This window comes from Serratia sp. (in: enterobacteria) (genome assembly GCF_051654945.1).
GTDB lineage: Bacteria > Pseudomonadota > Gammaproteobacteria > Enterobacterales > Enterobacteriaceae > Chania.
Genome location: NZ_JBOFZA010000023.1, coordinates 1 through 57,671, shown reverse-complemented (window position 1 = coordinate 57,671; position 57,671 = coordinate 1). Strand labels below are relative to the sequence as shown.

Annotated in this window: 51 protein-coding genes, 1 tRNA gene and 1 pseudogene (1 of these 53 running past the window's edge); 38 read left to right on the top strand and 15 right to left on the bottom strand. The window is 53.8% G+C overall.

The window, feature by feature from the left end; all coding sequences use genetic code 11:
* The 3 genes from uhpC to ACRDCA_RS00695 all read right to left on the bottom strand — a co-directional run.
* On the bottom strand, positions 1-478 hold the 5' portion of the coding sequence (gene uhpC / locus ACRDCA_RS00705; protein WP_438687852.1) for an MFS transporter family glucose-6-phosphate receptor UhpC. 815 nt of this gene lie to the left of the window's left edge; only the first 478 of its 1,293 coding nucleotides appear in the window; its start codon is at positions 476-478; its stop codon lies beyond the left edge, outside the window.
* Between the two features lie 88 nt (positions 479-566).
* Positions 567-2,099, bottom strand: a complete 1,533-nt coding sequence (locus tag ACRDCA_RS00700; protein WP_438687997.1) for an MASE1 domain-containing sensor histidine kinase — start codon at positions 2,097-2,099, stop codon at positions 567-569.
* 12 nt (positions 2,100-2,111) lie between these two features.
* Positions 2,112-2,741, bottom strand: coding sequence for a response regulator (locus tag ACRDCA_RS00695; protein WP_438687851.1), 630 nt, complete (start codon positions 2,739-2,741; stop codon positions 2,112-2,114).
* A gap of 432 nt (positions 2,742-3,173) precedes the next feature.
* Here ACRDCA_RS00695 and ACRDCA_RS00690 point away from each other — a divergent pair, with 432 nt between their 5' ends.
* From ACRDCA_RS00690 to ACRDCA_RS00675, 4 genes are all read left to right on the top strand, one after another.
* Positions 3,174-4,109 carry an autoinducer 2 ABC transporter substrate-binding protein gene (locus ACRDCA_RS00690; RefSeq protein ID WP_438687996.1) on the top strand — a complete coding sequence of 312 codons (936 nt, stop codon included), beginning with the start codon at positions 3,174-3,176 and terminating at the stop codon, positions 4,107-4,109.
* A gap of 72 nt (positions 4,110-4,181) precedes the next feature.
* Positions 4,182-5,663, top strand: a complete 1,482-nt coding sequence (locus tag ACRDCA_RS00685) for a sugar ABC transporter ATP-binding protein (RefSeq protein ID WP_438687850.1) — start codon at positions 4,182-4,184, stop codon at positions 5,661-5,663.
* A gap of 76 nt (positions 5,664-5,739) precedes the next feature.
* Positions 5,740-6,678, top strand: a complete 939-nt coding sequence (locus ACRDCA_RS00680) for an ABC transporter permease (RefSeq protein WP_438687995.1) — start codon at positions 5,740-5,742, stop codon at positions 6,676-6,678.
* A gap of 2 nt (positions 6,679-6,680) precedes the next feature.
* Complete coding sequence (locus ACRDCA_RS00675) at positions 6,681-7,664, top strand: ABC transporter permease (RefSeq protein ID WP_438687849.1); 984 nt, start codon at positions 6,681-6,683, stop codon at positions 7,662-7,664.
* A gap of 42 nt (positions 7,665-7,706) precedes the next feature.
* Here ACRDCA_RS00675 and dpiA read toward each other — a convergent pair whose 3' ends face one another.
* Positions 7,707-8,393: a two-component response regulator DpiA gene (gene dpiA / locus ACRDCA_RS00670; protein ID WP_438687848.1), complete on the bottom strand. Its 687-nt coding sequence runs from the start codon at positions 8,391-8,393 to the stop codon at positions 7,707-7,709.
* Positions 8,394-8,716: 323 nt separating this feature from the next.
* Between dpiA and citC the strand changes: the two genes are divergently transcribed.
* From citC to ACRDCA_RS00625, 9 genes are all read left to right on the top strand, one after another.
* The gene (gene citC / locus ACRDCA_RS00665; protein WP_438687847.1) at positions 8,717-9,790 is read left to right on the top strand and encodes a [citrate (pro-3S)-lyase] ligase; all 1,074 of its coding nucleotides are present in this window, start codon (positions 8,717-8,719) and stop codon (positions 9,788-9,790) included.
* Complete coding sequence (citD, locus tag ACRDCA_RS00660; protein ID WP_438687846.1) at positions 9,787-10,095, top strand: citrate lyase acyl carrier protein; 309 nt, start codon at positions 9,787-9,789, stop codon at positions 10,093-10,095. The genes citC and citD overlap by 4 nt, the downstream gene beginning before the upstream one ends.
* 7 nt (positions 10,096-10,102) lie before the next feature.
* Complete coding sequence (gene citE, locus ACRDCA_RS00655) at positions 10,103-10,996, top strand: citrate (pro-3S)-lyase subunit beta (protein WP_115650749.1); 894 nt, start codon at positions 10,103-10,105, stop codon at positions 10,994-10,996.
* Entirely contained in the window at positions 10,996-12,501 is a 1,506-nt protein-coding gene (gene citF / locus ACRDCA_RS00650) for a citrate lyase subunit alpha (protein ID WP_025122987.1), read from the top strand. Before citE ends, citF begins: the two co-directional genes overlap by 1 nt.
* 4 nt (positions 12,502-12,505) lie before the next feature.
* The gene (gene citX, locus ACRDCA_RS00645; protein ID WP_438687845.1) at positions 12,506-13,054 is read left to right on the top strand and encodes a citrate lyase holo-[acyl-carrier protein] synthase; all 549 of its coding nucleotides are present in this window, start codon (positions 12,506-12,508) and stop codon (positions 13,052-13,054) included.
* Positions 13,038-13,919, top strand: coding sequence for a triphosphoribosyl-dephospho-CoA synthase CitG (gene citG / locus ACRDCA_RS00640; protein ID WP_438687844.1), 882 nt, complete (start codon positions 13,038-13,040; stop codon positions 13,917-13,919). Before citX ends, citG begins: the two co-directional genes overlap by 17 nt.
* 31 nt (positions 13,920-13,950) lie before the next feature.
* A complete protein-coding gene (locus ACRDCA_RS00635; RefSeq protein WP_438687843.1) occupies positions 13,951-15,414 on the top strand; it encodes an anion permease in 1,464 nt (487 codons plus the stop codon).
* Between the two features lie 143 nt (positions 15,415-15,557).
* The gene (gene agp / locus ACRDCA_RS00630) at positions 15,558-16,790 is read left to right on the top strand and encodes a bifunctional glucose-1-phosphatase/inositol phosphatase (protein ID WP_438687842.1); all 1,233 of its coding nucleotides are present in this window, start codon (positions 15,558-15,560) and stop codon (positions 16,788-16,790) included.
* Between the two features lie 83 nt (positions 16,791-16,873).
* Positions 16,874-17,569: a 4'-phosphopantetheinyl transferase family protein gene (locus ACRDCA_RS00625; RefSeq protein WP_438687841.1), complete on the top strand. Its 696-nt coding sequence runs from the start codon at positions 16,874-16,876 to the stop codon at positions 17,567-17,569.
* A gap of 10 nt (positions 17,570-17,579) precedes the next feature.
* Here ACRDCA_RS00625 and rarD read toward each other — a convergent pair whose 3' ends face one another.
* Entirely contained in the window at positions 17,580-18,458 is an 879-nt protein-coding gene (rarD, locus tag ACRDCA_RS00620; protein ID WP_438687840.1) for an EamA family transporter RarD, read from the bottom strand.
* Between the two features lie 341 nt (positions 18,459-18,799).
* Between rarD and alkB the strand changes: the two genes are divergently transcribed.
* Positions 18,800-19,447: a DNA oxidative demethylase AlkB gene (gene alkB / locus ACRDCA_RS00615; protein WP_438687839.1), complete on the top strand. Its 648-nt coding sequence runs from the start codon at positions 18,800-18,802 to the stop codon at positions 19,445-19,447.
* Here the strand turns inward: alkB and ACRDCA_RS00610 are convergent.
* Positions 19,409-20,365, bottom strand: a complete 957-nt coding sequence (locus ACRDCA_RS00610; RefSeq protein ID WP_438687838.1) for a LysR family transcriptional regulator — start codon at positions 20,363-20,365, stop codon at positions 19,409-19,411. The two genes, alkB and ACRDCA_RS00610, sit on opposite strands and share 39 nt — an antisense overlap.
* Positions 20,366-20,449: 84 nt before the next feature.
* Here ACRDCA_RS00610 and ACRDCA_RS00605 point away from each other — a divergent pair, with 84 nt between their 5' ends.
* From ACRDCA_RS00605 to ACRDCA_RS00575, 7 genes are all read left to right on the top strand, one after another.
* The gene (locus ACRDCA_RS00605) at positions 20,450-21,079 is read left to right on the top strand and encodes an alanyl-tRNA editing protein (RefSeq protein WP_438687837.1); all 630 of its coding nucleotides are present in this window, start codon (positions 20,450-20,452) and stop codon (positions 21,077-21,079) included.
* 147 nt (positions 21,080-21,226) lie between these two features.
* On the top strand, positions 21,227-22,852 hold the full coding sequence (locus tag ACRDCA_RS00600) for a TIGR04028 family ABC transporter substrate-binding protein (protein WP_438687836.1): 1,626 nt from the start codon (positions 21,227-21,229) through the stop codon (positions 22,850-22,852).
* Positions 22,853-22,998: 146 nt separating this feature from the next.
* Positions 22,999-23,943, top strand: coding sequence for an ABC transporter permease (locus tag ACRDCA_RS00595; RefSeq protein WP_438687835.1), 945 nt, complete (start codon positions 22,999-23,001; stop codon positions 23,941-23,943).
* A complete protein-coding gene (locus tag ACRDCA_RS00590; RefSeq protein ID WP_438687834.1) occupies positions 23,940-24,830 on the top strand; it encodes an ABC transporter permease in 891 nt (296 codons plus the stop codon). The genes ACRDCA_RS00595 and ACRDCA_RS00590 overlap by 4 nt, the downstream gene beginning before the upstream one ends.
* Positions 24,827-26,470, top strand: a complete 1,644-nt coding sequence (locus tag ACRDCA_RS00585; RefSeq protein ID WP_438687833.1) for a dipeptide ABC transporter ATP-binding protein — start codon at positions 24,827-24,829, stop codon at positions 26,468-26,470. The genes ACRDCA_RS00590 and ACRDCA_RS00585 overlap by 4 nt, the downstream gene beginning before the upstream one ends.
* The gene (locus ACRDCA_RS00580) at positions 26,467-27,513 is read left to right on the top strand and encodes a putative FMN-dependent luciferase-like monooxygenase (RefSeq protein ID WP_438687832.1); all 1,047 of its coding nucleotides are present in this window, start codon (positions 26,467-26,469) and stop codon (positions 27,511-27,513) included. Before ACRDCA_RS00585 ends, ACRDCA_RS00580 begins: the two co-directional genes overlap by 4 nt.
* Positions 27,510-28,610, top strand: a complete 1,101-nt coding sequence (locus tag ACRDCA_RS00575) for an alkylhydroperoxidase domain protein (protein ID WP_438687831.1) — start codon at positions 27,510-27,512, stop codon at positions 28,608-28,610. Before ACRDCA_RS00580 ends, ACRDCA_RS00575 begins: the two co-directional genes overlap by 4 nt.
* A 52-nt stretch (positions 28,611-28,662) precedes the next feature.
* Here the strand turns inward: ACRDCA_RS00575 and ACRDCA_RS00570 are convergent.
* A tRNA-Asn gene (locus tag ACRDCA_RS00570) sits at positions 28,663-28,738 on the bottom strand.
* 1,030 nt (positions 28,739-29,768) lie between these two features.
* On the opposite strand from ACRDCA_RS00570, the gene ACRDCA_RS00565 reads away from it, so the two are divergent.
* The 3 genes from ACRDCA_RS00565 to nac all read left to right on the top strand — a co-directional run bounded on the left by ACRDCA_RS00565 (position 29,769) and on the right by nac (position 35,983).
* Positions 29,769-30,206 carry a hypothetical protein gene (locus ACRDCA_RS00565; RefSeq protein ID WP_438687830.1) on the top strand — a complete coding sequence of 146 codons (438 nt, stop codon included), beginning with the start codon at positions 29,769-29,771 and terminating at the stop codon, positions 30,204-30,206.
* Positions 30,203-34,807: an FKBP-type peptidyl-prolyl cis-trans isomerase N-terminal domain-containing protein gene (locus ACRDCA_RS00560; protein ID WP_438687829.1), complete on the top strand. Its 4,605-nt coding sequence runs from the start codon at positions 30,203-30,205 to the stop codon at positions 34,805-34,807. Before ACRDCA_RS00565 ends, ACRDCA_RS00560 begins: the two co-directional genes overlap by 4 nt.
* 252 nt (positions 34,808-35,059) lie before the next feature.
* A complete protein-coding gene (gene nac / locus ACRDCA_RS00555) occupies positions 35,060-35,983 on the top strand; it encodes a nitrogen assimilation transcriptional regulator NAC (protein WP_438687828.1) in 924 nt (307 codons plus the stop codon).
* Between the two features lie 83 nt (positions 35,984-36,066).
* Here nac and ACRDCA_RS00550 read toward each other — a convergent pair whose 3' ends face one another.
* Positions 36,067-37,524, bottom strand: a complete 1,458-nt coding sequence (locus ACRDCA_RS00550) for an AMP nucleosidase (protein ID WP_438687827.1) — start codon at positions 37,522-37,524, stop codon at positions 36,067-36,069.
* Between the two features lie 293 nt (positions 37,525-37,817).
* On the opposite strand from ACRDCA_RS00550, the gene ACRDCA_RS00545 reads away from it, so the two are divergent.
* The 3 genes from ACRDCA_RS00545 to ACRDCA_RS00535 are packed head-to-tail and all read left to right on the top strand — an operon-like array spanning position 37,818 to position 42,318.
* A complete protein-coding gene (locus tag ACRDCA_RS00545) occupies positions 37,818-38,918 on the top strand; it encodes a hypothetical protein (RefSeq protein WP_438687826.1) in 1,101 nt (366 codons plus the stop codon).
* The gene (locus ACRDCA_RS00540) at positions 38,911-39,810 is read left to right on the top strand and encodes a phosphatase PAP2 family protein (RefSeq protein ID WP_438687825.1); all 900 of its coding nucleotides are present in this window, start codon (positions 38,911-38,913) and stop codon (positions 39,808-39,810) included. Before ACRDCA_RS00545 ends, ACRDCA_RS00540 begins: the two co-directional genes overlap by 8 nt.
* A 3-nt stretch (positions 39,811-39,813) precedes the next feature.
* Entirely contained in the window at positions 39,814-42,318 is a 2,505-nt protein-coding gene (locus tag ACRDCA_RS00535) for a PEP/pyruvate-binding domain-containing protein (protein WP_438687824.1), read from the top strand.
* A 1-nt stretch (position 42,319) separates the two neighbouring features.
* On the opposite strand, the gene csgC is transcribed toward ACRDCA_RS00535, so the two are convergent.
* On the bottom strand, positions 42,320-42,814 hold the full coding sequence (gene csgC, locus ACRDCA_RS00530) for a curli assembly chaperone CsgC (protein WP_438687823.1): 495 nt from the start codon (positions 42,812-42,814) through the stop codon (positions 42,320-42,322).
* Positions 42,815-43,627: 813 nt separating this feature from the next.
* Here csgC and csgD point away from each other — a divergent pair.
* The 3 genes from csgD to ACRDCA_RS00515 all read left to right on the top strand — a co-directional run bounded on the left by csgD (position 43,628) and on the right by ACRDCA_RS00515 (position 45,807).
* Positions 43,628-44,272 carry a biofilm master transcriptional regulator CsgD gene (csgD, locus tag ACRDCA_RS00525; RefSeq protein ID WP_438687822.1) on the top strand — a complete coding sequence of 215 codons (645 nt, stop codon included), beginning with the start codon at positions 43,628-43,630 and terminating at the stop codon, positions 44,270-44,272.
* A 12-nt stretch (positions 44,273-44,284) separates the two neighbouring features.
* Positions 44,285-44,668 (top strand): CsgE family curli-type amyloid fiber assembly protein, encoded by a 384-nt coding sequence (locus ACRDCA_RS00520; protein WP_438687821.1) that lies wholly within the window; start codon positions 44,285-44,287, stop codon positions 44,666-44,668.
* A gap of 173 nt (positions 44,669-44,841) precedes the next feature.
* Positions 44,842-45,807, top strand: coding sequence for a CsgG/HfaB family protein (locus ACRDCA_RS00515; protein ID WP_438687820.1), 966 nt, complete (start codon positions 44,842-44,844; stop codon positions 45,805-45,807).
* A gap of 238 nt (positions 45,808-46,045) precedes the next feature.
* On the opposite strand, the gene csgF is transcribed toward ACRDCA_RS00515, so the two are convergent.
* On the bottom strand, positions 46,046-46,456 hold the full coding sequence (gene csgF / locus ACRDCA_RS00510) for a curli production assembly/transport protein CsgF (protein ID WP_438687819.1): 411 nt from the start codon (positions 46,454-46,456) through the stop codon (positions 46,046-46,048).
* Between the two features lie 308 nt (positions 46,457-46,764).
* On the opposite strand from csgF, the gene csgB reads away from it, so the two are divergent.
* Positions 46,765-47,211 carry a curli minor subunit CsgB gene (gene csgB / locus ACRDCA_RS00505; protein ID WP_438687818.1) on the top strand — a complete coding sequence of 149 codons (447 nt, stop codon included), beginning with the start codon at positions 46,765-46,767 and terminating at the stop codon, positions 47,209-47,211.
* Positions 47,212-47,256: 45 nt separating this feature from the next.
* Entirely contained in the window at positions 47,257-48,213 is a 957-nt protein-coding gene (locus ACRDCA_RS00500; protein WP_438687817.1) for a hypothetical protein, read from the top strand.
* Between the two features lie 106 nt (positions 48,214-48,319).
* Here the strand turns inward: ACRDCA_RS00500 and pagP are convergent, their stop codons facing one another.
* The 3 genes from pagP to ACRDCA_RS00485 all read right to left on the bottom strand — a co-directional run bounded on the left by pagP (position 48,320) and on the right by ACRDCA_RS00485 (position 53,290).
* Complete coding sequence (gene pagP, locus ACRDCA_RS00495) at positions 48,320-48,895, bottom strand: lipid IV(A) palmitoyltransferase PagP (protein ID WP_438687816.1); 576 nt, start codon at positions 48,893-48,895, stop codon at positions 48,320-48,322.
* A 194-nt stretch (positions 48,896-49,089) separates the two neighbouring features.
* Positions 49,090-52,662, bottom strand: a complete 3,573-nt coding sequence (locus ACRDCA_RS00490) for a transporter substrate-binding domain-containing protein (protein WP_438687815.1) — start codon at positions 52,660-52,662, stop codon at positions 49,090-49,092.
* 4 nt (positions 52,663-52,666) lie between these two features.
* Positions 52,667-53,290: a response regulator gene (locus ACRDCA_RS00485; protein ID WP_438687814.1), complete on the bottom strand. Its 624-nt coding sequence runs from the start codon at positions 53,288-53,290 to the stop codon at positions 52,667-52,669.
* Positions 53,291-53,565: 275 nt separating this feature from the next.
* Here ACRDCA_RS00485 and ACRDCA_RS00480 point away from each other — a divergent pair, with 275 nt between their 5' ends.
* The gene (locus tag ACRDCA_RS00480; protein ID WP_438687813.1) at positions 53,566-54,114 is read left to right on the top strand and encodes a LuxR C-terminal-related transcriptional regulator; all 549 of its coding nucleotides are present in this window, start codon (positions 53,566-53,568) and stop codon (positions 54,112-54,114) included.
* A gap of 110 nt (positions 54,115-54,224) precedes the next feature.
* Here the strand turns inward: ACRDCA_RS00480 and ACRDCA_RS00475 are convergent, their stop codons facing one another.
* A complete protein-coding gene (locus ACRDCA_RS00475) occupies positions 54,225-54,641 on the bottom strand; it encodes an NlpC/P60 family protein (RefSeq protein ID WP_438687812.1) in 417 nt (138 codons plus the stop codon).
* Between the two features lie 19 nt (positions 54,642-54,660).
* On the opposite strand from ACRDCA_RS00475, the gene ACRDCA_RS00470 reads away from it, so the two are divergent.
* The 5 genes from ACRDCA_RS00470 to ACRDCA_RS00450 all read left to right on the top strand — a co-directional run bounded on the left by ACRDCA_RS00470 (position 54,661) and on the right by ACRDCA_RS00450 (position 57,549).
* Entirely contained in the window at positions 54,661-54,825 is a 165-nt protein-coding gene (locus tag ACRDCA_RS00470; RefSeq protein ID WP_438687811.1) for a hypothetical protein, read from the top strand.
* Between the two features lie 237 nt (positions 54,826-55,062).
* Positions 55,063-55,371 (top strand): hypothetical protein, encoded by a 309-nt coding sequence (locus ACRDCA_RS00465; protein WP_438687810.1) that lies wholly within the window; start codon positions 55,063-55,065, stop codon positions 55,369-55,371.
* Between the two features lie 666 nt (positions 55,372-56,037).
* Positions 56,038-56,571 (top strand): fimbrial protein, encoded by a 534-nt coding sequence (locus ACRDCA_RS00460; RefSeq protein WP_438687809.1) that lies wholly within the window; start codon positions 56,038-56,040, stop codon positions 56,569-56,571.
* Positions 56,572-56,651: 80 nt separating this feature from the next.
* The gene (locus ACRDCA_RS00455) at positions 56,652-57,200 is read left to right on the top strand and encodes a fimbrial protein (protein WP_438687808.1); all 549 of its coding nucleotides are present in this window, start codon (positions 56,652-56,654) and stop codon (positions 57,198-57,200) included.
* A gap of 1 nt (position 57,201) precedes the next feature.
* Positions 57,202-57,549 (top strand): FimD/PapC N-terminal domain-containing protein, encoded by a 348-nt coding sequence (locus ACRDCA_RS00450; protein ID WP_438687807.1) that lies wholly within the window; start codon positions 57,202-57,204, stop codon positions 57,547-57,549.
* On the opposite strand, the pseudogene ACRDCA_RS00445 reads toward ACRDCA_RS00450, so the two are convergent.
* Positions 57,546-57,671: pseudogene (locus ACRDCA_RS00445) on the bottom strand (IS5 family transposase); the annotation flags it as partial. The gene ACRDCA_RS00450 and the pseudogene ACRDCA_RS00445 overlap by 4 nt on opposite strands.

Here is a 57,671-nt window from a genome sequence, read left to right as displayed (position 1 = left end):
CCGCACCGCCCAGGCTGATCGAGGTATTCCAGGTGCCCCACCACAAGCCACGCTCATTGCGTGAATACCAACTGGTGAGCATCTTGGCGCAGGGCGGCCAGCCCCAGGCCTGAAAGAATCCGTTTAGCGTCCAGACCACCAGCAGCGCCGTCAGCGAATGGCAAAAGGCGAACACGATGTTCAGCACGCCGGTGATAAACAGCCCGACCCCCATAAACCAGCGCACCTGGCTGCGATCGCTGACGATGCCGGAGACAAACTTCGAGCCGCCGTAGGCCAGGTAAAACAGCGTACCCAGCAGGCCGATATCCCCTTTGTCCAACCCCAGTTCGAGCTGCATCACCGGCATGGCATAGCTGACGCTTTTGCGTGTCAGATAGAATGCGGCGTAGCCGACGATCATCGAAAACATCAGGCGCGGTCGCCAGTAGCGATAGCGGGCACTGATTTGTTCAGCTGTTAGCGTGGCCGATGCCATGGGATCCTCCAGACAATGAAAGCAGTGTAGGGACTTGAAAAGTGAAAGGGATGAGACAAGGTTTTAGGCGACTAAGACTTAGTCCTAGTCAGCCGGGATTTTTGTTCAATTTTGTGGGCAGGTTAACAATTATGCGCGTGCCGTTACGCCGCTGGAGCCGCCAGTCGCCCCCTAATGCGCGCACCCGCTCCTCAATGCCGCGCAGGCCAAAGCCGCTGGTAGGCTGCAACGGCATCCCCTGACCGTCGTCACGCACTTCCAGGGTGATCGTCTGGTGGCTTTGCGTCAGGCTCAAACGCACATGGCTGGCGCAGGCGTGTTTGCTGATGTTATTGAGCAACTCCTGCGCAACGCGGTAGAGGGTAAACACCAGGGTTTCATCATCTGGCGTGGCGGGCAGGCGGTAATCCAACTGGAAGCCGATCCCCTGTTCGGCAAAGGAAAACTCATCGGCCAGGTGATGCAGGGCCTTTTCCAGCGCCATCTCTTCCAACACCGGCGGGCGCAATTGCCGTAATAGGGTGCGCGTGGTGTGGTGAATACGTTGCGATAACGAATCAATCTGTTCGGCGGCCAGGCGGGCCGCCGGGGCGGTGGCGCTGCGGTTCACCAGCATGGCCTGGATCTGGATGGCGGTAATATTCTGGCCGATCTCGTCATGCAATTCGCGTGCGATGGCTTTGCGCACCTCTTCTTCGGTCCCGATCAGCCGCTCCATCAGCTGGCGTTTGGCCGTTAATTCCTGTTCCAACTGCTGGCGATAACGCTCTAGCTTTTGCGCCAGTTGCTGCTGGCGGCTGATGGCAATCCCCAAGCCAATGCCCAACAGTGCCTGGGTGGAAAGGAATAGCTCCAGCTCGCGCAGCTCCTGGAAAGCGCCACCGGCCTGGCGGGTGAGGGTGATCATCACGCTGCCAAACAGCGCCGCCAGCACGCCCCCTTGCCAGCCAAAGCGATATGCCATAAACACGTTGGGCAGAAAAATGAAGATCAGCAGCAGTCGCTCCATCTCTGGTGCGATCGCCAGCTGTAAGCAGATCCCCATGGTGAGAAACAGCGAACACCACAGCAACAGTGAGGTACGTAGCTGTGGCGTCGAGGGGCGCGGAACGGGCATTGACGTCACCAGTTGCTGGCGCAGATAGGTATAAATCAGATAGACAAAGGGCACCAGCAGCACGCCGCCGGTAAAGCTGGTGAGCAACGTCTGGCTAACGGTGATGGGTAGCCACAACCCTGCCAGCACCCCGCACAGCAGCGCATTGACGGCGATCGCCGCCAGCAATAGCGACAGGCGCTGCCAATACAGGTGATAGCGATACCACAGCCGCTGCGTGCCCCAGGCGGGCAGCAGGCTCAGCCAGGGCAGCAACAGCACCAAGCGATCGCTCAGCAATTGCTGGTCATACAACCACAGCAGCGTAGCGGTTTCTGCCAATAGCAGCGTAGGCCAATAACGCCGGGGTAACAGGATCAACAGCGCTAGCCGCAGTCCTTGGGGGAACAGCAGCACGGCATGTTGGCCGTCATGGCTCAGGTGCAGGCTGATGGTCCATAGGGCCAGCCAACTGAGGGTAAAAAACAGCGCCAAAAACAGCGAAAGCGCCAAGCGGCGCACCATTGGCGGCACTGGTTAACTCCCGGCAAGCAGTTGATGTTGCAGTGCGAAATGCACCAGTTCAACAGTAGTATCACAATGCAGTTTGCCGAGGATGTTGGCGCGATGCACCTGGACGGTTTTATGGCTTAAGGTCAGTTGCTGGGCGATGGTTTTGACACTCAGACCGTTGACCAGCAGATCGAAGATTTCTTTTTCGCGCGGAGTGAGCACCTGTAGCTCTTTTGGTGGCTGCGGCGTATGGCGCAGTGCGCGCAAAGCGTCCGCGCACAGATAAAGTCCACCGCTGCTGACGGCGCGTACTGCCTGCACCAGCTCATGGGGGCCGCAGCGTTTGGTGAGATAACCACCGGCGCCGGCATCGATAGCGCTTTGCACGAAGGCATTGGTGTCGTAGATGCTGAGAATGATGGCGCGAAACGTCGGACGCTGTTGGCGCAAACGCTGAAGCAGGCTGAGGCCACTTTCGTTTGGCATGGCGATATCCAGTACCGCCACGTCGATCGGATCGCGCAGCAGATGTGGCCAAGCCTGTGCCGCCGAATCGAACTGGCCGATGATACGGATATCTTCTTCCAGTGACAGCAATTGAGCAAACCCGGAGCGGACCACTACATGATCATCAATCAGTGCAACGTTAATCATAAGCCTTGTAACAAAGTGTGAGATTTTCCGCATCATGCGCAGGAAAACTCTGGCTGGCAACTGCTGCGCTGCAAAATGGAAGGGAGTTAACAAACTTGACATTAAAATGGCGGGCTTAGTTGCCTCCCCCCTTTGGATCATGACCCCCGTCGCAAACCCGGAAAGTTGCAGATTTGTCCATATAAATAGCATTCAAGGATATGGGGAAAATAGCTATCGAGGTTGTAGAGTCCCTCTACGGGAAATGTTGAGCAGATGTAAAATCAGCATCCCGGTCAAGCTCCATCACTCAAGAAAGAAAATAAAATATAAATACTACCAATGTGTTACGTCATTTCTTGACCGCAATCATCTCACCTACATTCGATCCGGGAGCCTCAATAGATGAAAAAACTGAGTGTTAAAACGTTATTGGCCGCCAGCCTGTTCAGCATGATGGCGTGCTCGGGAAGTGCATTGGCGCAGGAAGTGGAAGTCGTCAATATCTCGAAAATCGCCGGGATGCCGTGGTTTAACCGCATGGGGGAAGGGGTGGAACGTGCCGGTAAAGACCTCGGGATCAAGGCCTATCAGGTTGGCCCCTCCAGTACCGATGCCCCGCAGCAAGTGAAAATCATAGAGGATTTAATTGCCAAGAAAGTCAGTGCCATCAGCATCGTGCCAAATGATGCCGATGTGCTGGAGCCGGTATTCAAGAAAGCGCGTGACGCCGGGATCGTGGTATTAACCAACGAATCACCGGGGCAGCCAAGCGCCAACTGGGATATCGAAATCATCGATAACGCCAAATTCGCCGCCGACAACGTGGAAGAAATGGCCAAGGCGATGGGCGGCAAAGGGGGCTATGTCATTTACGTTGGCAGCCTGACCGTACCGCAACATAACCTGTGGGCCGATTTGTTTGTTAAATACCAGAAAGAGCATTACCCGGAGATGTTTGAAGTGACCAGCCGTATGCCTGTCGCCGAGAGCATTGATGACTCGCGCCGCACCACGCTGGATCTGATGAAAGCGCACAGCGATCTGAAAGGGATTGTGGCTTTCGGTTCGCAAGGCCCGATTGGGGCAGGCCGCGCAGTGAAAGAAAAACGGGCGAAAAACAAGGTCCACGTGTTTGGCATGATGATCCCTTCTCAGGCTGCGTCGCTGGTTAAAAGTGGTGATATCGCCATGGGTGTCACCTATGACCCAGGTTCTGCCGGTTATGCATTAACGGCCGTCGCCGACAAAGTGCTGAAAGGAGAGAAAATCGAAACGGGGATGGAGATCCCAGGGGTGGGTAAAGCGGAAGTTGATCAGGATAAGCACCTGATCCAGTTCCACAACGTATTGCGCGTCACCAAAGACAACGTGGATTCTCTGTATTGATTCACCGCATTACCGCAGAGCCGGAGGTCTGTTCGGCTCTGCAACCCATACCCGCCTGGCGTAAGAGGATGTATGCAGCCATTTATTACCCTGGAAAATATCAGTAAAACCTTTTATGGCGTCAAGGCGCTGGATCAGGTGGCGATGACCCTGCTGCCGGGCGAGGTGCACTGCCTTGCCGGGCAGAACGGTTGTGGTAAATCAACGCTGATCAAGATTATCTCCGGCGTTTACCAACCCGATGCGGATGCTGCCATTATTATTGATGGCAAAACCTATGCCACTCTGACACCGATTGAATCCGTTCGCCTGGGGATCCAGGTTATTTATCAGGACCTGTCATTGTTTCCGAATCTGACCGTGGCCGAGAATATCGCCATGAACCATTACCACCATCAGCTATGGGTGAATAAACGTCAGATGCGCGAAACCGCCGAGCGGGTGATTAACAGTATTGATGCCCACCTTAATCTGGACGAATTGGTGGAGAATTTACCAATCGCCCAGAAACAGTTGGTCGCGATCTGCCGGGCACTCGCACAGGATGCGCGCCTCATCGTTATGGATGAACCTACTGCGTCGCTAACCCGGCAAGAGGTCAACGGCCTGCTACGGGTGGTGCATGAACTGAAATCGCGCAATATCTGCGTAGTGTTTGTCAGCCACCGCCTGAGCGAAGTGCTGGAGATTTCCGACCGCATTACCGTATTGAAAGATGGCAATTGGGTCGGTACTTATCCTGCCGCCGAGGTGGATAATCACCGGTTGGCCTGGCTGATGACGGATATGAAATTTGATTTCCAGGTATTGCCGCCATACAGCGCAACGCGCCCGGTTGTGCTGTCTGTGGAAGAACTTTCCCGTGGCAACGAATACCAAAATATCTCATTGCAGTTACATCCTGGCGAGATTGTCGCCCTGGTTGGTCTGCTTGGCTCAGGCCGCACCGAACTGTGCCTCAGCCTGTTCGGCTTGACTCAACCTGAGTCGGGGACCATTCGTATCAACGATAAGCCGATGTGTTTTACCAGTAACCGCGATGCCATTGCCGCTGGTGTGGGCTATGTCTCGGAAGACCGCATGAGCACCGGACTGATTATGGAGCAATCCATCCGTGACAATATCAGCGCCACGGTATTACACCGGCTGAAAAATGCCTTTCACCTGATGCGGGCCGAACGGGTCGATACGCTGGTCGAAGATATGGTCAAGCACCTGGCGATCAAAATCGGCAATAGCGATCTGCCGGTCAATACGCTATCCGGCGGCAATGCGCAGCGCATCTCCATCGCCAAATGGCTGGCCACCGACCCGCAAATCCTGATCCTCGATTCGCCGACCGTGGGCGTCGATATCGCCAATAAGGCCGGTATTTATAACATTATCAACGCATTGGCAGATCGAGGGATCGCGGTGCTAATGGTTTGTGATGAGATTGATGAGGCTTACTTCAATAGTCACCGTGTTGTCGTGATGCGGTCCGGGCAGTTGGTGCAGGAGTTCTTGCCAAGTCAAAGCAGCGAAGCCGCCATTGCGGAGGTGGTCAATGGTTAACCCTCATACACTGAATAAATCTGCGGTAGCAAAAAGCAGTTTATTGACTAAAGAACACCTGAAACGCCATGAAGTGATGCTGGCTTTCACTATCTTGATTATTTCGACCTATCTTGCTTTCACCAGCCCAGACTTTCTGACACTCGCCAATATTTATGATCTGATTAATAACTATGCCATGTTGACCATTTTGGCGTGTGGCCTGTTTATCGTATTAATTTCTGGCGGCATTGATATTTCATTCCCGGCGATGACCATTATCTCGCAATATGTCATGGTGACCTTAATTGTGAAATATGGTGGCAACTTCCCGGTGGCTTTCGCCCTGGCGGGAGGCATTGGGTTATTGCTGGGGCTGATTAACGCGCTATTGGTTAATCGCCTGCGGGTGCCATCGATCATTATCACCATTTCTACGCTGAACATATTCTACGGGTTACTGCTGTATCTCAGCCGGGGCGTCTGGCTGTATACCTATCCGGAATGGTTCGAACATGGGCCGATGCTGTTTTCTTTCACCGCTGCTGATGGCTATGACTATGGTCTTTCGCTGCCCATTCTGACTTTGCTGACGACGATTATCGTCACGGCCTTGTTGATGACCCGCACCAGCATTGGCCGGCAAATTTATGCGTTGGGTGGCAATCAGGAAGCGGCATCCCGCATGGGGTTCAGCATCCTCAAACTGCAACTGTTTGTTTATGGCTATATGGGCTTTTTATCCGGCATTGCCGGGGTGGTGCAGTCCTATACCGTCCTGACGGTGGCACCGGACTCGTTGCTTGGCTATGAACTCACCGTGCTGGCGGCGGTGGTGTTGGGCGGAACCAGTATTGTCGGCGGGCGTGGAACGCTAACCGGTACGTTACTGGGGGTGATCCTGCTGGCCATTTTACAAAATGGTCTGAATTTACTGGGCATTTCGTCGTACTGGCATACCGTGGTGATCGGGCTGGTGATTGTCATCAGTATCAGTATGACCGCCTGGGGTCAACGTCATAAGGTAGGGATATAACCATGTCGAAAACAACGCAACGTGATCATACCGAGCGCTGGCTGGTGGCACTGTTGGTGCTGGTAGGGGCCGTATTCAGCGTGCTGATCCCGCAGGTCTTCTGGTCTGCCGCCAATTTCCAGTCTATTGCCGCACAAATCCCCGTCGCGGGGATATTGACGCTGGCCATGGCGATCACCATGCTGACCGGGGGGATAAATTTATCCATTATCGCCACGGCGAATGCCAGTGCGTTGGTGATGGCCTGGGTTTGTACCCACCTTGAGCCAACGTTCAGTTCGATGATCTTGATGCTGGCGGCGGGGGCTGCGGTTGCCCTGGTGGTCGGGATTATCAATGGTGTGCTGATCTCGGTGGTGCGGGTTTCCCCGATCCTGGCGACCTTGGGCATCATGACCTTGCTCAAAGGGGTGAACGTGCTGATTTCCAAAGGCTCGGCGATTTCTAACTTTCCGAGCGCTGTGCTGGCATTGGATCGCAGCTATTTCCTTGGGGTTCCCATCCCGCTGTATCTGTTTGCCGCAGTGGCGTTGTTGCTGTGGCTGATGCTGGCCAAGACCCCGCTGGGCCGTCAGATATACCTGGCTGGCTCCAACGAAAAAGCCACCTATTTCTCGGGCATCAATACCCGCCGTACGTTGATTTGGGTCTATGTGATTTCTTCGTTACTGTGCGCCGTCGCGGCGCTGTTGATGATGTCGAAACTCAACTCGGCCAAAGCCTCCTACGGGGAGTCACTGTTGCTGATCACTATCCTGGCGACGGTATTGGGCGGGGTTAATCCCGATGGTGGGTTTGGCAGGATTTTCGGCATTGTGCTAGCGCTGTTCCTGCTGCAAATGCTGGAGAGCGGGCTGAATATCATGGGCGTCAGCAGCTATATCACCATGGCACTGTGGGGGGCGCTATTGCTGGCGTTTATCTTTGTCAAAGGTACCAACATCCCGGCATTGCGTTTCTTGCGCCACCACAAGCCGTTGCATTGACATGCCAACCCAGGGAGCAGCCCATTAGATGGGCGCTCCTGTTTACGCATTGCCTACAGAGCGATAGATCCGCTGTGGTCTGCCCACCTTGCCGTAAATAATCTCCGCGACCAATTGATCGTTGGCGCTGAAAAACTCCAGATAGCGCCGGGCGGTGGTGCGGCTCAGCCCGATTTGCTGCGCCACGCTTTCCGCCGTATGACGCACCTGCGGATCTTCAAACAGGGCGCGGATCTTCATCAGCGTGAGTTCATCAATACCGGCGGGTAATGTGGCCTGATCGCCTCCACGGGCGTAGGTGTTGAACATTTCATCGATGCGGCGCTGGTTGACCCGCGCTTTGTCTTTCAGCGCTTCACGCCGTTGGCTAAAGCGTTGCAGGGTTTGCGCCAGACGGTCATAAGCCAGGGGTTTGATCAGGTAATCGAATACGCCATAGCGCAGAGCTTCGGCCACGGTGTCCATATCGCTGGCGGCGGTGATAAACACAATGCCACCGCCGTAGCCTTGCAGCGTCAGTTCGCGCAGCAACTCTATACCCTGGCCGTCTGGCAAAAAATTATCCAGCAGGATCAGATCGGGCTTGAAGCGTTCGGTCATTGCGCGCGCCTGTGCCAAGGTGCCCGCCAGCCAAATCTGCCGGCACCCGCCATTCTGCTTGATGAATTCCGCATGCATTTCTGCCAACGGCGTTTCATCCTCAACAATCAGAATATTTAGCCATTCCATGTTAAATCCCCGTTGCTTAATTACGTTGCTAATTAAATGTAATCGAGATGGTTATTTTATTAAACACCATGTCGGCAATAAAAACTATAAAAATAATTAAGTAAATAAAAACCATTAAACAACTTATTTACTGCGGGTAGATTGTGAAATAGGTCAATAATCAGGACGTTATTTGTGTTTAACATGGCGCCATTAAATACCCCGTTGGCGTTATAGACCAATTCAACTTAATGGTTTTTAAGGTTTTTATTGTGCCTTGATGTTAATGCTGATGGGATTTTGTATTTCAAATGTTATTGATAAGTTATTTTAGAGAGACTGACATGTTGGGCGATACCGTATTTAATCGGGTAAAAAGATCGGATCATAAAAATATAGCGGCTATTAACGCTTTTTTGCGCAGTAACGATCTGAATATTGATACCACGGTCGAAGTTTTTATCACCGTGACCCAGGGCGAACAATTGGTTGCCTGCGGAGGTATCGCCGAAAATATTATCAAGTGCGTGGCCATCAGCCCGCAAATGCGTGGCGAAGGCTTGGCACTATCATTGGCGACCGAGCTGGTGAATCTGGCCTATGAGCGTCATCACACCCAGTTGTTTATCTACACCAAAGTGCAGAATGAGGCGCTGTTCCGTCAATGTGGTTTCTACCCGATTGCCAGCGTGCCGGGCATCGTGGTGTTGATGGAAAACAGCCCGTGCCGCCTGAAGCGTTACGCCGCGCAGTTGGCTGGCCAACGCCAGCCGGGCAACGTTATTGGCAGCGTAGTGATGAACGCCAACCCCTTTACCCGTGGCCACCAATATCTGGTGCGGGAAGCCGCCGCCCGCTGTGACTGGCTGCACCTGTTCCTGGTGAAAGAAAATACCTCGCGCTTCCCGTATGAAGATCGCCGCGATCTGGTGCTGAAGGGTACTGAGGGGATCACCAATCTGACGGTGCATGAGGGATCACAATACGTCATCTCCCGTGCCACCTTCCCTTGCTACTTCATCAAGGAACAGGGGATTGCCGACGACTGTTACACCGAAATCGATCTGAAAATCTTCCGCCAGTATCTGGCGCCTGCGTTGGGTATCACGCATCGATTCGTCGGCAACGAACCGTTCTGCGCCGTAACGGCGAAATACAACCGCGACATGCGTTACTGGCTGGAAACCCCAGCGCTGCCTAGCCCACCGATCGATCTGGTGGAGATTGAGCGTTTGCAGTACCAGGGCACGGCGATCTCGGCCTCCTGGGTACGCAAGCTGCTGGCCGCAGGAGACTTCCACGCTGCCGCCCCTTTGGTGCCGAAAGACACGCTTTACTACCTGCAGGATATCCAGGCAAAGCGCCGGGCCAAGCCAGTACCGCAAGAATTTGAGTCCGCACAATCAGGTGAATCATGAAAATAATCCGAGAAGCAATGGCCGGCACGCTGGAATCCAGCGATGTCATGGTCCGTATCGCGCCAGCAGAAGGCCCGGAGCACGACCTGCTGATTGCCAGCAGCGTGGAAAAGCAGTTTGGAGATGCCATCCGCCACACCCTGTTGCAGGTGTTACAGCACTACAACGTGCCGCCGGTGCAGGTGATTGTCGACGATAAAGGCGCATTGGACTGTGTGCTGCGCGCCCGGCTGGAAACCGCATTGATGCGTGCCAGTGAAACCGCCGCACTGCCTTGGGGGGAACGTTGTGAAAACGCTGAATAAACACCGCATGCGCCGCAGCATGCTATTCGTGCCGGGGGCTAATGCCGCCATGGTCAGCAACGCCTTTATCTATCAGGCCGACGCGCTGATGTTCGATCTGGAAGACTCGGTGATCCTGCGTGAGAAAGACGCGGCTCGTCGCCTGGTGTATCACGCGCTGCAACACCCGTTGTATCAGGAAGTGGAAACCATCGTGCGCGTCAATGCGCTGGATTCGGCCTATGGTCTGGCGGATCTGCAAGCGGTAGTGCGTGGCGGCGCGGATATCGTCCGTCTGCCAAAAACCGATACTGCGCAGGATGTGGTGGATATGGAGCGTGAAATCGCCGCCATCGAACGTGCCTGTGGTCGCCCGGTCGGCAGCACTGGCCTGCTGGCGGCGATCGAGTCCGCGCAGGGTATCACCAACGCGGTGGCGATTGCGCAGGCTTCCCCAAGATTGATCGGGATTGCGCTGGGTGCCGAAGACTATGTGCGCAACCTGCGTACCGAGCGCTCGCCGGAAGGCATCGAACTGCTGTTTGCCCGTTGCTCACTGTTGCAGGCTGCCCGTGCCGCCGGGATCCAGGCATTCGATACCGTCTATTCCGATGCCAATAACGAAGCCGGTTTCCTACAGGAAGCGGCGCTGATCAAACAGCTGGGCTTTGACGGCAAATCCCTGATCAACCCACGCCAGATTGAATTGCTGCACAACCTGTATGCGCCAACCGCCAAAGAAGTGGCGCATGCCCAGCGGGTAGTCGATGCGGCAGAGGCGGCGGAAAAAGAAGGGCGCGGCGTAGTTTCGCTGAACGGCAAGATGGTGGATAGCCCGGTGATTGAACGGGCCCGCCTGGTACTGCAACGCGCAGCGCTTTCCGGCGTGCGTGAAGAACCGAACCACAGCGAGGAAGCATGATGAAACGCCAACAACGCCTGATGACCTTGAACAATCACGCCGAGATGCGGCTTTATCAGGAAGCCTCCAAGGCCAATTTGCAAGCGCGCAAACCGCGCGACCTCAAACGCTGTGAATCGCTGGAAGTGGCGATCCGCCGCAGTGGTTTGCAGGATGGCATGACCATCTCTTTCCATCACGCCTTCCGTGGTGGCGATCTGGCACTTAACCAGGTGATGGAGGTGCTGGCGAAGATGGGGTTCCGCAACCTGACGCTGGCCTCCAGCTCGTTGACCGATTGCCATGCGCCGCTGGTCGGCCATATTCGCAACGGGGTGGTGAGCCGTATTTACACCTCCGGCCTGCGTGGGCCATTGGCGGATGCCATTTCGCGTGGCCTGCTGAAAGAGCCGGTGCAGGTTCACTCGCATGGTGGCCGCGTCAACCTGGTCGAGTCGGGTGAGTTGCAGATCGACGTTGCCTTCCTCGGGGTACCAACCTGTGATGAGTTCGGCAACGCCAATGGCTACACCGGCGACGCCTGCTGCGGTTCGCTGGGTTACGCCAAGGTGGACGCAGCGGCGGCCCGTAGCGTGGTGCTGCTGACCGAAGCGATCGTGCCTTATCCGCATCATCCTGCCAGCCTGGCACAGGATCAGGTCGATCTGATCGTGCAACTGGAACGAGTAGGGGATGCGGACAAGATCGGGGCCGATGCGACGCGAATGACCTCCAACCCGCGCGAGCTGCTGATTGCCCGCCGTGCTGCCGAGGTGATCGTCGATTCCGGTTACTTTACCGAAGGGTTCTCCTTACAGACCGGCACCGGCGGCGCTTCGCTGGCGGTAACCCGCTTCCTGGAAGACAAGATGCGTGCCCGTGGCGTCCGCGCCGGTTTTGCGCTGGGCGGCATCACCTCCACTATGGTGGATCTGCATGAGAAAGGCCTGATCGGCAAACTGCTGGACGTGCAGAGTTTTGACCGCGCGGCGGCCATGTCACTGGCTCGTAACCCAAATCATATCGAGATCAGCGCCAACCAGTACGCCAACTTCAGCTCCAAGGGCGCGTCGGTTGACCGCCTGGACGTGGTGGTACTGAGCGCACTGGAAATCGACACCGGCTTTAACGTCAACGTCCTGACCGGCTCCGACGGGGTGATCCGTGGCGCATCCGGCGGCCACTGCGATACCGCTGCTGCGGCACGGCTGGCGATTATCGTCGCGCCGTTGGTGCGTGGCCGTATTCCTACGCTGGTTGAGCAGGTCACCACCTGTGTTACGCCGGGCTCCAGCATCGACATTCTGGTGACCGACCACGGAATTGCCGTTAACCCGGCCCGCCCAGAGCTGGCTCAGCGCTTGCGTGATGCCGGATTACAGGTCGTCACTATCGAATGGCTGCGTGAACGCGCGCTGGTGTTGACCGGTGAGCCAAAACCGATCGCCTTTACCGACAACGTGGTGGCCGTAGTGCGCTATCGCGACGGTTCAGTGATTGACGTTGTACATCAGGTAGCGGAGTAACCTCATGGCTTACATCTCCCCCGAATTGGCCACCAGCCATGCCGTAAGTTTGCCCGAACTGCTTTCCAGCCGTGAATGCCGGCAGGCACGGCAACAGGCGTGGCTGGCGCGCCATCCCTCTGCCACGTTGGTGGTACTCACGCTGGTGGTACCGGGGGCGGTGAAAGACAGCCCCATGACGCGGCGCGTGTTCAATCTGGGCAGGCAGGCGTTGCAGCAGATGTATCGCCAGCAAGGTTGGCTGTGTTTGCAACAGAAAACTTTGGCGCTTGCTACCGGCTGCGAGGGCTATCTGGCGCTGCAAGCCGATGCCCGCGCGGTGAAAGAGGCCACCATCCAGTTGGAGATCCAGCAACCGATTGGTCGGCTGTGGGATATCGATGTGCTGACTCCACAAGGGCAGATCCTGTCGCGGCGCGATCTTGGCCTGCCTGAGCGCCGCTGCCTGCTGTGTGACCAGCCAGCCAAAATCTGTGGCCGTCAGCAAAGCCACAGCACCGAACAACTGCTCAATGCCATGGAAAGGATGCTCGACGATGCAATTCCAGCCTGATTGGCAGTTGGCGGTAGCGACTCCTTCGCTCGGCCAACGTTTTGCCCGTGATGCCTACCGGGCAATGTTGGTGGAGGTCAATCTGACCCCGAAACCGGGGTTGGTCGATCGTCACAACAATGGCGCACATCGTGACATGGATCCGGGTCACTTCTACCGCAGCTCGCGGGCGATTGGTCGGTGGCTGCCCTATTTTATCCGCCAGGGCAGGGTTGACGCCGCTTTACCCGCAGAGCAGCAGCTTGCACGCCTGCGCCCGGTGGGGATGGCCTGCGAGGCACAGATGTTTCGCGCCACCGGCGGCATCAACACCCATAAAGGCAGCGTGTTTTCATTGGGATTGTTGTGCTGTGCCTTTGGGCGTTTACAGCAGCAACAACGGCCGATCGACGCCCAAAGCCTGTGTCGCGAAGTGGCTCAGATGTGCCGTGGGTTGGTCAGCCGGGAACTGCAACGCAACAACGCGGGCCAGACCGCCGGACAACGGCTGTTTACCGAGTTTGGCCTGAGCGGTGCCCGTGGCGAGGCCGAGTCTGGCTTTCGGTTGGTGATCGACGGTGCGCTGCCGCTGTATCGCCAAAGGATCGCCGAAGGTGGTGGCGAACAGGTCGCGCTGATGGACAGCCTGCTGTGGCTGATGGCGCATAACGATGATACCAACGTCGCCTCGCGGGGCGGCATCAAAGGGCTGCGCTGGTTACAACACGAAGCCAGTCAGCTATTGGCACAGGGAGGGGCAGGTACCACACAAGGAATTGCTCGTTTGCGACAGTTCGACGTTGCGTGCATTGCCCGCAATCTCAGCCCCGGCGGTAGCGCCGATTTATTGATAGTCACCTGGCTGTTGGCGCAGACAGGGGCTTAAAAAAATTACGAAGCCTTCAGGAGAAGTGTCCATGTCCGAAACCAAAGAGAAAATCTGGAAAGCGATCGCCCCGCTGGTGGTGCTTGCCGTCCTGTTAATGATACCCACGCCGGAGGGCATGCCACCGCAAGCCTGGCGCTACTTTGCCATCTTTGTCGCGATGATTGTCGGCATGATCCTGGAGCCGATCCCGGCCACGGCGATCAGCTTTATCGCCGTGACCGTCAGCGTGCTCAGTTCCAACTGGGTGCTGTTTGGCGCCGAAGAGCTGGCTAACCCAAGTTTTAAGGCCGGTAAAGAGGCGCTCAAGTGGGGGCTGGCCGGGTTCTCGAGTACCACCGTCTGGCTGGTATTTGGTGCCTTTATCTTCGCGCTGGGCTATGAGGCCACCGGGTTAGGGCGACGTATCGCGCTGTTCCTGGTGAAATTCATGGGCAAACGCACGCTGACGCTGGGCTATGCGGTGGTGATCATCGATATCATGTTAGCGCCGTTTACCCCATCTAACACTGCACGTACCGGGGGCACGGTGTTCCCGGTGGTGAAGAACCTGCCGCCGCTGTTTGATTCCTTCCCGAACGATCCTTCTTCACGCCGTATCGGGGGTTATCTGATGTGGATGATGGTGGTAGGTACCAGCATCAGCTCCTCCATGTTTGTGACCGGCGCTGCACCCAACGTGTTGGGTATCGAATTCGTCAACAAGATTGCCGGGATCAACATCACCTGGATGCAATGGTTCCTGGCCTTCCTGCCGGTTGGGTTGTTGCTGCTGATCGTTGCGCCGTTGATCTCCTACTACCTGTATAAGCCAGGCGTTACGCACAGTAACGAAGTGGCTGGCTGGGCCAGTACGGCACTGGGAGAGATGGGTAAACTGACCCGCAAAGAATATACCCTGATCGGACTGGTATTACTCAGCCTGTGCCTGTGGGTGTTCGGCGGTAAGATCCTCGATGCGACAACGGTCTGTTTGCTGGCAGTATCGCTGATGCTGGCTCTGCACGTGGTCAGTTGGAAAGACATTACCAAATACTCCAGCGCCTGGAATACCCTGGTTAACCTGGCAACCTTGGTGGTGATGGCCAGCGGCCTGAGCCGTTCCGGTTTTATCGACTGGTTTGCCACTACCATGAGCACCCATCTGGACGGTTTCTCACCGAAGATGACGGTCGTGCTGCTGGTGCTGGTGTTTTATTATGCCCATTACCTGTTTGCCAGCCTGTCGGCACACACCGCGACCATGCTGCCGATGATCCTGGCGGTAGGTAAAGGCTTGCCGGGCGTGCCGATGGAACACCTTTCCATCCTGCTGGTGTTGTCTATCGGTATCATGGGGGTATTGACTCCGTATGCGACCGGCCCAGGGGTGATCATCTACGGCTGTGGTTACGTGAAGTCGAAGGACTACTGGCGTCTTGGCGGTATCCTTGGCATAGTGTATATCGCGGCATTGCTGTTGATCGGCTGGCCGATTCTTAGCCTGTGGTACTAAGCTAACCAGCGGCCACCCAAGGGTGGCCGCTGTTGCAATCCCTTCCCCCGTGACACCCGTCACACACTTTCCTGTAAAACGCCGTCATTATACAAATCCAACGTTAACCTATTCAAAATAATCATATTTAGGGACCTCTGCGGATGAGAAAAAAAACGTTATTACTTTGCCTGCCTTTGCTGTTCAGCGGTGTCGCCTTGGCTGAGAACGACGGTTATCAACTGGAACAGGTGCTGGTGATGAGCCGCCACAACCTGCGTGCGCCACTGGCGAACAACGGTAGCGTGCTGGCCCAGTCCACGCCAAAAGCCTGGCCGCAGTGGGATACGCCAGGTGGCTTGCTGACCACCAAGGGTGGCGTGCTGGAAGTGTATATGGGCCACTATTTCAATGCGTGGCTCAAGCAGGCCGGTATTTTGCCGCAGGAAGGCTGCCCAACGGGTGACAGCGTCTATGTGTATGCCAACAGCCTGCAACGCACCGTAGCCACCGCGCAGTTCTTCACCAACGGCGCGTTCCCGGGCTGTGATATCAGCGTGCATCATCAGGATAAAATGGGTGAGATGGATCCCACCTTTAACCCGATTATCACCGATACCAGCGAAACCTTTAACCAGCAGGCGTTGAGCGCCATGAACGCCGAGTTGGCGTCGTTGAAGCTGGATGCCTCCTACAAACAGCTAGAGCAGATCATCGATTACAAAGACTCTGCGGCCTGCAAGACCGACAAGCAGTGCAATCTGGCTGCCGAACCGAGCAAAATGAGCGCGGTACCGGGGAAAGAACCAGGGGTTTCTGGCCCGCTGAAGGTGGGTAACTCGCTGGTGGATGCCTTTATGTTGCAATATTACGAAGGCTTCCCGATGAAAGACGTGGCCTGGGGCAAGATCGTCACCCCGCACCAGTGGCAGCAGTTGGCCAAGCTGAAAGATGGCTATCAGGATTCGCTGTTCACCTCGTCGGTTGTCGCCCAGAACGTGGCCAAGCCGCTGCTGACCTACATCAACTCGGCGTTGATTAGCGAGCGCAAGGCGGATTCGCCGAAGCTGACCGTGCTGGTGGGGCATGATTCCAACATCGCCTCTCTGCTTTCCGCAATGAAGTTCAAGCCATACGAACTGCCGAAGCAGTACGAGAAAACCCCGATCGGCGGCAAGCTGGTGTTCCAGCGTTGGCATGACGGCAAGGGCGATCGCGACCTGTTGAAGATTGAATATGTCTACCAATCGACCGAGCAGTTGCGTAATGCCGAACCGCTGACGCTGAACAACCCACCGCAGCGTGTCACTATGGCGCTGGAGGGTTGTCCGGTAGATAAAGACGGCTTCTGTGCCTGGAGCGACTTTGAAAAAACCATGAAGGACGTCCTGCAATAACGGTGCTGCCGGGGCGAACCGTTTCGCCCCGGCCAACTGCGCGGTATATACTGTCTCAACGGACCCCTTATCACGGATGAAACGTGCTCTCTTCTTTTATTCTCAATGCTGAATTGCTGCCGGTTGACGGCTTTGCTGGCCAGATCGCGCAATGTCACTTCTCCGTCGCGGATTATCACGACGATCTGTTTTCTGCCATTGGTATCGGTTTGCCTGATCACCTTGCTTCAGCGGTAGCCAAACGTAAGGCGGAATATCTGGCCGGGCGCTATCTGGCGCGCTGGGTGCTGGCAGGGTTAGGACATCATGATTTCGACTTATTGCGTGGGGAGAAACGTGAACCGCTTTGGCCTGCGGGAATTGCCGGGGCGATCAGTCACAATGTTGATACGGCGTTGTGTGCCGCTAAGCCGGAGAGTGGGGCAGGAGGCGTGGGCATTGATGTGGAAACGCAGATCCCTTTAGCGCGTGCAGAAGAGTTGTGGACCGGTATCGTCAGTGAGGAGGAGTGCCAGTGGTTGCGCCAACGGCCACAGTCTTTCAATCTGTTATTGACGCTGGTATTTTCCGCCAAGGAAAGCCTGTTCAAGGCGCTTTACCCGCAGGTGCGCTGCTATTTTGATTTTCTGGATGCACGGATCACCGGGGTGGATATGCAGGCGCAGACCTTTGAACTGGAGTTGCTAACAACGCTGACGCCACTTTGCCACGCAGGCCACCGCTTTAGCGGGCGTTTCTGGCAGCAAGGTGACGCCGTAACGACGTTAATTAATTTTTAAAATCAAAGAATTAACCCCTTCTTCGTAACAGATGGCGCGCGCCCTCCAGCATCAGCAGCATGACCGCCAGCCAGATTGGGATATAGGTCAACCATTGGTTGGTGTTAATGGTTTCACCCAACAGCAGTGCAACGATAACCAGCAACACCGGCTCCACATAGCTCAGCAGGCCAAACAGGCTGAAAGGGAGCAGGCGGCTGGCCAGGATATAGCACACCAGCGCCAGCGCACTGATAATGCCCAACAATGGGATCTGCAAATACAGCAGTGGCTTGGCCGCCAGCGCAGCCAACGGTTCTGCGCCACCAAGCGCAAACAGCGCAGCGACCGGCAGCATCAGCGTCAGCTCACACCATAGCCCGCCCAGATGATCGGTGCCCAAGCGGCGGCGCAGAATAAAGTAGATCGGGTAACCGATGGCGACCACCAGCGTTGACCAGGAAACCCCACCCACCAGGATCAGCTCGTTACCCACGCCAACCAGCGCACACAAGGCTGCCAGTTTTTGCAGCAGGGATAAACGATCGCGGAAGAAGACCCGTCCAGCCAGCACCATGGTCAGCGGCAGCAGAAAATAGCCGAGTGAGACATCCAACGCCATGCCGTGTAGCGGTGCCCACAAAAATAGCCACAGCTGGACGCCCAGAATTGAGGTGGTCAGCAGCAATAACAGCACGCGTTGCGGGCGCTGCCGTAGCCAGTGCAGCATCTCCTTCACCCGTGCCCAGTCGCCGGAAAACAGCATAAACAGCGTCAGAAATGGCAGGGTTAGCAGAGTGCGCCAGCCATAGATTTCTTCACCGTCGAGTGGGGTAAGCATTGAGGTGTAGTAGTACATCACGCCGAACAGCAGGGAAGCGACGACGGAAAGTATGATGCCCTTGATCACGAGCGTTCCTGATGATTAATGAATTTCCTGAAGTTACTGTAGAGAGATTTTCCGGCAGTAACAACGATTTATACCCGTCGTCTTTCAAGCTGTAGCGTTGTTACCTGCACTTGGTTATTCGGCCCATCCGTGGGCCTCACCCCTTCGGGGCCGCTGTGTACAGCGTTCAAATCTGTTCCCGACATGATTTGTCACCCCAGTCACTTACTAAAAGTAAGCTCCTGGGGATGGGCAAGTTTGTCGCCTAGCTACAACTTGAAATCCATAGGGTATATGTAGGGATGGACAAGTACAACCAAGCGGTTAGAATTATTACTGGGTATTTATACAGGCTTGAGGCGATGACAATCGATCTGTTTGAAGATGCGCTGCCGCCGCCCTGGCGTGAGGAGATTGCGCCAGGGGCCGTGGTGCTGCATGGCTTTGTTCAGCAACACGGGCCGGAATTACTGGCGGCGGTCAATAGCGTGGTTGCGCAGGTTCCCTGGCGGCACATGACTACGCCGGGTGGTTTTACCATGTCGGTAGCGATGAGCTGGTGCGGCAACGGCTGGAACAGCGACAGCAATGGCTACCGTTATTCGCAGCGCGATCCCGGTACCGGCAAGCGCTGGCCAGACATTCCGGCGATCCTGATGGCATTGGCCGATGAAGCCGCCTTGCAGGCCGGGTTCGGTCATTATGTACCAGATTCCTGCCTGATCAACCGCTACGATCCGGGCAGCAAGCTTTCGCTGCATCAAGATAAAGACGAGCATGACTTTACGGCACCCATCGTTTCGGTATCACTGGGGCTACCGGCCGTTTTTCAGTTCGGTGGCATGCAACGCAGCGACAGAGCGCGGCGCATTCCGCTGGCCCACGGGGACGTGGTGGTGTGGGGCGGCCCTTCGCGGCTGTGTTTTCACGGCATCATGCCGGTGAAGGAGGGGTACCATTCGCTGGTGGGATCACACCGTATCAACATCACCCTGCGTAAGGCGCTTTAGGGCGGGTTCCTGTCCCAAACTGGCCACCAGATAATCGATCAACACCCGCAGCTTGGCCGGCATATGCTGAGTTGGAGCATACAGCAGCCACAAATCGCCATGGTAGCTGCTGAGAAAATCCCACTCTGGTAACACCTGCACAATCTCACCGCTGGCCAGCGCCTGACGGGCGGTAAAATAGGGCAGGCTACCGATGCCGATATGCTGTTTTACCGCGTCTAGCCGAACCCCGGTGTGGTTGGCTGCATAGCGTCCCCGAACATTGACCGAAACCGTCTTGCCGTTACGGCGAAAACGCCAGCGCGCGTCGCTGGGTGTCTCCCCTAAATAAATACAGCTATGCTCTGTCAGATCTCGCGGATGACGCAGAGTGCCTTGCTGGGCCAGGTAATGCGGAGTGGCGCATAACAAATGTTTGATGGTCATCAACGGGCGGCCGATCAGGCCCGGCGATGGACGATCGGTGATACGCAGTGCCAGATCGACCCGATCGTCGATCAAATCCATGTAACGGTCTTCCAGCCGCAGATGAACATCCACCCGTGGATAACGGCGCAAGAATTCCGGCATGTGAGGGTGCAGGACAAAGTGCCCGACGGCCTTGGGTACGCTGACGCTAATCACCCCTTCCGGTTCTGCGTTTCCCTGGCTACCGATCGTCATCACGGCGTTGGCGGCATCCAGCATATTGCGACAGCGCTGAAAAACGGCCTCGCCGGGTTCACTCAGGCGCAGCTTGCGGGTAGTGCGATGTAATAGCCGTACGTTCAGCGCCTGTTCCAGCCTGGCAACGCTGCGGCTGGTGGCTGAAGGGGAACTGCCCAGTTGGCGGGCGGCGGCGGAGAAGCTGCCGCTTTCCACTACCTGAACAAATACGGCCATTTCAATCAGCAGCGCTGTGGAGAGATTTGTGCTCATGGCGCAAAAGTCCATTGTATTGAAGACGGATTATCAGCCGATTATGGCACGAATATAATAACGGCGTTAACCAGGAGGAAGCCCATGACCGAACGACTTTATTATTATCACGATGATGTGCAGCTCGAGGCTCGAGTGTTGGCCTGTACGGCGCAAGAGGATGGTAGCCACGCGGTGCAGTTGGATGCCACGTTGTTTCACCCACAGGGCGGCGGGCAGCCGAGCGATAGCGGCACGATCGCAGGCGTTGCGGTATCACGCGTTGCCGCGCAGGGCGATCAACTGCTCCATTATCTGACGCATCCCTTGCCCTGTGGCCCGGTTACGCTGAAGATCGACGGTGAGCAACGTCAGCTACATGCCCGTTGGCATTCGGCCGGGCATCTGATTGGCTGGCTAGGGGAAAACCAGGGCTGGCAACCGGTCAAGGCGCACCACTGGCCAGGGGAAGGGCGAATTACCTTTGCTCCAGGTGCACAGACAACAGAGCTGGAACAGGGATATTTGCAACAACGGCTGACAGACTTGATCGCCGCCGATTTGCCGCGTAGGCAACAGGAACAGCAAGGCGTGCGTCAGGTCGGGTTTGGCGATCTCCCCGCTTATGGTTGCGGTGGTACCCATGTGCGCTCACTGGCGGAGATAGGCAAGGTGTTAATAACCGCGGTCAAAATGAAGAAAGGGCAGTTGATCGTGCAGTATCAGGTGGATTGATGGGGTGTGCAGACGCGTCCAGCCACGGTTTGGCGCGTTAGTACTTTTTTCATCATTAGTTAGCTAAATTAGTTCGTTCAACTCTGTGCCGTTTTGGTTTGTTATCTAACCCATAACATTCCGACATATAAAGAAGGCACGGCACCCATGTTTAATTTTCCTTTCAAGACGTTTACCAGTGGATTGGCAGTCGTATTTGGGACTGCGGCTGCGGTGGGTCCAGCAACCGCTGCGGTGCAGGGCGGGACTTTGATTTACCTGGAGCAACAGGCGCATACCAATCTTTATCCCCCTTCCGGCGGTTTTTATCCCAACGGCGGGATCCTTAACCAGATCACCGACAAGCTAACCTACCAGAACCCGAAAACCTTGGAGATTGAGCCGTGGATCGCGGAGTCCTGGTCCAGCAACCCCGATAAAACGGAATACACCTTTAAGCTGCGCCCCGGCGTGACCTTTTCCGACGGCACACCGCTGGATGCCAACGCGGTAGCAAAGAACTTTGATACCTACGGCCTGGGCAATAAGGCGCTGCGCCTGCCGGTTTCCGAAGTGATCAATAACTATGACCACAGTGAGGTCATCGATCCGCTCACGGTCAAATTCTATTTCAAACGCTCATCTCCTGGCTTCCTGCAAGGTACGGCGACCATTGGTTCTGGGCTGGTCTCGCTTAGTACGCTGAACCGCCAATATGACGAACTAGGTGATGCACGCCATATCATCGGCTCCGGCCCGTTTGTGGTGAGTGGTGAAACCCTGGGGCGCGAGGTCGATCTCAGCGTGCGTAAAGACTATCGCTGGGGGCCAGCCAAGCTGGCTCAGCAGGGGCGGGCCAATCTGGATGCCATCAAGGTGATCGTCACCCCGGAAGACAGCGTGCGGATTGGCGCGTTGCAGGCCGGACAGGCGGACTTTATTCGCCAGATCCAGGCTTACGATGAGAAGCAGACTCAGGATCAGGGCTTTACCATCTATGCCGCGCCAACCCGTGGCGTTAACGACAGCATTGCCTTCCGCCCAGACAATCCGCTGGTGGCCGACGTTCGCGTACGCCTTGCGCTGCTGCATGCCACCGACAGCAAGCAGATCGTCGATACGCTGTTCTCTGCCAACTATCCGCAGGCCAAATCGGTAATTGCCTCCTCGGCGGCCGGTTTTGTCGATCTCTCCGACAAATTGACCTTTGATTTAGCGAAAGCCAACCGTCTGTTGGATGACGCCGGTTGGCAAAAGGGCAGCGATGGCCTGCGCCAGAAAGACGGCAAGCAGTTGCTGTTAACGGTGTACGAGTCGCTGCCACAACCGCAAAACAAGGCGGTGCTGCAACTGGTCTCACAACAGTGGGGCAAGGTGGGCGCACGGCTGAATATCCTGGCAGGCGATGCGGGCAGCCGGGTGGCGGATAACCTCGATCCACAAAAGACACCGGCTGCGGTGGTCGAAGTGGGTCGCGCCGATCCTGATGTGATTAAAAGCCAGTTTTACCCCACCAACCGTGATGGCCTGTTGCAGCAAGGGGGCACCAGCCAGAACAGCAAATTCACCGATAGCGCTCTGAACCAACTGCTGTTGGGGATCGCCTCTGAGGTGGATCCGGCCAAGCGCCTGCAGATCGCCGGTGAGGCCCAGAAGTATCTGCTGGAACAGGCCTACGTGATCCCGTTCTTCGAAGAGCCGCAGGTGTTTGCCGGCGCGCCTTATCTGAAAGGCGTCAACTTTGAAGCCGTGGGGCGGCCAAGCTTCTATGGCGCGTGGTTAGAGAAGCGATAACGCCAGACTCGGGGCTCGTTCCCCTATCCCCAAGCCAGCTCGGTGTAATGGCCAAATGCAGAGGTCAATCCGCGCACGGACGGTCCCCTCTCCCTGTGGGAGAGGGTTAGGGTGAGGGGCCATACCGCCATATTAAGGAGACGAAGATGCTGAAATACCTGAGTGGCCGTACCGGGCAGGCGTTGCTGGTGCTGTGGGCGGCATTTACCCTGTCATTTATCTTGCTGCAGGTGCTGCCCGGCGACGCGATCCTGATTAAATTCCAGAACCCGGATATGGGCCTTAGCCCAGCGCAGATCGCCGATATGCGCGCGGCCTACGGTGCCGATGTTCCCCTGTGGCAGCAATATCTGCATACCTTGGGGAATTTCCTGCGGGGCGATCTGGGCTATTCGATCCAGAACGGCGTGCCGGTAACGACCTTGCTGGCCGCCAACCTGCCCGCCACCTTGCAACTCGCGGTGCTGGGTTTTGCCTTGGCGTTGTGGTTGGCGCTGGTAATTGCCTTTGTCTCCAATCTGATCGGTTTTGGCTGGCTGAAATCGGCTCTGCGATCGCTGCCTGCGCTGTTCGTTTCGGTCCCTACGTTCTGGCTCGGCATTGTATTGATTCAGATCTTTTCATTCCGGCTGAAGCTGGTGCCGATCATTAACCCAGGGGAGTGGGTTGGCCTGCTGTTGCCAATCGCCACCTTGGCGATCCCAATTTCTGCACCGTTGGCGCAAATCCTGATCCGCAGCATCGATAGCGTGCAGACGCAGCCGTTTGTGGCCGTGGCGCGAGCCAAAGGGGCCAGCCGCAGTGGGGTGCTGTGGCGGCATGTGGCGCGCAACGCCATGCTGCCGGTGTTGACCATTGCGGGCATTTTGTTTGGTGAACTGATCGCCGGGGCATTGATCACCGAAACCGTATTTGGCCGCAGTGGCCTGGGGCAATTGACACAACAGGCGGTAGTCAATCAGGACGTCGCGGTATTACAGGCGGTGGTCATGATCTCTGCTGCTGCCTTTGTCATCCTCAATCTGCTGGTCGATCTGTTGTTCCCGTTGCTTGATCCCAGACTGAAAACCTATGCAGGAGCGACCCGATGAGCAGTATTCCGTTAGAAAAAGCCGTGATGCCAGAACGCGATCTGTCCGGTGGGGAAACCGAGGGGAGTTTAGCCACCGCCCGGCGGGCGCGGCGGCGTTATCCGCTCAGCCTATGGCTGGCCTGGACCGTGCTGGCGATCGCCGTGCTATGGGCGATCGCGCCTGAGCTATTTACTGCGTACAGCGGCACTGAAGGGGTTGCCGGAGCACAACGTCTGGCACCCGGAGGTGAACACTGGCTGGGCACCGATCCGCTAGGACGCGACCTCTACGCCCGGATCGTGTACGGCGCATCGCACACCTTATCCGCAGCGTTGGTTGCCGTGGCGCTGGGGTTGGTGGTTGGGACGATGATGGGCCTGGTTGCCGGGGCTTTAGGCGGGATTGTTGACGACGTGGTGATGCGTTTGGTTGACGTTCTGCTGTCGATCCCCGGGCTGCTGCTGTCGTTGAGCGTGATCATCCTGTTGGGGTTCGGCACGGTGAATGCGGCGCTGGCGGTGGGGATCTCGTCGGTGGCCAACTTTGCGCGCCTGGCCCGTGCGGAAGTGCTGCGGGTGCGGCACAGCGATTACGTTGAAGCGGCTTACGGCAGCGGAGGGCACTTTTGGGCGGTGCTATGGCGGCATATTTTGCCCAATTCGCTGACTTCGGTGATCGCGTTCTCAGCCCTGCAGTTTGGCAATGCCATTCTGGCGATCGCCACCCTGAGTTTCCTGGGATATGGCACGCCGCCACCCACGCCGGAATGGGGTTTGCTGATTGCCGAAGGGCGTAACTACATCTCAACGGCCTGGTGGCTGACCACCTTCCCCGGCCTGATGGTGGTTGCCGTCGTGCTGGCGGCCAACCGTATCAGTCATGCTTTAGGGAGCGCGCACCGATGAGCCTACAGACAGCCGTTTCACCAGCGCCACTGCTGGAGTTGCAGAATGTCTCCATCGCCTACCGGCAGGGAAGCAGCAGCCAGCGGGTGGTACATAACGTTTCTTTTAGCATTCAGCCAGGGGAAGTCGTTGCCCTGGTGGGGGAATCGGGGTCAGGTAAAACCACCACGGCACAGGCGATTATCGGCCTGCTGGCGGAAAATGGTCACCTGGAGCAGGGGGCGATCCGGCTCAATGGGACCGATATTGCCCACTGGTCACCTCGTCAATTGGATGCGGTGCGTGGCGCGCAGATCAGCCTGATCCCGCAAGACCCTGCCAGTTCGCTCAATCCGGTAAAAACCATTGGTGAGCAGGTCGCCGAGATCATCAATATTCACCAACGTCTGCCGCGCAAGCTAGTCCAGCAACGCGTGGTGGAGTTACTCACGCGTGTGGGGCTGACCCACCCGGAGTTGCGGGTGCGCCAGTATCCGCATGAGCTTTCCGGCGGTATGAAACAGCGGGTACTGATTGCTATTGCCATTGCGTTAAGGCCTGCGTTGATTATTGCCGATGAACCGACCAGCGCACTGGATGTGACGGTGCAAAAACGCATTCTCGATCTGATTGATGAGCTGCGTCAGGAGTTTGGCACCGCGGTGCTGTTGGTCACTCACGATTTGGGCGTAGCGGCGGAACGGGCCGATCGGCTGTTGGTATTTCGTCAGGGCAGGGTGCAGGAACAAGGACCAACTGCCGAGGTATTACAGGCACCGGCGCAGGAATATACGCGTCGTTTATTTGCCGACGTACCTTCGTTGGCCTGCGCCGCACCGCCAACCATCGTCCGTCAGGCCGAACCGGCAATCGTCGTCAACCAACTGGTGAAGGATTTCCGCTTTGCTGGCAGAGGCGGGCAGGCGTTCCGGGCATTGGATCAGGTGTCATTCAGGGTACAGCGTGGCACCACCCATGCGCTGGTCGGTGAGTCTGGCTCCGGCAAAACTACCTTGGCCCGATGCCTGCTGGGCTTTCAACGGCCGGATGCCGGGCAAATCATCATCGATGGCGTCGATTTCACCCGGCTGAAAGGCGAGGCGCTGCGCCAGTTTCGGCGGCGCATCCAACTGGTGTATCAAAACCCCTTTGCTTCACTCGATCCGGCGCAAACCTTATATCAGGCGATTGAAGAGCCTCTGCTCAACTTTGAGCCGGTAGCCAAGGCGGAACGTTATCGCCGGGTACGGGAACTGTTCGAACGAGTCGCGCTGCCCGCCGAGCTATTGACGCGTAAGCCGCGTGAGCTTTCTGGCGGCCAGCGGCAGCGGGTCGCTATCGCCCGTGCTCTGATACTGCAACCTAGGGTGCTGGTATTGGATGAAGCGACTTCGGCGTTAGACGTGACCGTGCAGGCGCAAATCCTGCGTCTGCTGGAACAGCTCCAGCGTGAGTTGGGGCTGACCTACCTGTTTATTTCACACGATCTGGCGACGGTGCGGCAAATCTCGCACAGTGTTTCGGTGCTGTGCCGTGGGCAACAGGTAGATGCAGGCACCACCGCTGAGGTATTTGCCCTGCCGGGCAGTGACTATACCCGCCAATTGATTGCGGCCATTCCGGGCCGTGCGATGTACCAAACTTTGAAGGATGCCTCATGAGTGCTAAACGTCTCGGCTTTTTTACCCGCCTGCTGGATAACGGCAGTGCTCAGGAACGTTACCGGCTGGCCACCGAACAGATTGTCCATGCCGAGCGCGCCGGATTCGACACCGCCTGGGTGGCGCAGCACCATTTTCATCAGGATGAGGGGGGATTGCCTTCACCGCTGGTCTTTCTGGCTCAGGTCGCCGTGCATACCCGTCATATTCGTCTGGGCACTGGAGTGATCACCCTGCCAATGGAGTCTGCCGTGCGCGTGGCGGAAGATACGGCAGTATTGGATCTGCTTTCCGGGGGCCGGTTGGAGGTGGGGCTGGCGGCAGGCGGGACTCCTTCCTCGTTTAGCGCCTTTGGCCTTGATGTCGAGCGGCGCAATGCTGCGTTTAACGATAATTTGCGTACGCTGCTGGATGCCTGGGGCGGTGAAGCACTTGGCGATGTTAGCAACCGTCTTTATCCGGCCGCTCCCCAGCTGAAAAAACGCGTCTGGCAAGCCACCTTCTCGGTTGAAGGTGGGATCCGGGCGGGTAAGGCAGGGGATGGGTTAATGCTCTCGCGCACCCAACCCAGGCCGCCGGAAGCGCCCGATACGCCACTCGATGAGCTGCAAAATCCGATTATTGACGCCTATCTGGCTGCTTTGCCCGCGGGCATCGAGCCGCGCATTATGGGATCGCGCACCGCGTTTGTCACCGAAGATCAGAACCGCGCACGTGATTTTGCCGCACAGGGGCTTAGCCGTGGGCTGGAGCGTTTGCGTACCAGCGGGCATCAGGTGCGGGATGAGTCGCTCGACGGTCTGATCCGTGCTTTTGATGTCCATCTCGGTACGCCGGACCAGGTGATCGCTTCGTTGCAGCGGGATAGCGCGCTGGCCCGCGTCACCGATTTGGCGTTTCAGGTGCACTCTATCGATCCGCCACACGCCTATATTCTGCGCTCCATTGAGCTGATCGCACGCGACGTCGCACCGGCCTTGGGCTGGCAGCGGCGCAATCCCACCACGCTGTCTTATTCACACCACGCTGAGGAACAGGTATGACCGACATCCAGGATCTATTGGCCAGATTGGCTGAAATCGCCCCAGACTCTCCTTTGGCACAGGCCCGAGCGACACGGCAGGCGGCAACCGAGGGCATCGAGGCCAGCTATCAGAGGCTGTTTGCGCCACAGGATGCTGGAAGTTTCGGGATTGCGGAACGTTTGCTGTTGGCGCAACGCATCAGTGAATGGCACGGCGATCGGCAATTGGCGGCGCATTATGCCCAATTACAGCAGACTCAGTCCGCAGACGGCCCACGTTTGCAGGCCGCGTTGGATCACGCCGAACGCCTGGCCTTCAAGCCTGCCGGGGCAGAGGCTAAACACTTGCAAGCTCTGCAACAGGCGGGATGGTCGCTGGATGACATTGTCACACTTTCACAACTGATCGCCTTTGTCAGCTTCCAGAGCCGTCTGCTGTTCGGTTATCGATTGTTGGCCGGATTGCCGGTCGCGACCAGTAGCCGTACTCCAGTTCGTGCCTCCGCTTGGCGCACGGCGAGCCATACTGCCAGTGGCCGCCATGCACCGCCAGCGTTCACTCGCCAGGAATTGGGATGGGAGCCCTGGATTGCGGCTAAGTCGCTGGAGGAGTTTGATGAACCGGGCAAGGCCTTGCTGAGCAAATTCGGCCACGCTGATTCCGACTATTTCCGTTTGCTGGCGCGCGATCATGCGGTGTTGGAACAACGAACCATTGCGGATCGGGCCATTTTCTATACTGCTGGTGGCTTGGCGCGTCAGGATCGGGAGTTGGCGGCGGCGGTGGCCAGCAAGGTGAATGGCTGTATCTATTGCGCCTCGGTGCATGCACGCAAAGCGGCGCAGTTATCCAAAAAGACAGAAGAGGTGCAGCGCCTGCTGGATATCGTGCCTGGAGGGCTCTTGAGCGAAGGGCAGGGAGAGGATTGGCGTACGCAGATAGACTTTGCCGCAGCGCTTTCGGCGACGCCACCGCAGGCCAATGCAGCTCAAATCGCGGCCTTGCGCGAGCAAGGACTGGGTGACCTGGAACTGTTGGATCTGGTGCAGGCGACGGCCTTCTTTGCCTGGGCCAACCGCTTGATGCTCACGCTCGGTGAACCCTACGACGATTGAATACCAAACAGCAAAAAGCCCGCTTAGTTGCCTAAGCGGGCTTTTCTAAATATGGCTCCTCTGACTGGACTCGAACCAGTGACATACGGATTAACAGTCCGCCGTTCTACCGACTGAACTACAGAGGAATCGTGTGAACGGGGCGAATGATAGCGGTGCCGATGGGGCTTGTAAAGCATGAAAATGCACAAATGTTTCGTTTGTCGAGGTTATGAGCAAATTGGCTTGTTTTCCAGCAGGTTAAACTTGATCACTGCCAGGTTGGCCGCCATGATGGCGAACCGATGGTTTTAGGTGAATAAATGGTGAATTTTATGGGGTGCTGATATTTCAAAGGGTCGATCGAGAAAGTTCCTAATCTATCCCTGGGAGGAAATAAGACTATTTCCTAGGAAATTTCCTGGAAATGGTGTGACCATATCTGAATAATTGATGGGAAATTCAGTTAAGGCATTATTATCAAGCACAGTCTTTCTAAGATAATAATCAGATGGTCTCGGAGAAATCTTGAAATTACGCCTCGCTATAGGAGAATATCGTGGTAGGTGTGGTGTAAATCTCCAAAAAATTCGCTTTTAATAAAATAAATATCTATTTTTTATTATGGATAAATGTCGTTTCCCCTCGGGAAAATGGTAGCCAGCTTGTAGCATACAATATCGCCTTCATATTAATCATCTCATTGTTTTAAAATGATTTTATGGTTATTGTTGGCGATTTTATTTAACAGGAAAACCTGGGTGGATACGCTTGAATGTGGGGTTGCGTCCTACCTGGCAGAGTGATAAGTGTCAACTTTACCGGGCAACTCGGCGTTCAGGCGCGCTGGGAGAGTTGCTGGATATAAAAAATACCAGTATTATTTTGCACTTCGTAAACCTCGTGGGCATGTTAAATCACCAGCGGGTTACAGGCGTGTTATTGCACCGCGTGGGCCACTAATGAAATCAGGTCAAGTATTCGTTAAGCCAATAGGCCATAGCGAGTGCAGCGAGAGTACGGGCAAAGGACGGCCATAGTATAGCCTTAGTGAATGTTTGCTACTGAAGTGCCTCCTCTATATCATTGCTGAAAAGTGCACATATTATTTTTCCAGGATGTACCCGATCTTGTCTGAGTTGACATATCGGTAACGGAATTTTTTGAAAGGAATGTTCAATGATAAGTACCCAAAAGAACCTGTGTCTAGGCGTAGTGCTGTGCAGTGGTTTGTTGCTGGCAGGCTGCCAGAAAACCGCACAGACAAGCTCGCAAGACTCCCAGACCTCAACCGTTCAGGCTCCTCCTCAGCAGATCAGCGTGTCCCCACCGCCACCACCGGCCGTCGAAGAAACCAAAACCAGCAAGATTGGCCTGTGCCAAAGCGAGCTGGCGTCACTCAAGCAGGTCAATCCGAAGGCTTACGCGGTTAAACAGGCCAATTTTAACCGCCTGGTGAACAATGCTTCGGTGTATAGCGCGGTACGCGGCGACGTCAATTCGACGACCAAAGACACCCTTGATGCGTTATACAAATATAAAACCAACCAGTTATGTGCCGAGATTGAACGTGAAGTCCTGCAAGGCTTGATCCAGAGAGGGGAAAGCGTGAAATGAAACGCAGGATATATTGCGGTGCCTTGTTGACGTTGGCGTTACCGTTAGGAGCAGTAAGGGCCGAGGAGGTAGTGACTCCCGATGCCCATGCGTTGAATTCACTGGAAGCGATCACGCGCCAGGTGGATGAGGCTCCGGCGCTACTTTTTCTGACGCCTTCACAACTGGATACAGCAGAACCTGCAAGACCCAAAAGTAATAAACCCGCCAGCAGCAAGCCCAACGCGCTGGCAAAGTCGGCTGAGGAGAAGGGCGGTGAGCGTATTCGCGAGATGAAGGCGCTGCAGGCAACTATCAATCAGCTGAAGGCCAAAATCACCAGCCAGGAAGCGGCGCTTGGGCAACTGCGTAAAGCACAATCCCAAACTGCGGGCTCTGCCTCAGAGCTGGCTCGTCTGCAACAGGCCATTGAGCAGAGCCAGCGGGAAAACGCGCGGCTACAGCAGCAGCTCGCCGCACAGGCCAAGGAAAGCGATCGGCAGATGCAGCAAATGAAGTTGCAACAGCAGGATCAACGCACCAGTGCGCAATTGCAGCAACAGTTGACGGCGCAAACCAAAGATAACGAACAAAAAGCGCAACAGATCAAGCAACTGCAACAAACGTTACAGCAAAATCAGCAGGCTATCGCCCAACTGCAGGAGCAACTGTCAACACAATCGCGCGATAACGTTCAGAAAACCCAGCAGTTGAAACAGTTGCAGCAGGATCAGCAAGCGCTGGCGACGTTGCAAACGCAATTGGCTGCGCAAACCAAAGACAGTGAGCAGAAAGCAGAGCAGATCAAGCAGCTGCAGCAGACTGGCACCAAATTGCAACAGCAGTTGGCGGCACAGACCAAAACGAACGATGAGAAATCACAGCAGGTTCAGCAACTGCAAAAAAATCAGCAGGCGTTGGCGAAGTTGCAAGAACAGTTGGCCGCACAGACTAAAGACAGTGAGCAAAAAGCCCAGCAGGTAGCACAGCTGCAAGCGCAACTGGCCGCGCGTAACACGGAAAATGACCAAAAAACCCAGCAGGCGATGGCGAAACTGCAACAGCAACTGGCGGCACAGACCAAAGACAGCGAGCAGAAAGCCGAACAGGTGAAACAGTTGCAGCAGGCCAGTGCCAAGCTGCAAGAACAACTTACCGCGCAAACTCAGAGCCATGAAGAAAAAGCTCAGCAGGTGCAACAACTGCAACAAAACCAACTGACGGTGGCTAAGCTGCAAGAACAATTAGCTACCCAGGTGAAGGACAGTGAATATAAAGCCAAACTGGTCAAACAGTTGCAAGAGCAACTGACGGCGAGCAAGAAAGAAGCGGATCAAAAAAACCAGCAGGCGATGGCGAAACTGCAGGAACAGCTGGCTGCTCAGACTAAAGACAGCGAACAGAAAGCCGAACAGATCAAACAGTTGCAGCAGGCCAGCGCCAAGTTGCAAGAGCAACAGATTGCGCACGCTAAAACTAACGATGAAAAAGCGCAGTTGGCCGCCCAGTTACAGCAAAACCAGCAGACGTTGGTGAAGCTGCAAGAGCAACTGGCTACTCAGACTAAAGAGCGTGAACAGAAAGCCCTGCAGGTGACCCAGTTGCAAGATCAACTGACGGCACGTAGCAAAGAGAACGAGCAAAAGACCCAGCAGGCGATGGCGAAGTTGCAAGACCAACTGGCCGCTCAGACCAAAGACAGCGAACAGAAAGCCGAACAGGTCAAGCAGTTGCAGCAGGCCAGCGCCAAGTTGCAGGAGCAGTTGGCAGCACAAGCCAAAATCAGCGATGAAAAAACGCAGCTGGCTGCACAATTGCAGCAGAACCAGCAGGCGTTGGCCAAGCTGCAAGAACAGCTGGCTGGCCAGACCAAAGAGCGTGAGCAGAAGGCCTTGCAGGTAACGCAACTGCAAGAACAACTGGCATCGCGTAGCAAAGAGAACGAGCAAAAGACCCAACAGGCGATGGCGAAGTTGCAAGACCAACTGGCCGCTCAGACCAAAGACAGCGAACAGAAAGCCGAACAGGTCAAGCAACTGCAACAGGCCAGCGCCAAGTTGCAGGAGCAGTTGGCAGCACAAGCCAAAATCAACGATGAAAAAGCGCAGTTGGCCGCACAATTGCAACAAAACCAGCAGGCGTTGGCCAAACTGCAAGAACAGCTGGCTGGCCAGACCAAAGAGCGTGAGCAGAAGGCCTTGCAGGTAACGCAACTGCAAGAACAACTGGCAGCGCGTAGCAAAGAGAACGAGCAAAAGACCCAACAGGCGATGGCGAAGTTGCAAGACCAACTGGCCGCTCAGACCAAAGACAGCGAGCAGAAAGCCGAACAGGTCAAGCAGTTGCAACAGGCCAGCGCCAAGCTACAAGAGCAACTGACCGCGCAAACCCAGAGTCATGATGAAAAAGCCCAACAGCTGAAACAGCTGCAGCAAAACCAGCAGTCGTTGGCCAAGCTGCAAGAACAACTGGCTGCGCAGACCAAGGACGGAGAGTTGAAAGCCGAACAGGTCAAGCAGTTGCAGCAGACCAGTGCCAGGCTGCAGGAGCAGTTGACCGCACAGACCAAAGATAATGAACAGCAAGCGCAGCAGGTAATGCAGCTGCAACAAAATAAGCAAACCGTCGCTGAGTTGCAGGCACAGCTAGCCATCCAGAACAAAGACAGCGAGCAGAAAGCCGAGCAGGTGAAGCAGTTGCAACAGGCCAGTAGCAAGCTGCAGGAGCAACTGACCGCACAGACCAAAGCCAATGATGAGAAAACACAACAGCTGAAACAGATGCAGCAAAATCAGCAAGAGCTGGCCAAGCTGCAGGCGCAGTTGGTTACTCAGGCCAAGGACAGCGAGCAGAAAGCACAGCAGGTCAAACAGCTGCAAGACCAGTTGGCGGCTGCCAGTAAAGATAATGAGCAGCGCATCCAGCAGGTGAAACAGCTGCAGCAGGGCCAGCAAGAGTTGGCGAAGTTGCAGACCCAATTGGCGGCACAGGCCAAGGATAGCGAGCAGAAAGCGCTACAGGCCAAGCAGTTGCAGGAACAGTTGGCGCTTAATAACAAAGATTTCGTGCAGCAGGCGCAGCAAATGAAGAAGTTGCAGCAAGAGCTGTTGACGTTGGCGAAGCTGCAGGATCAACTGACCGTACAGACCAAAGACAGTGAACAGAAAGCGCAGCAGATAAAGCAGCTGCAGGAACAGTTGACGGTTTATGGCAAAGACAACGATCAGAAGGCCCAGCAGGTCAAACAACTGCAGCAAAGCCAGCAAGAGTTGGTGAAGTTGCAAGAACAGTTGGCCGCGCAGACTAAAGACAGTGAGCAAAAAGCGCAGCAGATCGCCCAGTTGCAGCAAGCTAGTCAACAGTCGAATGCCAAGCTGCAAGAGCAGTTGGCTGCTCAAACTAAAGACAGCGAGCAGAAAGCACAGCAGATTGCTCAGTTGCAGAAGACCGGTCAGGAGGAGACTGCCAAGCTGCAAGCACAGTTGGCTGCACAGACTAAAGACAGCGAGCAGAAAGCACAGCAGATTGCTCAGTTGCAGCAGACCGGTCAGCAAGAAGCTGCCAAGCTGCAAGAGCAGTTGGCTGCTCAAACTAAAGACAGCGAGCAGAAAGCGCAGCAGATTGCTCAGTTGCAGCAGACCGGTCAGCAAGAAGCTGCCAAGCTGCAAGAGCAGTTGGCTGCTCAAACTAAAGACAGCGAGCAGAAAGCACAGCAGATTGCTCAGTTGCAGCAGACCGGTCAGGAGGAGACTGCCAAGCTGCAAGCACAGTTGGCTGCTCAGACTAAAGACAACGAGCAGAAAGCACAGCAGATCGCTCAGTTGCAGCAGACCGGTCAGGAGGAGACTGCCAAGCTGCAGGCGCAGTTGACGGCACAAACCAAAGACAATGAGCAGAAGGCGCAGGATCTCGCCCAACTGCAACAAAAGCTGACGGCAGCCGAGAAAAAGCAAACGGCGAGTACGTCGGTGGTCGCGGAACCTAAAACTCAGCAGGAAAAACGCGATTATGCGATCGGTACCTCGTTGGGTAATGACATCCTGGATTTGCTCAACAGCAAAAAAACGCAGGGTGTTGACGTGGATCGCCAACTGGCGCTGGCAGGCGTAAGCGATGTGATCAACGGCCAGACCAAATTGGCTAAAGAACAGATTGCCAAGGCCCTGTATGAAAGCGAGTTGGAACTGAACGATCAGCATAAAAAGACCATGCAACAGAACGAAAAGCAAGGCAAAAGCTATATCGAGAAGTTCAAAAAGCAGCCACGCGTCGTTCAGTCTAAACAGGGCTTCTATTACCGCATCGATTACGTTGGCGATAGCGCCGTCGGTGAAGGGGATACCGTCGCCGTGGTGGTTAAAGAGAGCTTGACCGACGGTAAAGTGATCAAGGATATGGATCTGGCGGGTACTTCTATCTCGCAGCCGCTGAGCGCCTATCCGCCACTGTTCCGCGAAGCGTTAGGCAAGCTGAAGAACCACGGTAACATGACCCTGGTAGTCCCGCCTGAGCTGGCCTACGGCGACAAAGGCATGGCACCGGATATCCCACCGGGCGCGACCATGGTCTATAACGTACGCATCCTGGATGTGATACCGGCCGCCGAGCAGAAAGCTCAGTAACCCGATAGCAACCCCGCCAGACGATCGGCGGGTTTTTTTTATCTGAACCACGCTGGGGCCTGGTTATGTTCCAGCGTGGTGCAGATCCTGACTTTACCTCATCACTTTACCCCGCCTTATTATCACCTTCCTTTATTTTTTAATGACTTGGATTTATAAAAGACTGAATGTCCTGTCTGGCCCGTTTTTTGCTGCTGTGATTGATATCGTCACATTATCAGCCAACGCAGTTAACCGCAGGTGGGAGCCAAGATGAATTTCAGACGCTTGAAGTATTTCGTAAAGATCGTCGATATCGGCAGCCTGACTCAGGCGGCAGAAGTGTTGCATATTGCGCAGCCAGCACTGAGCCAGCAAGTTGCCACCCTGGAAGGAGAGCTGAAACAGCAATTGCTGATCCGTACCAAACGCGGAGTCCTGCCTACGCAGGCCGGAAACATTCTGTATGCCCATGCGCAAACCATTCTTCAGCAGTGCGAGCAGGCTCAGCTAGCGGTTATCAACAGTGGGGAAACGATGGCGGGGCAGGTGATGGTTGGTCTGGTGCAGGGCAGTGCGGCCTCGCAACTGGCGCTGCCGTTGTTGCAGGCGGTGCGCGATCGGCATCCCGGCATTTTGCTGAGCCTGAATGAAAACATCGGCAGTGCGTTGAGCCATCAGGTGGCAACGCAGGCTCTGGATATGGCGGTGATGTACGGAGAGAACGCGTCGTCTAATCTGAACGTCATGGCATTGGCGAAAGAAGAGTTGTATCTGGTGGCGGCAAGGAGTATCCCTCATCCGGGTAACAGCATCGATTTATCTGCGGCGAGTCGGTTTAATCTGTTTTTGCCGCGTGAGGGGGACGTGGTGCGCGGCCTGATTGATGAGGCTTTGGCATTACGCCAACTCACGGCGAATGTGATTGGTGAAATCGAATCCCACAGCATGCTTTGCGCCGCTATTGCCAGCGGCATGGGGGCGACGATCCTGCCAGAATCGATTGCCAGAGCAATGATCGGCCCGGCCAAGGCGTGGATGATCCGCCTCAATGCTCCGGCGCTTTCAGTGCCGTTGGCGTTGGTGGTCTCCGGCCACAAACCGCTTACTGCGGCTGCGGGAGCGGTGAAGGAAATCCTGCTGGCCATCACCGCCAGCCATCATCAGCCGACGCGGGTGCTGGCTTTGGCGCAATAATAGCTCCTCAAGGGTAACATTTTACACCGTATGGGCGCCGCGTGCGCCCGAATAATCGCCTGCGACGCCCAGTTGGTTTTGGATTAACGGAAGGGGGGTTCGTTGAAAGTACGCAGTTTGCGCGAATGCAGGTGTTCACCTTCGGCCCGTAGCAGGTCGATGGCACAAATGCCGATCTGCAGGTGTTCCGAGATCGCCCCTTCGTAGAAACGATTTGCCTGACCAGGCAGCTTGATTTCGCCATGCAGTGGCTTATCAGACACGCACAACAGCGTGCCATAAGGCACCCGGAAGCGATAACCCTGCGCGGCGATGGTGGCACTTTCCATATCGACGGCGACGGCGCGGCTGAGGTTAAAGCGCAGTGCGGAAGCCGAATAGCGCAACTCCCAGTTGCGATCGTCGGTGGTGACCACCGTACCGGTGCGTAGTCGCTGTTTTACCGCCTCTCCCGGCATGCCGCTGACCGTTTTGGTGGCGTCATACAGCGCGCGCTGAACTTCCGCGATACTTGGGATTGGGATATCCGGTGGCAGTACCGAGTCTAGTACGTGATCGTCACGCAGGTAGGCGTGGGCCAATACGTAATCACCAATCGACTGACTTTCCCGCAGGCCGCCGCAGTGGCCAATCATCAGCCAGGCGTGGGGGCGCAGTACGGCCAGGTGATCGCAGATGGTTTTGGCGTTGGAAGGGCCCACCCCGATATTGACCAGCGTGATCCCCTGGCCATCGTTGGCGATCAGGTGATAGGCAGGCATCTGGTGATTTTTCCAGGCCAGATCCGATACCGTCTGCTCTGGATTTGGCGATTCTGCCGTTACATAGTGACCCCCCGCACAAGATAGCGCGATATAGGGGCTGGCTGGATCGGCGATCTGGCTGCACGCCCAGCGAACAAACTCATCGACATAGCGCGTGTAATTGGTAAACAACACAAAGTGCTGAAAATGTTCTACCGACGTGCCGGTATAGTGCCGCAGGCGTGCCAGTGAGAAATCGGTCCGCAGGGCGTCAAAATGGGAAAGTGGAAAATGGTTGGCGAAAGGAGACAGGCCATCGGCATTTTCATCGCCGATCTGCGCCAGTTCGGTGGTGGGGAAATGCTTGGTAAGCCCGGCACTCATGGTTCTGTCCAAGGTCAGATCGGAGCCGTCGATCACGTAGGGGAAAGGGATCTCCTGCTGGGAAGGAACCACTTCAATTACCGCAGCGTATTCACTGGCCAGCATGGCTAGCTGTTCGGCCAGATAGGGGCGGAACAGCTGTGGCCTGGTGATAGTGGTAGTGTAATTGCCTGGCCGGGTAAAGCGGCCATAGGCGCGGGTTCTTGGGTGATCGGGATGTTCGCCATCCCAGCGCACACGCAGTTCCGGGTAGGAAAATAGGCCCGAGGCACGGGCCTGGGCGTCTGGCAGGGTACCATCGGCGATAAAGGCTTTGATGGCAGCGCGTAGGGCATTGACCGATGCGTCATACAGTACTTCGAGTTGGTCGAGGGCTTGCAGGGCAGTCAACGACGTTTTATTAGGGGTATGCATTGTTTTTCCTCGGTTCTTGCGATACCTCAGCATAGCGTAAAGCGTTGGCTGAATGAATCTCTCTGCCATTTCTCTCGAATCGCCGCATTAACAAATACCTGTCGTTAAGGACGAAAATAACAAGCCGCGCTTTGGCGGCGGGATTTTAAATGACGTAAATCGCCACCAGGTTCCCGTTGTTAAATCTTGCGCTGCCCGGCTATGATAGTGCACTGAGGCAATGGATAGATTGAGAGGCAAGCCTGGCGTCTGGTTGACTGGCGCACTGCGTTTGACTTCGGGGGCATAGGGACATGGAGCAGGGACCTTCCAGCCAGACACCTGGCTATTTACGTTTTACGCCAGGGCGGCCGCTCTCGCTTTGGCATCGCTACGTTGCCCGCCTGCTGGTGCACTTCTACTATTCCTCCTTGAAATTTTTTACGCCGAACGGGCTGCGTGTCGCCCCGTTGAATGGCGAGATACCAACCTTGCTGCTGGCCAGCCATCGCAATGGCGCGACAGACGGTTGGGTATTCAACCAACTGTTGCCTGGCGCACAATTTCTCACCGCGGTGCAATTGCTGCGCTCACGCTTTCTGCGGTTAATGTTTGCGGGGATCCCCGTCGTTCGTGACAAGGATCGCCAGCGTTATGGCTATAGCCGTGCACAGGCGGGAAACCCCATTCTTCATGCCATCGCTCATGTTAAACAAAGCGGCAGCGTGATCGTCTTCCCCGAAGGCACCAGCGAATGGGGGCCAGGGCCGCAACCTTATCAGCCCGGTGCAGCGAAAATTGTCCGGCGGCTGATGCAGGATCGCTGTCGTTTTCAGGTGGTGGTGGCCGGTTGTTTCTATCAGGCGCCAGATCGTCTGGGCTCTGCCGTCGAGCTGTTGGTAAGCGAACCTCTGGTTCTGCCTGAGCAAGGCGATGCCAGTGCAGCAGAGTGGGAGCAGAATATTCATCAGTGCCTGAGTCACGCGTTAGACCGAGTCTCGGTTAACTGCCGGGATGAACAGATGTTGGCTCGGGTAGCAGAGCAAGCCTGGAATTCTCGCCGTGCTGGGGATTCCTATGCGCAGGCGTTCAAACAGGCAGAACAGCAGACGTTAAGCGAGCCTGTCGTAGCCGCGCCGCTGGCAACCCGTTCAATATCAGACCAACTGTTGTGGCGTCTGTTTATCCTCACGCTGTTACCGGTGTGGTTCGCTGGTTGGTGGGTTGGGCGCAAAGCCGATGGCCGCAACACCACCACCTTTTTCCGCCTTGCCGGCGGTTTCGCCATGGCGCTGCTCTGGCTTCCCTGTTTGCTGATAGCCGCGATATTTTATCCCTGGCTCCTGTTGCTTTACGGCGCGGCAGTGTTGGGATGGCGGCGGCGGGGAAAATTTGCAGGAGCAAACCTTGAATAGTCTTATCGAACCAGATGCAGGGGCGGCCAGACATGGCGTGAAGCTCAGTCATCGCTGTTACCTCGGGGTGATTGCCCTGATCTGGATGGCCGGGATAGTTAGCGCCATCCGCCTGGAGGACAGCCAGTTTATTATCCCTGGCGTATTTAGCCTGTTGACTCTGTACTTGCTGTTCAAAGCCACCTATGCCCGTTCGGAACGTTGGAGAAGTTGGCTTGGGGTGATCCAGTTTGCCAGCAGTTGGTTGGTCTTTCCGCTATTCAAGGCGATCCACCAGGCAACACAAAGATCCTTTGATACCGAACTGCTGGCGTTGGATCGCGTGTTGTTTGCTGGCGTTGGGGCGACCGAGCGGGTCCGAGTACTGGAGAATTACTGGCTGTCGGAAGTGTTGAGCCTGTGTTATCTGGCCTTTTATCTGCTGATCCTGGTGCCGGTGATCGTCTATGCCGTAAAGCGCAAAACGCAGGCCAGCCGCGGGTTCTTTTATGGCCTGATGCTGATGTATCTGTTTGGCTTTATCGGCTATTGCCTGATCCCAGCCGCCGGCCCTTATCTGCAATTCCCCGAGCTATTTAGCTATCCGCCGTCTGGGGGCGCGATCACCGCTTTTCTGGTGGGCCTGGTTGCGCAAGGGGGAACTGGGATGGATGTTTTCCCCAGCCTGCACTGCGGTATCAGCCTGTATATTCTCGGGTATCTGATATTGCAGCGGCATTTTTGCATCGCTCTGCTGATTTTCCCCGTTGTTGTCGGGCTGGTTCTGGCAACGCTTTATTTGCGCTATCACTATGGTATCGACCTGATTGCAGGGGCTCTGCTTGCCTGCACGGTGCTGGCGTGGTTGCGCTACTGCGGTTACTTTTGTCACGATGCCACGCTAAGGATATAGCATATGCACCTAGCAACAGATTTTACCTTGGTATTCTCCGATGTCCGTGCCACCGAGTTGCAACTGAGCGGCGGTAAGGGCGCGAGTCTGGCACGCCTTACCGCTGGCGGTCTGCCGGTTCCTCCTGGATTTATCGTTACCGGTGAGGCGTATCGCCAGTTCCTGGCTCCGCTAATGTCACAGATCACCGCCATTTTGCAACAAAGTGCCGATGCCGCCGTACAGAGCCGGAGGATCCAGCAACTGATCCGTGCGCAGCCGATTGATAAGGCATTGTCACAGTCGATAGCCGAACGATTGCAAGCGCTGGGAGCGGAGCAGTGGGCAGTGGCCGTGCGTTCGTCTTCAACTTTTGAGGATCTGCCCGGAGCCGCCTTTGCCGGGCAACATGATACTTTTCTGAACCAACGTGGTCTGGCGGAAATCCTCACCGCGTTGCGGGATTGCTATGCCTCCTTGTGGCATGAGCACGCGATGATGTATCGCATCCGCCTACAGCTTGCCCATCTGGACGCTTCAATGGCAGTGGTCGTACAGCAAATGGTAGAGATGACGGCGGCAGACAGTGCGGGCGTCGCTTTTTCGATCGATCCTATCCAGGGCGATCTGAACCGGGTGCTGATTAACGCCTGTTTTGGGCTGGGCGAATCGGTCGTCGGGGGTGAGCAGGAAATTGATGAGTTCCGCGTGGCGCTACCGGACTTGACGGTGGTTGAGCGCAATATCGGCCAAAAACGCGAGATTATCCTCAAGGATACGCAAGGGGTTAAGCACCTGGCGCTCTCTGCCGAGCAGATGGGGCAACCTTCTCTGACCGATGTCCAGTGCCAGACGGTGGCGAAAATGGCCCGGCAGGCGCAGACGTTCTTTGGTTTTCCGCAGGACATCGAGTGGGCGTTTAGTGCCGGAAACTGCTATCTGCTGCAATCACGGCCGGTGACCTACGTGCCTGAACGCTGGACGCGTGACGAGTCCGCCGAGCGTTTCCCCAATGCGGTCACTCCGCTGACCTGGGATCTGGCCGAGGAAGGCTTCCATGAATCACTGAACTTTTCCTTTGAGCTGATGGGCTTGCCGCACTTTGGTGGCAAGTGGTTTGCTATCAAGGATTTCTATATCTACGGTAACCAAAACGCGGTTGAGCTGTATGCGGGCGGTATGCCGGGGGGCATCAGCTCAATTGAACAATTGCAGGCGGCATTGCCTGAGCTGGCCAGGCGCTATTCTTGGGTTCAGGAACTGCCTGTCCGCTGGATGCGTGATCTGGACACCTATCTGCTAGAGATTGGTGCGCTGTTGCGTGAAGATCTCTCGACCCGCGGGCTGGATGAATGTTGGCAATACGTACTGAACGTGCGCGATGCCGGCAAGCGCTACTTCTTGCCCAACATCGCTATCTCACTGACTCAGCGCACCTTGTATGCCGTGCTCTACCAGATCCTGAACATGTCGATGGCGCCCACCGAGGCCAAAGCGATGTTCGATCTGTTGCTGTCGGTTTCCGATACCAAAACCGGGCAGGTGAATGCGGAACTTTGGGAGCTTTCCCGGCAGATCCGTCGTGATGCGGCCTTGCAGCAGGCATTTGAACAGCTGCCTGCAAGAGAGTTGGTCAATCAGCTTCAGGCCTACCCGGCATTTGAGGCACAGCTGACGCAGTTCTTGCAGCGGCATGGTCATCGTGAGCTGGACTTTGACGCTTACTACCCAACCTGGCTGGAAGCACCGCATATCGTACTGGATCAGCTTAATATGCTGGTGGAGCTGGCCGATGAGGATCTGGCCGGGCAGGCATTGAATGCCAAGCTGGCGGCTTCGGCAGCACAGCACCAGTATTTGAGCCTGGCTCCGGAAGGGATGCGTTACTTTATCGAGGAAGTGATCCGTCTGGCGCGGGTTTACACCTATCTGGACGATTTGGAGCATTACCAGACTACGCGTCTGACACTGCCGTTCCGCAAAGGGATCCAAGAAATTGGTGAAAGATTGGTCGCTCGTGGCGTATTGAGCGAGGCCAGTGACATCTACTTTGCCCCGTTCAAGGTGGTCGATGAGGCTATGAGGCAGGATCGGTTTGAGCATCTGGCACAGGTGGTACGAGACAACAAGGCGGGCTGGCAACAGGCTAAACTGCAAAGCCCGGCGTGGAATTTTGGCGAGCAGCCTGGCCCAGAAGATACTCCGACCGGCAACGAGCTGAAGGGTCTGGCTGGCAGCCCCGGCACCATCGAGGGGGAAGTGTTCCTGATCCACAGCCCAGAAGACTTTGCCCAGTTCCCCAAGGGGGCGATCCTGGTTGCGAGAACCACCAACCCGGCCTGGACTACCCTGTTTTATCGCGCCTGCGGCGTTATCACCGAGAGCGGTGGGCCGTTATCCCACGGTGCAGTAACGGCACGCGAGCTGCAACTGCCAGCCGTAATGAGCGTCAAGGGCGTGATGAACCGCTTGGAGAACGGCATGCGCGTTCGGCTGGATGGTAAGACCGGTACGGTCAGCATACTGTAAGTTAAAGTCTGGTGGGGGTCAGGGGCGCCGCCTGTGGCGCCCCTTCGGCGTTATCCGGTAGCGTCAGCTGTTTTTCCAGATGCAATTTATCGCCGTCTGTCAGCGTGACGATCACCTGGGTCAAATCCCCCGGATTGACTGAAAGCTTAATCAGCCCCAAGGGGTGCGCAGTATCCGGCGTCAGGGCAACCGAATTTTGCTGGTGTGAGGTGCTTTGCCCCGCAGAGCCTCGATGGCTGACGCTAAAATCGATCTGGCAGGTACAGGCACGCTTGAGCTGGGCCATCGGGGTGATTTTGTATAGGTTGCCCTCTGGTAATGCCTCGATCCACAGCTGGCTGCCATCGCTGTCTATTGAACTATTGCGTTGCTCGCTCATGGTATTGCCACCTTGGTTACCCGGTTCGCTAGCCGAAGCCGGGGTAATATTGCCAATGACGGTCAAAAGGCAAATAAACAGTAAAGGGAACAATGGGCATGTTATGGAGCCGGGCATAGGTACTCCTTGCGAAACGAATAGTTGACCGAATTATGTTTACCGGGTTTTTGGCCGTTCAACATGTTCAATCTCCGGACGGCGCGCATGATTTTTTACCGCGCGATCCGGCAGTTCACCGTGCTGAATGTAACAGCATCAGGGCCACATGCAGGAAGCCTGCCTGATAAATATGGCGCAAGGCAGAGAAATGGATTCATCTGATAGCATTATTTTCCATGGCAAGGCTCATCATAAAGTCGTAATTCGGTTTTTTCAGGTAAATTAGCCTTATCAATTAGCTACGATTAAAAAATTAAATTTTAATATTTTATTATATTTATCATGTGGTTGAAAGGTTTGGTGAGTGGTGTTTGTTGGGGTTTTTAGGGTGAGAATACTATTTATCTGATGATTGGATTTAATGTTATCTGCCTTGTTTTCTCGTTAGGTTGCTAATACTTAACGAGTCACGGCATCTAAGCGGGATGCCAATAAAAATATCGTACCAACCAATTGAATTTACTATTTTTTTATAAAAATCAATAAGAATGATCTTTTTGATGTCTGAGTGCTTGTTTTAATTTATTTATTTAAAACAAGGTGATAAAAAATTGTTTACATTTAGACACAAAAAGCATGCTTGTGTAAGGAATTATTATTATCTAAATTGAATTGGTGTATTTAGCTGCTCCATAAATATACTTATACCATTGAAGTATTTATTGTTATTTAATACCAGGGTTTGTAAGTCAAAAATTGACATTATAAATATGATGATTGTTCACATAAAAATCACTTTTTAGTCCGACAGAGTGATGTATGGAGTTAATCATGTCTAATGATCGAAGCCCCAGTAGTCGTTTTATTCTTATATCAAGACCCTCTTTGCAAACGACCATGTTATTACAGTCTCTCAAACGCAGGCTTTATGCCGATGTGAGTTTGCAACAGGTCGATAGCACCCATGATATCAATATTAGTGATGGCGATTTATTATTGTTTGATATTATGGCCATAGATGAAAAACAGTTTAATCGCTGGTGCATAAACTTACGGCGCTGCGAACGGAGTTTCAAGGTGCTACTGTTTAATACGCCAAACAGCTATCACTACAGTGATATTGTTTCCTGGCCAATGATCAGCGCTGTTTTTTACAGTGACGTTGAGGAGGAATCCCTGATAGAAGGGATCCGGAATGTTTGCCGTGGTGGTAACTGCTTCCCCAAAGAGATCTCCAGTTATATCATGCACCAACTTAGTTTTATCCGGCCTACCTGGAATAAATCGCCGGAACTCACCCATAGGGAAAGGGAGATTTTAAAAAAACTGATGCTCGGTGCCTCTAATGTCGAAATAGCCAATTTACTCTTTATCAGCGAAAATACCGTCAAAACGCATATCTATAATCTCTTCAGGAAAATTTCGGTAAAGAACCGCACCCAGGCCGTTTTTTGGGCCAATCAAAACCTACAGTAGCCGGATGGTAACATGAAGAAAGTAAATTTCTTGCTAATCATCATGCTGATCCTGACGGCACTGTATTCCACGGCTGCGGAGGTGGAGGTGCCTGGACTGATTGCCAGCCGAACGGTAACGTCGGTCGGGCAAAAGTTCAGCCGGGACTTTAGCGATCGCTGGACCGATCCTACGACCAATTTAACCATTACCGAAAAGCCCAGTGCCAGGTGGGGCAGTATTATGACCATCCGGGTAGGGCAAGATATTTTATTTCAGACGGTTATTTTTCCTACTATGCGTAACTATGATGCTACCGTGGATCAAGCGGTAGCCGTTGTCAGTGCTGAATTAAAGAGGCGGGTAATTAATAGAGCCTTATTGCAAACGGGAGACCTTTCCCGTGATGAGTTTTAATTAGTGTCAGTATTTTTTTGCAATAATAAGGACTTTTTTTTAAAGTCGTAATTGGGTTGTTACAATCAGGTATCCTCTATTCTACTTTTTGATTAAACTGGCCGCTTATCAGCTCCAGTCAATCGATACAATGTCGTCTTCACAAAGTTATAATTCAGAGAGGCGGAGTTAGAATGAAAATTCTCTATTTGATCCTATTGACCAGTCTGCTATCCGGATGTATTACGGCCCCACCGAAGGAGGGGGCGAAGCCAACATTATTGCCTAAAGATGCCACCTATAATGATTTGATTGCATTACCCTCGCCAAGAGGGAAGATTTATGTTTCAGTCTATAATATTCAGGATGAAACCGGCCAGTTCCAGCCTTATCCCGCCAGTAACTTTTCCACCGCGGTTCCACAAAGTGCGACCGCGATGTTAGTGTCATCATTAAAAGCCTCGAATTGGTTTTTCCCGCTGGAACGGCAGGGGCTGAATAACTTACTCAATGAAAGAAAAATCATTCGTGCAGCCCAGGAAAACGGCACCGTGGCGGAAAACAACCGCGCTCAGTTGCCTTCGTTGATGGCGGCCAACATCCTGATTGAGGGATCGATTATTGGCTATGCGAGTAATGTGAAATCGGGCGGAATAGGCGCACGCTATTTTGGTATTGGCGGCAGTACGCAGTACCAACTCGATCAGATAGCGGTCAACCTGCGCGTGGTTGATGTCAAAAGCGGGGAGATCCTGTCGTCGGTGAATACCAGTAAAACCATTCTTTCTTATGAGGTCCAGGCCGGGGTGTTCCGCTTTATAGACTACCAACGCCTGCTGGAAGGGGAAGTCGGCTTTACGACCAATGAGCCGGTGATGACCTGCTTGATGGCGGCCATCGAGTCTGGGGTTATCCATCTGATTAACGACGGGATTGAACGCAACCTGTGGGCCTTACAGAACGTTGCCGATGCCAACTCGCCGGTTCTCAGCCGTTACCGCGCAGAAGCCAGAGAGGGCACCACTATTTCCGACGAAGCGCTGGCGAATAACCCGCCGCTTAAGCAGATTGCTCCTGGCAACGGGACTGCTCCTCCGGCTACCGCATCAACCAATACGATCGTCACGCCTGGCATGATGAAGAACGCCAATAAAAGCTAACCCGGCTGTAGTTATTGCATGGTAAAGAAAAACCAGGGCGATCGCGGATTGCCCTGGTTTTTCTATTGGCGTATTACCAAGGAAAGAGAGTGGTGCGGTGAATATTATGTATGGCTAAGAGCATCGGGAGATGTAGACCCCTCCTTGGGTCATGCGGTTTTAACGGTGATTAAGGTTTATTGCTGGGCCTGGTGTTGGCGTAAAGAGATAAATCAACCACGTAAATATTTTATTAATCTTATTGTGAGCCGGTGAGGCCGCTAATTTCGACTTGCGATGTCTGGTTGGTTTTGCGATCGAGGATATTCATCATTAACTGGCCATCGGTATTGGTGACGTTAATCACAAAGTCTGGGGTAACTAACCGGCCTGGTTTGCCTTGGCTGACGTTACCCATCAGGCTGCCCAACAGTTGAGATTGGATCGCCTGGGTGAAGGTATCTAATGCCGAGGGTTGCTGATAGCCATCATAACCTGAACTAGGTGCTTTATAGCCATTTTGTGCCTGGGCCGAGTTTAATAACGTGGCGCCGTTTAATGGGTTACCACCAAAGTTAGGATTGATAAACTGATAAACCATATTCCCGCCCCAGGAATACGAAGAAAAGAGTATCAGCAATGAAAAAGTTGCTACTTTAGTACTAGTCATAGGATCCCCCTGGTTTTATTACTATCAGCTAAGAGAATAGAGCATGCTCTCTGTTTTTCCACTTATTATGACTGTAATTTATCTGTTCAGTTTTTAGTTGTGTAAAAATACAGGGTTAGCCATGAAACTCATACTTCATGGTGAACGGTCTGGCTTGAAATACGTATTATAGATGAGTCTTTTTTAGTGGGAGTAGACATAATCAATGTGAGCTGGAAAACGCTGGCTCGCTACCTGGATGATTTTAAAAACTAACCACGGCCTATTTAAATTGCTGGCAGGTAACTTTCTTATTGAAGGTGGGTAGTATGAAGTTATTAATGTTGCTCCTGTTTATGTTTATCCCGACGACGCTGTTTGCTCAAACCGATCTTGCCGGGGCAGAGTTTAACTTTGCAGCATCGGAGCTAAATTCATCGTCTGCTGGAATGAACGCCTATATCCACCAACAGGGTACGGGTATGTCTGCGGGCATTCGCCAATCTGGCGGCGCAGGATTGACGGCGGTGATTAACCAGCTGGGCGGTGCCAACATGGCAAATATTCAGCAAGTCGGGGCGAACGATATCGCGCTTATCAGTCAGGTTGGGTGGGGGAATGAAGCCAACATCCAACAAACGGGTTCTGGGGACTTCGCCTCGATTGTACAAAATGGTTATCTCAATCGAGCGACGGTGATCCAGCAAGGTAACAATCTTTCTACGAAGGTTGTTCAGAATGGTACGGGAATGTCTATCAAGGTCACTCGGCCTTAATAGCATTTAAACTAACTAATCGTAAATTTTATGGCAGGTAATATTATGAATCTGTGGAAAATGACAGCATTAGCTAGCCTTGTAATCTCTACCGGTGCACTGGCCGCTACCGAAACCACCACGGTACAACAGACAGGTATCGGTAATAATGCCGTAACCCAGCAAGGGCTGCTTTTACAACCCGCGACCAATTCAACCACCTCCATTTATCAGGTAAATGGCGCCAATGCCAACGATGCCTATACCACCCAACTGGCGACCAATAGCTCAATCAGCGTCACGCAGCAGCTAGGTCACGACAATAGAGTAGGCAGTGCTGCCTCACCGTTTACACAAACTGGAGGTCATAACGACACCACCATTGTGCAAAGCGGGAGTTTTAACAATGTTACCGCACCTGCAGCTTCAGTTCAGGGGGGCAACTATAACTCGTTAACCGTCCTCCAGACCGGTAACAACAACAACGCCACACCAACGCAGAATTCTGGTGCCTTTAACACCACGCTGGTTACCCAGACAGGGAATAATGACCAGGCCACCACGGCTCAATACGGCTCATTCAACACCACGATTGTCACTCAGTCACCCGTCGGTGGCGGGGCAGGGGCTAACGGTAGCAATAATACTGCAACAACCTCGCAAATTGGCCTGAGTAACTACGCTAATGTGCAGCAGACGGGGTCAAGTGGTGGCAATGGTAATCCGAATGGTGGCGTCAATGTCACGCAGGTTGGGCTTGCCAACTCTGCAATCACCACACAGGATGACTGGGGCGGTGAAACCGATGTGCAGCAATACGGTGCTTTTCACACGGCATCTGTGGTGCAAAATTCACCTAGCGATGGTGCAAACGGCTACAGTCACGCTGATTTGATCCAGACTGGTTTGGCTAACAGCGCGTCCATTACGCAAAACTACGGTATCGTTAACGGCTCCGTGGCTGCCAATGCCTATGTGACCCAAGGCGGCGCCTTTAACCACGCGAGCGTGACCCAAAACTAACGCAAGCGGGCACATGCAGCGCCCCTACGGCGAACTGATTGAGGTCCACAGTCTAAAGCCCGCTTGGATGTCTAAGCGGGCTTTTCATTGGCGGTGGTCCAGTGAACTAGAAGGCAAAACGCAGCCATGCGAAGAGCACGTTGCCGTTGTTGTAGGTCCCAGGGATATAGGTGAACTGTACGGTTGCCTGCTTATAGCCAGCGGAGAACAGCGGCAGCACGATCGGTAGTGGAATGTAATTGCCGAAATCTTCGCGTGCGGTGATGCCTGCCGTCACCCCAAACCCCAGGCGAAAATCTTGATTCTGATCCAGATACCAGCCTTTCTCCCAGCCATAGCCGACAATCGGCTGCCATTCATTATGGGAGTCTTTAAACATCATGGCGTACAGGGCGCTCCAGTCACCTTCTTCGTTATAGCGGGAAATCCCCAGGCCGCCGCCCCAAGGCATCTCATTGTAATGATCCGTCTTTTCTTTATCGTACATAAAGCGGGCGTGCCAGCTGATAAAGGGCAGGTAAAGATCGTGGTATTGCGGATCCTCCCAGGTTTGCGCGACGCCGCTGGTTAACGAATTCCACCAACCCGAGACCCGACCAGTGCTATTACCTGGCTCCGCTGCGCCAGTTGGCGTTGCCAACAGTACCAGTCCCGCCCAGACCACCGCATGAAAAATCCGCATAGCGTGCTCCCCTTTGATCGGTAATAACCCATGACCTTCCGTTGTTTACGTCGCAATTTTTATCTTTATAGGTATCGCATCAGTGGTGTTGAGCTGACAAGTTAAAGTCTAGCCGATGGCTAGCACTTTTCAGGTAATCATAAAAATTCATTGGCTGGCTTGCCAGCCGTAGCAGGGCATAGCGGGAGGGTGATTCACAGATTAAGCCAGGACTGGATCGAACATTGTAACGTTTTAAGTTTGCTATCCAACTGCTTAAGCCGTTGGTTGAGCAATTCCTCGTTCACCGGTGGCTCACAAAGCGTTTCCAACTGACTACAGAGTTCATCGATTTCTTTGGCATAAATGACCTGCGCACCCCCTCCCAGTTTATGCAGGCATCCCGCCAGCGCTGGCCAATCTTTCTCTGCCCAGTATCGCCAGGTATCTGCCAGGTCGACATCATTCTCTTGGCAGATGCGCAGCAGTAAACGTGACAGCATTTCTTCGTCCTGATGCAGTAGCTCTCTCAGTCCCTGCAAGTCGAGTAAATCGATCAAATCGGGGACGGATTCGGTTTTCGCCACATTTCGCAGTGCCTTTTCCAACTGTGAAAGTCGCAACGGTTTGAACAGACAATCATTCATACCGGCAACAATCCCTTTCTCCCTCACGTCCGACTGGGCATTGGCCGTCAGACCAAAAATGGCAACGTTGCCTCCGGCTGCGCGGATCTTGTGAGTCAACGTGAAACCATCCATGCCCGGCATTGCGCAGTCCGTGATGATGAGATCGGGCATTTCGGCTTGCCATTTATCCAGCCCTTCCTGGCCGCTTTTCGCTTCCAATACCTGATGGCCCAACTGTATCAGTTGCCGGCTCAGTACCATCCGGTTGGCGGGATGATCGTCCACAATCAGCACCTTGAGTGGCTGATTGCGTAATTCACGCCGCATATTGCCCGAGCCCACCGTGTTTTGCGCCTGTCGTGCCGCGACGGGCAACTCAATCAGGATCAACGTTCCACGACCCGGCGTACTGCGCATCTGCATTGTGCCGTGCATTTTCTCCAGCAACTGGCTACTGATCACCAGACCTAGGCCGGTACCGGTTTGCTTTCGACCAGCCGCGAGTTGGGCAAAGGGTTTAAACAACTGCTGCTGATCGGCAAGGCTGATGCCTATTCCCGTATCTTCGATTTCGATATGTAACATCAGGCTATCTGAGGCGGTACGCAGGCTTTGCAGCCGTACGCCAATTCTTCCTTGTTCGGTAAATTTCACCGCATTGCTCAGATAGTTGGCAATGGTCTGTCTCAGGCGACTGCCATCGACAAAAATTTCCAGCTCGGCTTCCGTCCGGCTGTCGAAACTCAACTCCAGACCTTTTTGCCGGGCAACTTCCTCAAACACTCGGATAATCGGTGTGATGATCGCATTCAACCGCAGCCATTCAGGGGACAGCTCAAGTTGACCACTTTCAATTTTCGCCATATCCAGCACGTCACCAATCAGCCCCATCAGGGTCTGGGCCGATTCGAAAGCGACCTCAATGGCTTCGTTAACGGGCTGTTTGCGCACCTCCAGTTCCAGTAGCCCCAGGATGGCACTGATGGGGGTGCGAATTTCATGACTCATGGTGGCAAGAAACGAACTTTTGGCCTGGTTGGCTCGTTCGGCGAGTTCTTTTTCCACCGACAAGGCTTGCAGCAGGCGTTTATGTTCAGTGACATCCTGCCAGCCGCATATCAGCCCGCCAACCTCTCCGTGCGTATCGACGTAGGGCGTAGCCCAGTGGGCAATCACCCGATCTTCTGCACCATTATTGACCGTAAACTCCTGCGTCTCGCCTGCAATAGCCTCTGCGTGGGGTTGAGCCAATTCCAGGGACAGCACCTGCTGCAGACCTGACAACGGATGGCGTAAGTCAAACAACGAATGGCGTAATGTTCCATCAGGCAACTGGCTGAAGTATTGCCGATACGCTGCATTATGGGTGAGGACAGCAAGCCCCCGATTCAGGACATAAATGGGGGTGGGGGAACCATTAAGCAGCGTATCGCGAAATGTCAGTTGAGCCTGCAACTCTTCCTGTACCAGTTCGCGACGGCGGGTTTCTCTGGCGCGAGCGAACACCCAGATCAGGACGATAAGAATCAGTCCACCGCTGATGGCCAGTACCCAGTAAAACTGTTTGTCGTAAAGTTCCCAGGTATTGATGGGAATGTCCGGTGCACCCTGCCAGCGATGAATGATCAGCGATATCTCCTGCGGGAGAATATCCGCCAGCGCTTTATTGATGATATCCAGCAGTTCCGGTTCATCCCGGCGCACCGCAAAGCCAATCTGGGTGGGATTTTCCCCTAAACGATCGACAACCCTCAGCTTCCCGCGAAAATATCGGTCGACCATGAAGTTGGCCCCCAACTGGTTGCACACGCCACCATCGACTTTGCCTGAGTTCACCAGTTGTAGTACCAGGCTTTCGTTATCGGTATAGATCCATTGGATCCCCGGCCATTGTTCCGCGAGCCGTTCTGATATCGCATTACCGCGCACTGCCGCAAGCGTCAGGTTGTTATTGATTGCCTCGGGGGCATCAGGCGTATTGCGCACCACTAGCACCGCCGGGGTCTGATGCCAGGGGCGGGTAAACATGGCCAGCTTTTCGCGTTTTGGGCTGATGCTGGTGGCAGCAATGATATCCCCTTGGCCACTTTCCAGATCGGCAAACATCTTGTCGACCGAATCCGCGGTGACGATCTGGAAGTTAAGGCCGGTGCGCAGGTGGATGAGGCGTAAAATATCCGCCCCAATACCGTGCAGCTCGCCATTCTTGTCAACCAGGGTAAAAGGGGCAAAAAACGGGTTAACCACGATCTTGACCGTCGGATTATTTTCGATCCAGCGCAATTCCTTCTCCGTCAGCCCCAGCGGTTTCTCAAAGCGCCAGATATCCTGGCGCTGCACCCACTGGCGGGAAATCACGCGGTGCTGGGATTCCGGAATAGCCTGTAAAACCGCATCTATGCTTTGGCGTAGCACCAGATCGTCTTTGCGTAAGATAAAACGCGCGCCAGGATATACTTCTGGATAAACATCGGTAATGGTCAGCTCGTTGCTGTAGTTACGCTCAATCAAAAAGCTCGCTGTCGTCAGGTTACCCAGAAAATAGTCACATTTATGCAGCGAGACGCAGGTCAGGGCACTCTGGCTGGAAGGAAAACGCACGATTGTCGCATGGGGAAAACGCTGAATAATCTGCTGGTCGCCGAGATAGCCTTGAGCTACGGCCAGCGTGATTTGCTTATCCTTGGAATCATTATGGGATGTCACGCTTTCGCGGGAGACCAACGCGGGCCGGTTGGCAATGAAACTTTTGCTTTGCGCATAGTTTTCCTCATCAATCAGCGTACTGCCGCTATCGTCCACCACGGTATCAATTTCGTTTCTCATCATGGCCTGCAAGGCATCGGCGCGTGAGGCATAGCGTATTACCTGAGGCTTTAACCCCAGGTTGCGGACGACCAGGCGGATATAGTCAGCATAAATCCCCTCATAGGTTCCGGACTCTGGCTGCATATCAAAGGGCGGGTTCTCTGGCGCCCAGGTTCCCACGCGCAGGTCTCTCTTTAATCCCAGCCACCGCCATTGGTGATCGGTTAGCGATACATTGAGTTGTGCAGGTTCCTCACGACTGAAAATTTGCAGCGGTTGTGCAGGGGAGTCACTGGCATAGCTTGTTGTTGACAGGACGCTGCACAATAACAGAATTAACGTACGGATCATGAGATCATTCCAGGTTGTTGCGTCGCGCAAAGTCAAACAGATCCAGTTGCGTTTTACAGCCCAGTTTGTCCATTAACCGACTTTTATAGGTACTGACCGTTTTACTGCTGATTTTCATCCGGGTGGAAATCTTGATATTCTCAAGCCCTTTGATCATGTGCTGAAATACCTGGAATTCTTGTGGGGATAATGTCCCCAGCCGTTCCTGGTCATCCATTGATTGCCGGGCATGCTGCGATTCAAAGCGCTTTAAGGGAAAATAGCTATAGCCATTCTGTGCGGCCTTAATAGCCGTCACCAGCTCTGGCAGGTTGTTTTTTTTGCTGATAAATCCGTCGGCACCGCTCAGGGCGCTGCGGGGAGAGTAAAACTCTGGATTCTTGCCGGATATAACAATAATTGTTCCAGGGAAACTTTTTTCACGTAATGCTTTGACCACCTCAATCCCGTTCAGCGAATGGATATCGACATCAACGATCACGATATCGGGATAATGCAGATCAACCAGGGAAAGAGCCTCGATACCATCGCCTGTTTCGGCGACTACGCTATGCCCTTCTTTTTCAACCAAAAATTGAATAGCCATGCGGACAATAGGGTGATCATCTACAATTATAACTTTGGTCATAGACATACCTGATAAATACTGTTGTTTGTTTAATGTTAGCTCTTTTATCGACGTGTGGCACTAATAATTTAAAAATGAGGTGTAGGCCGATTCCTACAGCTTGGTGATGACTATTCTTATTTTAATGCAGTGCTTTTCTTGTTATAAATAGATGGGAGTAAAGTTGTTATATTAAATGCTTTGCATCATTGTGTTGTCCATATTCAATGCGGCTGTTTTCAGTGAGGATCAGAATGATTTATATATGCTCCAATAATAGTTACCTAAAGAAAGGTTTGGAAAACTTACTCTATCCACTTAGCATTCAACAACTGTCTCTTGAAGCCTACAATAGGCAAGCGCCTGGCATCACTAGAACAAGAAGTGTCTTGTTAATTGATACGAGCGTGACCAGTCACTCGTTGATAAATTCTGTTTATCATAATCTTGATGTTATTTTCTTGCATAACACGCCGCATGATAATGTCACGTTGTCCCCTTTTAGTGTCAATTTCCATGCGCTGCATATCGGTATGCCATTAGAGAAATTTTGCAAGATAATCATCAACATCTTGAGCGGTAACCCGCAGGAAGTTATGAGCAAAAAAAAGGACAGGAGACTAACGGTCAAAGAAGAATACGTATTCCGTGAGTCGTTGAAGGGTATTTCAGTACGGGAATTATCTACTGCATGTGGCATTGCTGAAAAGTCAGTCCATACGCACAGGAGGAACGCCTGTCGAAAATTAGGCGTCAACAAGATCAAGGACGTTCTTCCCTTTCATAAATTTTTTGATGAAACAAAGAAACAATCATTGTTCAGCGAGTATGTAGATCTACGTTAACTGTCGTTGATATTTATCATCATGCTCTTGTGCAGACTTTCTGAAACCGCCAGCAGTAACCGACAAATGACTTATAAAACTGCGTGTTAATGCGGTCATAATATAATGGCTTACAAAGCGATACGGCGGGCCGTTTTGTAGCGTTCTGACCAGTAATCATTTTCCAATGTAGAGATAATGACGCCTTTACTGGTAGAGGCATGTACAAACTTGTCATCGCCAATATACACCCCAACGTGACGTAGACTTGAGGATATACGGAAAAAAACAAGGTCTCCCGCTTTGAGATTGTTGCGGCTGGTTTTGACTCCCTGCTTGAGTTGCTGGGCCGTTGTTCTCGGTAGCAGCTTGCGTAGCGTATCTTCAAAAGCGCTATGGAAGATTTTCTGCATTAGCGATGAGCAGTCGATCCCGTTCATGGTTGTCCCGCCGAACCGGTATTTTACACCTTCCCAACGTTCAAATTCAGACAGGATTTTTTGCCGAATAGTGTGTTCGCGAAGGCTATCGTTGCGTATGTCTTGCACGTATGAATCGCGGAGAGGGGTGGCAAATGATAAAGAAGTGGTAACGGATGCCATTAATAATAAGCTGGCTGTAGTAAAAGACCTTAACATCATAAATAAAATTGGTTACTTAATAGTCAGTGAAGGCGAAAAGATAACCAGCAAAAAACAGCGAGTCAAGCCAAGATGTGTTAAGGCTTTGTGACATTCACTCGCTTTAAATTCCCTCACCTGTTGGGGCTATGTTTAACCTGAGAATCAAAAAGACATTGCTGTCAGCATGTTGAAGATAGTGGGATTCCGGGTTACCTGCCTGCCTGTTCTGACCTTTGAAGAAAACCTGTAGGTGGAGACCTACAGACTGCTGATGACGTTTCTTATCCACTGAGTGCAGCACCCCGTATAGTATGCAACTCTAGGTAGTCTTACCCTTTGTGGAGATATGATTATTATCAGATTATTGCTGTTATTTGCCGCCGCGGCGACTTCATTAAACGTGCTTGCCTCTTCCGAGCAAGCCTGGAGCGAGAGCGATAAGGCGATGCGAACCGCCTGCTTGAAGGCCAGTGAGCTAAAGGATACCAAGGTCGTTGGGGGTACCATTCATTACGACGACAGTGTCGGTTATTCTGCACTGGTGATCGCTGGCCGCTACCCGCAGCCGTTTATGAAGAATAAGCCGGGTAAAGAGTTGTGCCTGTACCAGAGAACGAGCAAAAAAGCGGTGGTACAGGAAGGATTGGTTGAATAAATCATCCCACTGCCTGAACGCCAAGTTCAGAGCAGTGGGTTCTTCATCAGGAACGCCGAAATATCTGCCATAACGGGCGGTGGCTATACCTGAGCACGGTTTGCAGATTAACCCACCGCTGTGGCATTACCAGTTGACGAACGATTCCCTTGATGTCCCGCCACCTTGCCGGCTATAGATGTTATCCCCTGTTGCTGCCTGGCGCGGAGGGCTAGCGGTTTCCCTGTCAACGGCTGGCGAAAGACATGCCACCAGGCTATCCAGTTTGTAGGCCATGCCCTACAGCCTGTAGGTAAGTTGTCTTATATTGCGTCCCCGTCGGTTAGATTATTATATTTTCCATGGAGCTCATCTCCTGGCGAGAATTGTGACTTTACTCTGTGAAACCTTTCTCCGAGGTTTCGCAGAGCTTTTTCTCTCTACGATTCATAGGCTGGATGAAAAAATATTTTAATGCACTGTTTCTTATTATCTCTTGCTATGAGAGCTAATAAGAAAACTCACCTTTCAACACGGATTAATTCGTGGGGTGAGTTTTATCAATCACTACACCAGTTGATGCATCTATAGGTACATATTATTGATGGGTGCATCTATAACGGGTGATGAACTGGTGAACGGTGAATAATTTTTTATTTTCAATCAACACTAAAATGGAACGACTAAATGAACCTGAATAAAATTATGCTGGCTGCTGCTATGACTCTCTGTGCAGTAAATGTGGCTCACGCTGCTGGTCAAGGTAGCGGTACTGTGACCTTCACCGGCTCTATTATTGATGCTCCGTGCTCAATTACACCAGAATCAGTTGATCAGACTGTTCCGTTGGGTGAGATCTCTAATGCAGCTCTGGCTAAGGGCGGCAATACTGGTGAATCAAATCCACGTACTTTCGATATTAAACTGGAAAACTGCGACACCACAACTCTGAAGACAGTGACTACCACTTTTAGCGGCGGCGCATCCGAGTATAACGCTGAGTGGTTAGGTCTTAATGGGACTGCAAAGGGTGCTGGTATCATCCTCGCATCACAAAATGGTGGTGACCTGAAGTTAGGTGTGGCTTCAGATGCTCAACAACTGGTTGATGGCGATAATACCCTGCGGTTCTCTGCACGTCTGAAAGGCGGCGGTGAAAGTGCCACTATCGTCCCGGGTTCATTCCAGTCCGTTGCTGACTTTACCTTGGCTTATCAGTAATTAATTCGCAATTAGAGTAGCTGAAAAGCGGAGGCATAACCTCCGCTTTCCTTAATACAGGGAATATTCATGGGGTCTGAATGCGAATAAATCGTTCTGTATGTTTTCTAGTGGCTCCTTCCCTGCTGATTGTCAGCCTGGGTACTATCAACTCGGCAAATGCTGCGCAGGAAGGCTCGGGGCGAGTCAATATGGAAGGGGCCATTATTGATGCAGCCTGTGCGATTGATGTTGGGAGTCGGGATCAAACCATTGATATGGGCGTTTATCCGGTAAGTCAGGTTATTCGTGATGGACGAATTCCTTCACAACCTTTTGCCATCAAACTGGTCGATTGTCGGCTGGAGAGAGGCGAGCCAAATAAACCGGCATGGCAAAAATTTCAGGTCACCTTCTCCGGTAATGCCAATGGGGAACGCTTTACTATGGCTGGCGACGCGCGTGGTATCAATATGCGCATTCTCGACAGCCAAGGGAGCGTAATGATGCCCGGCATTGCCTCATTACCAGCAGGTATTACACCTGGCGAGATGACATTGAATTACACCCTGGATATGGTTGGTAACGGTGAGATTATGCGCGCTGGTGCTTACCGTTCAACGATACGTTTCAAAATGGATTATTATTAAAATGCATTCATCCATGGCATCGTCGAATTTACTTTTTTCTCTGGTTCCAGGGGCACGATTAAGCCGTATTTTTACTGCTATGCTTTTAGCTATGGGATCTTACGCTTCGGCACAAGACGTTCAATTCAATACGGATGTGCTGGATGTTAAAGATCGGGAAAATATCGATCTGAGTCAATTTTCTCAGCGCGGCTATATTATGCCTGGCACTTATAATATGACGATTTCTCTCAATGAAAGTCAATTGCCAGAGCAGCCGATCGCATTTTATCCACTGGATAATGATCCCAAGACGAGTGAAGCCTGCTTAACACCAGAGTTGATCGCCCTATTAGGCTGTGTCCCTTAACCCAATAATCGCTTTAAAAATAACCGAATAGCGCCTAATTTAAGGATGCAAAGGTAATTTCTGGCCGTTTTCTCCGAACGTGTGGCAATACGACGGTATTCTTTTAACAGCCCAAAGCAACG

Coding starts and splice junctions, on each gene's coding strand:
- ACRDCA_RS00680 (WP_438687995.1), top strand. CDS start 5,740: ATGCTGGCTTTCACTATCTTGATTATTTCGACCTATCTTGCTTTCACC.
- citC (WP_438687847.1), top strand. CDS start 8,717: ATGTTGGGCGATACCGTATTTAATCGGGTAAAAAGATCGGATCATAAA.
- ACRDCA_RS00465 (WP_438687810.1), top strand. CDS start 55,063: ATGATTATTATCAGATTATTGCTGTTATTTGCCGCCGCGGCGACTTCA.
- ACRDCA_RS00635 (WP_438687843.1), top strand. CDS start 13,951: ATGTCCGAAACCAAAGAGAAAATCTGGAAAGCGATCGCCCCGCTGGTG.
- ACRDCA_RS00580 (WP_438687832.1), top strand. CDS start 26,467: ATGAGTGCTAAACGTCTCGGCTTTTTTACCCGCCTGCTGGATAACGGC.
- citF (WP_025122987.1), top strand. CDS start 10,996: ATGAAACGCCAACAACGCCTGATGACCTTGAACAATCACGCCGAGATG.
- ACRDCA_RS00490 (WP_438687815.1), bottom strand. CDS start 52,662: ATGATCCGTACGTTAATTCTGTTATTGTGCAGCGTCCTGTCAACAACA.
- csgD (WP_438687822.1), top strand. CDS start 43,628: ATGTCTAATGATCGAAGCCCCAGTAGTCGTTTTATTCTTATATCAAGA.
- ACRDCA_RS00595 (WP_438687835.1), top strand. CDS start 22,999: ATGCTGAAATACCTGAGTGGCCGTACCGGGCAGGCGTTGCTGGTGCTG.
- ACRDCA_RS00605 (WP_438687837.1), top strand. CDS start 20,450: ATGACCGAACGACTTTATTATTATCACGATGATGTGCAGCTCGAGGCT.
- ACRDCA_RS00590 (WP_438687834.1), top strand. CDS start 23,940: ATGAGCAGTATTCCGTTAGAAAAAGCCGTGATGCCAGAACGCGATCTG.
- ACRDCA_RS00610 (WP_438687838.1), bottom strand. CDS start 20,365: ATGAGCACAAATCTCTCCACAGCGCTGCTGATTGAAATGGCCGTATTT.
- pagP (WP_438687816.1), bottom strand. CDS start 48,895: ATGCGGATTTTTCATGCGGTGGTCTGGGCGGGACTGGTACTGTTGGCA.
- agp (WP_438687842.1), top strand. CDS start 15,558: ATGAGAAAAAAAACGTTATTACTTTGCCTGCCTTTGCTGTTCAGCGGT.
- csgB (WP_438687818.1), top strand. CDS start 46,765: ATGAAGTTATTAATGTTGCTCCTGTTTATGTTTATCCCGACGACGCTG.
- ACRDCA_RS00545 (WP_438687826.1), top strand. CDS start 37,818: ATGGAGCAGGGACCTTCCAGCCAGACACCTGGCTATTTACGTTTTACG.
- ACRDCA_RS00460 (WP_438687809.1), top strand. CDS start 56,038: ATGAACCTGAATAAAATTATGCTGGCTGCTGCTATGACTCTCTGTGCA.
- alkB (WP_438687839.1), top strand. CDS start 18,800: ATGACAATCGATCTGTTTGAAGATGCGCTGCCGCCGCCCTGGCGTGAG.
- citX (WP_438687845.1), top strand. CDS start 12,506: ATGGCTTACATCTCCCCCGAATTGGCCACCAGCCATGCCGTAAGTTTG.
- ACRDCA_RS00600 (WP_438687836.1), top strand. CDS start 21,227: ATGTTTAATTTTCCTTTCAAGACGTTTACCAGTGGATTGGCAGTCGTA.
- ACRDCA_RS00500 (WP_438687817.1), top strand. CDS start 47,257: ATGAATCTGTGGAAAATGACAGCATTAGCTAGCCTTGTAATCTCTACC.
- ACRDCA_RS00515 (WP_438687820.1), top strand. CDS start 44,842: ATGAAAATTCTCTATTTGATCCTATTGACCAGTCTGCTATCCGGATGT.
- ACRDCA_RS00685 (WP_438687850.1), top strand. CDS start 4,182: ATGCAGCCATTTATTACCCTGGAAAATATCAGTAAAACCTTTTATGGC.
- csgF (WP_438687819.1), bottom strand. CDS start 46,456: ATGACTAGTACTAAAGTAGCAACTTTTTCATTGCTGATACTCTTTTCT.
- citD (WP_438687846.1), top strand. CDS start 9,787: ATGAAAATAATCCGAGAAGCAATGGCCGGCACGCTGGAATCCAGCGAT.
- citE (WP_115650749.1), top strand. CDS start 10,103: ATGCGCCGCAGCATGCTATTCGTGCCGGGGGCTAATGCCGCCATGGTC.
- ACRDCA_RS00565 (WP_438687830.1), top strand. CDS start 29,769: ATGATAAGTACCCAAAAGAACCTGTGTCTAGGCGTAGTGCTGTGCAGT.
- ACRDCA_RS00675 (WP_438687849.1), top strand. CDS start 6,681: ATGTCGAAAACAACGCAACGTGATCATACCGAGCGCTGGCTGGTGGCA.
- nac (WP_438687828.1), top strand. CDS start 35,060: ATGAATTTCAGACGCTTGAAGTATTTCGTAAAGATCGTCGATATCGGC.
- ACRDCA_RS00560 (WP_438687829.1), top strand. CDS start 30,203: ATGAAACGCAGGATATATTGCGGTGCCTTGTTGACGTTGGCGTTACCG.
- ACRDCA_RS00700 (WP_438687997.1), bottom strand. CDS start 2,099: ATGGTGCGCCGCTTGGCGCTTTCGCTGTTTTTGGCGCTGTTTTTTACC.
- ACRDCA_RS00450 (WP_438687807.1), top strand. CDS start 57,202: ATGCATTCATCCATGGCATCGTCGAATTTACTTTTTTCTCTGGTTCCA.
- csgC (WP_438687823.1), bottom strand. CDS start 42,814: ATGCCCGGCTCCATAACATGCCCATTGTTCCCTTTACTGTTTATTTGC.
- ACRDCA_RS00585 (WP_438687833.1), top strand. CDS start 24,827: ATGAGCCTACAGACAGCCGTTTCACCAGCGCCACTGCTGGAGTTGCAG.
- ACRDCA_RS00535 (WP_438687824.1), top strand. CDS start 39,814: ATGCACCTAGCAACAGATTTTACCTTGGTATTCTCCGATGTCCGTGCC.
- ACRDCA_RS00690 (WP_438687996.1), top strand. CDS start 3,174: ATGATGGCGTGCTCGGGAAGTGCATTGGCGCAGGAAGTGGAAGTCGTC.
- ACRDCA_RS00550 (WP_438687827.1), bottom strand. CDS start 37,524: ATGCATACCCCTAATAAAACGTCGTTGACTGCCCTGCAAGCCCTCGAC.
- citG (WP_438687844.1), top strand. CDS start 13,038: ATGCAATTCCAGCCTGATTGGCAGTTGGCGGTAGCGACTCCTTCGCTC.
- ACRDCA_RS00455 (WP_438687808.1), top strand. CDS start 56,652: ATGCGAATAAATCGTTCTGTATGTTTTCTAGTGGCTCCTTCCCTGCTG.
- ACRDCA_RS00695 (WP_438687851.1), bottom strand. CDS start 2,741: ATGATTAACGTTGCACTGATTGATGATCATGTAGTGGTCCGCTCCGGG.
- ACRDCA_RS00485 (WP_438687814.1), bottom strand. CDS start 53,290: ATGACCAAAGTTATAATTGTAGATGATCACCCTATTGTCCGCATGGCT.
- dpiA (WP_438687848.1), bottom strand. CDS start 8,393: ATGGAATGGCTAAATATTCTGATTGTTGAGGATGAAACGCCGTTGGCA.
- ACRDCA_RS00520 (WP_438687821.1), top strand. CDS start 44,285: ATGAAGAAAGTAAATTTCTTGCTAATCATCATGCTGATCCTGACGGCA.
- ACRDCA_RS00575 (WP_438687831.1), top strand. CDS start 27,510: ATGACCGACATCCAGGATCTATTGGCCAGATTGGCTGAAATCGCCCCA.